Genomic DNA, 57,671 nt, shown 5'->3' on the forward strand with positions numbered 1-57,671 from the left:
ACTCTTCGCATTTAAAAACCCTTTAATATATGCCGTAGCAGGATAAGGTGTATTTAACTGTGTGAAAGGAGGCGTTATAAGAAGAATGTCTTTCAAAATATTTTCAAATTTTTACAAATATACTTTAATATTAGCAATCAAAAAATATGTATTTTTACAAAAAAAACAAGATGCAAAACGACTGTATTTCTTATCAAGAATCAGGCTATTTTTCAAAATTGATTACAGCTTATTTAGATCAACAATCTGATGTAAACTCACTGTATCATCGATTTCCAACACTTGAAAATTTTAAAGCGCAACTTGAAGAAAAAGCAGTTACATTTAATTCAAATATACGAAGTGTTTTAGTCAACGAATTAGAAAAGCAATATAAAGAAACGGTTACTTCTACAGCAACCGCCAACCATATTTCATTACTAAAAGAAACCCATACATTTACGATTACAACAGGACACCAACTGAACTTATTTACAGGGCCTGTTTATTTTATTTACAAAATTGTTTCTACACTAAATTTGTGCAAACAATTACAAGAAAAATATCCTGCTTATCATTTTGTTCCTGTGTATTGGATGGCAACTGAAGACCATGACTTTGAAGAAATAAATCATTTCAAAACTCAAGAAAATTCATTTACTTGGCAAAAACAAGTTGCAGGAGCTGTTGGCGAATTAAGCACCGAAGGATTAGACGAAGTGGCACAACAATTTTTTGCTTTATTAAACCAAAGTGAAGCCGCTGTTTATTTACAAAAACTTTTTTCGCAAAGTTACCTTTCTCATGACAATTTAGCCGATGCTACACGTTTTTTAGTAAACGAACTTTTTAAAGAACATGGATTAGTAATTATTGATGGTAATGCTACTGGTTTAAAAAAATTATTTACCCCTTACCTATTACAAGAACTAAACCATCAAACAACCTATAAAGAAGTTTCGCAAACCAACCTTCAACTAAGCAAGTATAACGTACAAGTTAATCCAAGGGAAATTAATCTGTTTTATTTGCAAAAAGAACTTCGCGAACGTATTATTTTTGAAGACAATTGTTATAAAGTGCATCAAACAACGATTCAATTTTCGCCGGAAGCACTTAAAAGAGAAGTAGAAAATTACCCCGAACGTTTTAGTCCAAATGTGCTTTTACGTCCTTTGTATCAGGAAGTTATCTTGCCAAATTTAGCCTATGTAGGAGGTGGCGGAGAATTAGCCTATTGGCTGCAATTAAAAACTAACTTCAATGCTTTTAAGGTTTGTTTTCCTATACTCGTCTTGCGTAATTCCGTATTACTTGTATCCGAAAAACAAGCCAAAAAAATAAAAAAATTAGAATTACAGACTGCTGATTTATTTTTGCCACAACAACAACTTTTAAATGATGTAACTAAGCGTATTTCTCAGCATAACATTGATTTTTCTTTACAAAAACAACATCTTGAAACGCAATTTAAACAATTATATGAAATTGCAAATCAAACAGATAAATCATTTATTGGCGCTGTAAAAGCACAAGAAATCAAACAAATTAAAGGTTTGGAAAATCTTGAAAAACGATTATTAAAAGCCGAAAAAAGAAAACATGAAGAGCTACTTCAACTAGTAAAACATTTACAAAACGAATTATTTCCCAACCACTCCTTACAAGAAAGACAACTTAATTTTAGTCAATTTTACATGGATTATGGTCCAGATTTTATTGACCAATTATTCCAAAAATTAAATCCGTTAGCGCAAAATTTTAATATCATTACATTACCTTAAGTATATCATTTTTCTTCTTTATACATTACTAATAGAAAAATTTTCAATTATGAGAAAAGTATATTTCACCCTATTTATTCTTTGTTTACAATTTAGTGTAGCTCAAAATACAAATTTTGCACACTATGTCAACCCATTTATTGGAACCGGCGGTCACGGACATACCTTTCCTGGTGCAACTGTGCCTTATGGAATGGTACAATTGTCCCCAGATACGCGTATTGATGGTAGTTGGGATGGCTGTTCTGGTTATCATTACTCTGATAATGTAATTTACGGATTTTCTCATACACACTTAAACGGAACCGGTGTTTCCGATTACGGAGATATTTTATTGATGCCAACGATGGGCGTACCTTCATTTGATACTAAAGTGTATGCGTCTACTTTTTCGCATGCCACTGAGAAAGCTTCCGCTGGATTTTACTCCGTGAAATTAGACAAACACAATATCGATGTGCGTTTGACAACCTCAACCCGCGTTGGTTTTCATGAATATACGTTTAATAAAGACGGTCAAGCTAATATTATCTTAGATTTGAATCATCGCGATAAGCTTTTGGAAGGAAGAATTCGAGTAATTGATGAAAAAACTATTGAAATTTTGAGAAGAAGCGAGGCTTGGGCAAGAGATCAATATGTGTATGCTCAAATTGAATTTAATGTACCTTTGAAAGTCAATCTGGTTAAAGAAGTAAACAAGGAAAACACTAAGTTAGAAGGAATATATAAAGGAACTGAATTGGCATTAAGTTTCTCAAAACAAGTCAAAAAAGGTGAAAAAATTCTAGTAAAAGTATCACTTTCGCCTACGAGTTATGAAGGAGCGAAATTAAACAGTTCCGAAATCAACCATTGGGATTTTGAAAAAGTTAAGAAAGAAGCAGAAACCCTTTGGAACAAGGAATTATCAAAAATTGAAGTAACTTCAAATGATAAAGACAAGTTAGCCATTTTCTATACGGCTTTATATCACACGATGATGCAACCGAATATTGCACAAGATTTGGACGGAAAATATCGTGGTAGAGACAACCAAATTCATACAGCTGAAGGATTTGATTATTACACGGTTTTTTCACTTTGGGATACCTTTAGAGGAGCACATCCGTTATATACATTGATTGATAAAAAAAGAACTGCCGATTACATCAATACGTTCATTAAACAATATGAACAAGGCGGCAGATTGCCTGTTTGGGAATTGGCTTCTAATGAAACCGATTGTATGATTGGCTATCATTCCGTTTCTGTAATTGCAGATGCGATGGTAAAAGGTATTACTGGTTTTGATTACGAAAAAGCCTTTGAAGCCAGTAAAGCCTCCGCGATGCGCGATGTTTTAGGACTTGACGCGTACAAAAAAAATGGCTTCATTTCAATGGACGACGAACACGAAAGCGTTTCTAAAACGTTGGAATATGCGTATGATGATTGGTGTATTGCCCAAATGGCAAAACTTTTAAACAAGAAAGAAGATTATCACTATTTCATGAAACGTTCACAAAACTGGAAGAATATTTTCGATTGGGAAACGGGTTTTATGCGTCCAAGGAAAAATGGCGGTTGGGACAAACCGTTTGACCCAAGAGAAGTCAACAATAATTTTACCGAAGGTAATTCGTGGCAATATTCGTTTTTCGTACCACAAGATATTTACGGCATGATTCAAGCCTATGGAGGAAAGGAAAAATTTGAAGCCAAATTAGACGAAATGTTCAACAGCGAAAGCAAAACAACAGGAAGAGAACAAGTTGATGTTACGGGTTTAATTGGGCAATACGCACACGGAAACGAACCAAGTCACCATATGGCGTATTTGTACAATTATGTAGGCAAACCAGAAAAAACGACCGCAAAAGTCAAGTATATTTTAAATAATTTTTACACCAATACACCCGATGGTTTAATTGGAAACGAAGATTGCGGGCAAATGAGTGCCTGGTATGTGTTGAGTTCGATGGGGATTTATCAAGTAACTCCGGGGCAAGAATTTTTTAATACTACTCAAGCTAGCTTTAAAAGCATCAAAATAAATTTAGGAAATAAAATAGTTTATTTACCTCAAATTCAAGAAAATGATGCCTATTTTATTAATTACGAATTAAATGATTGGGTAAAAGCACTTGCACACTCATCTTGGGGTAATGAAAATGGAATTGTACCAATAATAGACGCTGAGAATAAATCATTTATTTCTAATCATAAATTAATATTAAAATCATATAAATCAAGTGGAAAGATATTTTATTCTTTTGATAAAAAACAGAAATTTATTGAGTATAAATCACCTCTACTAATTACTCAATCTACAAAAATATATGCTTTTACAAAAACATATACTTATTCGGAATTTTTTACTGAAAGTACAGCTATATACAGCGACACCATTTCCGCAACCTTCTTCAAAAAGCCAAATAACTACACTATTGACATCAAATCGAAATACAATCCGCAATATCACGCTGGTGGTCCAGAAGGCTTGTTAGATGGCATTTTAGGTACTGAAAATTGGCGTAAAGGCGATTGGCAAGGCTACCAAAGTCAGGATTTTGAAGCGATTGTAGATTTACAAGAGATGAAAAACATTTCGGAGGTTTCGGCACGCTTTTTACAAGACCAACGTTCGTGGATTTTAATGCCAACAAAAGTGGAGTATTACACTTCGGAAGACAATGTACATTATACTTTATTTGGTTCGGTAGAGAATACACTCGATCCTAAAATTAGTACAAATATAATTTTAGATTTTATGAGCAAGCAAGCTTCAACAAAAACGCGATATGTGAAAGTAATCGCCAAAAATTTCGGAAAATTACCAGAATGGCATCAAGGTTTTGGCGGTGATGCGTTTATTTTTATAGATGAAATAACAATTAAGTAATAAAAAACCCTAACAAATGTTAGGGTTTTTTATTTTTATTTTAGGATTGCCGCTTTGTCTTTCATACCTAAAATTTCGTAACATGTTTTAAGTATGGCTTTACAATCTGCATTGGATGCATCGAGTTGATAGGACTTTTCAAAGTAAGGCATAGCATTTTTAAACATTTCCTTTCTTTTTGCCGTTAACTCATTATATTTTTTATCATTTTTTAAATTGGCATTAATTTCTTCCACCAACTTAGCATCATCAGAAAGCATTAAATAACCTACATTAAATTGCAATGTTGCATTGTTTGGATCTTTAGCAAGTACTGCGCTGATTTTAGCTTTATAGGTAGTTAAATCGTTTAAATAATAATAACAGTTTGCTTCATTAATCTGAGATTCAACATCGTCAGAATTTAATTGATTAACCAAAGCATAATCTTTTTTTGCTTGTTCATAATCCTTCTTTTGAAACGAGATATAAGCAATAATTTTAGCTACATCTAATTCAGTCGATTGGAATTTTTGCAATCCCGATCCTTTAAAACCAACTTTTTGGATTTCTTTGTAGTAGGTACTCCCTAATTCAAAATCATCTCCTTGAACTGCTAAAATTGCAGCGTTTTCTAAATTAGCAACATCATTGGTATCGAGTTGATATAAATTATAAAATAATACACTAGCTTCTTTAAATTTTTTAGCATCATTAAGCATTAAAGCAGATTGTTGCAACATAGGTTTAAACCAATTCAACGTTTCATGTATATCATCTGTATAAACTTTCTTCCCTGATTTAGTTTCAAAATCTAAAGTATTTTTTATGCCCTTAACAATTTGATTTAAAGAACTTGGATTCATAATTTTTGCAATTTGAGCAGGAGAGGGTTGTTCTCCTAGAGTTGATAATTGCAATAACGGAGACATTCCTTTATAAAATTCAACCGAAATTTTATCTTCTTCTAAAGAAGCTACACTTTCTAATTTTGTTAATGTTTCTTTAAACTGAGAATATTCTTCAACAGTTAATTTATCTTTAGCATATAACTTTTTTAATACTTTTAACTCATCTTTTTGAGCAAATGAAAAAACAGTAGTAAATAATGCTATTGAGAAAATCACTTTTTTCATATGTAGATAATTATTTTGTTTATTTATACCTATAAAATTGCTTAACTAAAATTTGTTTATAAATAAAAGCCCAATAAAAATTGGGCTTTATTATTGCTTACTCTTGTACTTCACTATCTGTATCGGGAGTAAAATTTACATCCGTAGCCTCTCCATCAATGTAGTCCGCATCAATATCTTCATCTGACTCTTCTTCGCGCATTACTTTCGTGACCGCTGCAATTGAATCTGCTCCTTTGATATTAATTAAACGAACTCCTTGAGTTGCTCTACCCATTACACGTAAGTCAGATACTTTCATTCTTATTGTTAATCCAGACTTATTTATAATCATTAAATCATCTTCATCTGTTACATCGTTAATAGAAATTAATTGACCTGTTTTTTCTGTGATGTTCAATGTTTTAACACCTTTACCTCCACGATTTGTTATTCTGTACACATCTTCTCCGTCTTCATCTACTACGCGGGTACGTTTTCCATATCCGTTTTCAGTAACAACCAAAATTTGAGATTCATTAACCTGATCTCTATCAACTGAAACCATTCCAATTACCTCATCTTTGGCATCAGCTAGAGTTATTCCTCTAACTCCAGAAGCAGTTCTACCCATTGGGCGTGTTTTCTCTTCTTCAAAACGAACTAATTTTCCTGATTTTACTGCAATTAACACTTGGCTGTTACCTGTGGTTAATTTTGCTCCAATTAATTCGTCGTCCTCTCTAATTGTAATAGCATTTATACCATTTTGACGTGGACGAGAATATTGTTCTAAAGGCGTTTTCTTCACTTGGCCTTGCTTAGTAGCCATAATCACAAAGTGATTGTTAATGTACTCTTCATCTTTAAGATCTTGTGTACAAATAAATGCTTTTACTTTGTCGTCTTGCTCTATATTTATCAAGTTTTGAATTGCTCTACCTTTACTTGCTTTGCTTCCTTCAGGAATTTCAAACACACGCATCCAGAAACATTTTCCTTTTTGTGTAAAGAACAATAGATATTGGTGGTTTGTAGCTACAAATAAATGTTCTAAGAAATCTTGATCTCTAGTAGCTGAACCTTTTTGTCCAACTCCACCTCTATTTTGTGTTTTGTATTCAGATAATGAGGTACGTTTAATATAACCTGCATGAGAAATAGTAATTACTACGTTTTCATCGGCAATTAAATCTTCAATGCTTACATCGCCACCTGCATATTCAATTTGAGAACGACGTGCATCACCATATTTATCTTTAATTTCGTTTAATTCATCTTTAATTAATTGCATTCTTAATTCTTTACTCGCTAGTAATTCTTTTAAATGTGCAATTAATTTCATTATTTCGTCATATTCAGCTCTTAACTTATCTTGTTCTAGACCTGTTAACTGACGTAGACGCATTTCAACGATGGCACGCGCTTGCAATTCAGAAAGTTTAAAACGCTCTATTAATTTTGTTCTAGCTTCGTCTCCATCTTTAGAACTTCTAATTAATGCAATTACTTCATCAATATTATCTGAAGCAATAATTAATCCTTCTAAGATATGCGCTCTTTCTTCAGCCTTACGTAAATCGTATTGTGCTCTTCTAACAACTACTTCATGACGGTGTTCAACAAAATAATGAATCAAATCTTTAAGATTCAACATTTGTGGTCTTCCATTAACTAAAGCAATATTATTTACACTGAATGATGATTGTAATTGTGTATACTTATAAAGTGTATTGAGCACCACATTAGGAACAGCATCGCGTTTTAGTTCATACACAATACGCATACCATTTCTATCCGATTCATCTCTAATGGTAGAGATTCCTTCAATTCTCTTATCATTTACTAAATCAGCCGTTTTCTTAATCATTTCAGCCTTATTCACTTGGTAAGGAATTTCAGTAACAATGATAGATTCTCTACCATTTACTTCTTCAAAACCAGCTTTGGCACGCATAACGATTCTTCCTCTACCCGTTTTAAAGGCTTCTTTAACACCTTCATACCCATAAATAACACCCCCTGTTGGAAAATCAGGAGCTTTAACATATTTAATTAGCTCATCGATTTCAATTTCATTGTCATCAATATAAGCTAATGTCCCATCAATAACTTCTGTTAAATTATGAGGAGGCATATTTGTCGCCATACCTACAGCAATACCAGAAGCACCATTGATTAATAAATTTGGAACACGTGTTGGTAATACTTTTGGTTCTTGTAAAGAATCATCAAAATTTAATTGAAAATCAACAGTTTCTTTTTCAATATCTGCCAACATGTCTTCTGATATTTTTTGCATTCTAGCCTCAGTATAACGCATTGCAGCGGGGCTATCTCCATCGACAGAACCAAAGTTTCCTTGTCCGTCAACCATTAAATATCTTAAACTCCATTCTTGAGCCATACGAACCATAGCATCATATACCGATGTATCGCCATGTGGGTGATATTTACCTAATACTTCCCCAACAATTCTAGCAGATTTCTTATAAGATCTATTTGAAAGCACTCCTAGTTCATACATTCCATATAAAACTCTTCTATGCACTGGTTTTAAACCATCTCTCACATCAGGAAGTGCTCTAGATACAATTACCGACATCGAATAATCGATGTAGGCTGACTTCATTTCGTCTTCAATGTTAATTGGTATTAACTTTTCTCCTTCAGACATACGTATTTATTTAATTTTTATTCGATTTTATAAAACGTGCCAATATACGATATTTTGCTTTTTTTTGACTACTAATTATCAATAAAATTCAAATACTTATCAACAATTATTAGTTGTTTTTTTAATAAAATAAAACAGCTAAGATTTTTATTTTTCATTTTTTTTTTGTCAATTAGCAAATGTAAGTAGCCCTATTGTATAGCCGCACTTATTTTAGTAATTTTACAAGAGATTTTTTAATGATTTTATGGAAGATAATTTTTCACCTAGAGTAAAAGACGTAATCTATTACAGTAAAGAAGAAGCTTTACGACTAGGTCATGATTTTATTGGGACTGAGCATCTTATACTAGGGTTACTTAGAGACGGAAATGGAAGCGCAATAGATATTCTTAATGCTCTTCAAATTAATTTTGAAGTATTACGAAAAAAAGTAGAGCTGTTAAGTCCAGCTAACCCTAGCGCCGACTTAAGTAATGATAAAAAGAATTTGCACTTGACGCGACAAGCAGAAAGAGCACTAAAATATACTTTTTTAGAAGCAAAACTTTTCAACACTACTTCTATAAGTACTGCATTATTATTGTTGTGTGTGTTAAAAAACGACAATGATCCCACAACAAAATTGCTCAATAAATTAAAAATAAATTACGAAAATGTAAAAGAAGTATACGTCAATATGAATGAAAGCGAAGATATATTAAAAAACACCCCTAGAGCAGAATCTTATGACGACTCTGGAGAAGAAAATTTTAAAGATAGCGGAATGGGTTCAGCTGCAAGTGGAAGCAACACTAAAACCAACAAAAAATCAAAAACACCGGTTTTAGATAATTTTGGGAGAGATCTTACAGAACTCGCTGAAGAAGGAAAATTAGATCCTGTAGTAGGAAGAGAGAAAGAAATTGAACGTGTATCTCAAATTTTAAGTCGAAGAAAAAAGAATAATCCACTATTAATAGGAGAACCTGGTGTGGGTAAATCTGCCATAGCTGAAGGCTTAGCATTAATGATTATTAAGAAAAAAGTTTCTCGTATTTTATTCAACAAAAGAGTTGTAACTTTAGATTTAGCTTCGTTAGTAGCAGGTACTAAATACAGAGGTCAATTTGAAGAACGCATGAAAGCGGTAATGAATGAACTTGAAAAAAATGATGACATCATTCTATTTATTGACGAAATTCACACCATTGTAGGCGCAGGCGGCGCTACCGGCTCTTTAGATGCTTCTAATATGTTTAAACCTGCTTTAGCTAGAGGTGAAATCCAATGTATTGGTGCAACTACACTTGATGAATACAGACAATACATAGAAAAAGATGGTGCACTTGAAAGAAGATTTCAAAAGGTAATTGTAGAACCTACCACCGTAGACGAAACAATTATCATTTTAAATAATATTAAAGGAAAATATGAAGATCATCATAACGTTATCTTTACACCTGAAGCTATTGAAGCCTGTGTAAAACTTACCAACCGTTACATGACTGATCGCTTTCTTCCAGACAAAGCTATTGACGCTTTAGACGAAGCGGGTTCTCGTGTGCACATTACTAATATTGAAGTGCCAAAACAAATTTTGGAATTAGAAAAACAATTGGAAGAAGTTAAAGAACTTAAAAACAACGTTGTTAAAAAACAAAAATTTGAAGAAGCTGCTAAACTTCGTGATGATGAGAAAAAAATTGAAAAAGATTTAGCTATTGCGCAAGAAAAATGGGAAGAAGATTCAAAAAATAATCGTGTCGTAGTAACCGAAGACAATGTAGCCGATGTTGTATCTATGATGACAGGCATTCCTGTTAACCGAATTGCTCAAACCGAAAGTAATAAACTGGCCAAATTACCCGAACTTATTAAAGGAAAAGTAATTGGTCAAGATGAAGCCGTTCAAAAAATAGCTAAATCTATACAGCGAAATAGAGCGGGATTGAAAGACCCGAACAAGCCAATTGGTTCCTTTATATTCTTAGGCTCTACTGGTGTGGGAAAAACACAGCTAGCCAAAGTATTAGCCAAAGAATTATTTGACTCGGAAGAAGCTCTAGTAAGAATAGACATGAGCGAATACATGGAAAAATTTGCTATTTCTAGATTAGTAGGTGCTCCTCCGGGCTATGTAGGCTATGAAGAAGGCGGGCAATTAACCGAAAAAATTCGCAGAAAACCCTATTGCGTAGTTTTACTTGATGAAATCGAAAAAGCACATCCTGATGTGTTTAATATGCTTCTGCAAGTATTAGATGATGGTCATTTAACAGATAGTCTTGGACGAAAAATTGATTTTAGAAATACAATTATAATTATGACATCAAATATTGGTGCGCGTCAATTGAAAGATTTCGGTCAAGGTGTAGGATTTGGAACTGCAGCTAAAGTTGCTCAAACAGAAGAGCACAATAAAAGTGTAATTGAAAATGCACTAAAAAAGGCATTTGCTCCAGAATTTTTAAATCGTATTGATGATGTTATTGTATTTAATGCGTTAGAAAAACACGATATTGATAAAATTATTGATATTGAAATGGCTAAACTAACCGCTCGTATTAAAGAGTTGGGCTATGTTTTAAAATTATCTGAAAAAGCAAAAGATTTTATTGCTGAAAAAGGCTTTGACAAACAATTTGGTGCCAGACCATTAAAACGTGCCATTCAAAAATATGTTGAAGATGCCTTAGCTGAAGAAATAATTACTTCTAAAATTCACGAAGGAGATATTATTTTTATGGATTTAGATGAAGTATCACAAGAATTGATTATAAAAATAGAAAAAACAGAAAAACCTGCCAATTAGCAGGTTTTTTTTTATTTTATGATTGATTAAGTTTGCTATTTTTATAACCATAGGAAAAGTAAACTACTAATCCTATTACTAACCATCCTGAAAACCAAAGCCAATTAGAAATAGTCATTCCTGTTAACAAATAACTACATGAAATCAACCCTAACAAAGGTATTAACGAGAAATTTTTAGTAAAGGCTAATACAGACATGATTACACATACTACGTAAAATATAAGCAAAGGTAAATTAGTAGCTATTTTATCTTTTGAAAAATCGAGTATATCTATAAAATAGGTAGGAAATAAATAATTAACTACAAGCACTGCACCTATAAAACCAACAGGAAATATAAACTTAGAATTAATATATGGTATTCTAAATTTACCTTTACTTTTAGCCATTTCTTCTTCACTTTGAGGTGACAACATTAATACACCTCCACAAACCAAAACAAATGCAAATAATGTACCTATACTTGTAAAATCTAATACAAGATTTTCATCAGTAAAGAATATAGGCAACCCTACCACAATACCTGTTACTATAGTTGCATAGCTAGGAGTTTTATGTTTTGGGTGAATTGTAGCAAATCTTTTAGGCATTAATCCATCTCTACTCATTGTCATCCAAATGCGTGGCTGTCCCATTTGAAAAACCAACAATACGCTTGTCATAGCTACTACAGCAGCTATTGATACAATGAACAACATCCATTTAATGCCTTTTATAGCAAATATTTCTGCTAAAGGATCTGATACTCCAAGTAGCTCATAAGAAACCATACCTGTTAATATAAGTGCCAAAATGATGTAAACAATTGTACAGGCAATTAAGGAATAAATCATTCCTTTAGGCAAATCTTGTTGCGGATTTTTGCATTCCTCCGCCAATGTTGATACCGCATCAAAACCTATATAGGCATAAAAAACAGCAGATACACCAGCCATAACACCCCCAAAACCTTTTGGCATAAAAGGAGACCAGTTATCTATATCTATATAAAAACAACCTACAATAATTACTAACACGATTACTGCCATTTTAATAATTACCATAGCATTACTAACATTGCGCGATTCTTTTGCACCTCTGTACACCAAATACGTGATTAACACATTAATTAAAACTGCAGGTAAATCAAAAATAATTTTCAAATTACCCAACATAGGCGCGCTATTCCAAGCAGCTAATCCTTCACCCGATTTATTATCAAGAAAGGCAGTATGTGCAGACTGGTAATTAATGGTTAACCAATCTGGTAAATGAATGCCAAACGTTTCTAATAAATTTGTAAAATAACCACTCCAAGAAAAAGCAATGTAAATATTCCCAATAGAATATTCCATAATTAAAGCCCAGCCGATTATCCAGGCAAACAATTCACCAAAAGAAACATACGCATACGTATACGCACTACCTGAAACGGGAACTCGAGACGCAAATTCGGCATAACACATCGCTGTAAAACCACAAGCTATTGCACAAATAATATACAACAACACCACACCTGGACCTCCTTCAAAACAAGCATTTCCAATGGCACTAAACGTACCTCCACCAATAATAGCAGCAATTCCAAATAAAGTTAAATCCCTAACATTCAACACTTTGTTTAACCCAGCATGATCACCATCTCCTCCTTGTTTAAGAATAGTAGCTATTGATTTTTTTCTAAAAATATTCATTGGCATGGCAGTTTATGTATTAGTTCGAAATGAAAAAATTATTTTATTTTGAGACAAGAGCAAATATATAATTTATATCAATATAGATTTAAGATATACTTATTATTTTATCATAATCAAAAACTATTGCAATATAAAAATATATAATAAAAATATATGGATATATGCCTTTTTTTAAGTAAATTTGCATTAGAAAAGTTCCAATATACAAGAGCTTTACACACGAATAGTTCTAACATTAAATAATTAAAAAAATGGCATTAGTAGGAAAAAAATTCCCAAACATTACCGTTGATGCAATCTCTCACATGGGAGATAATTTAAGAATCAACATTTTAGAAGAAGCAACAAAAAACAATAAGAAAGTAGTCTTATTTTGGTATCCAAAGGATTTTACATTTGTTTGTCCAACAGAATTACACGCTTTTCAAGCTGCATTAGGTGAATTTGAAAAAAGAAACACAATAGTTATTGGTGCTTCTTGCGATACTAACGAAGTACATTTTGCTTGGTTAAACACAGCAAAAGACAATGGTGGAATTGAAGGTGTTACTTATCCGTTAGTTGCAGATACAACTAGAAATTTATCTACTGCACTAGGTATTTTAGAAGCTGAAGATGTGTTTAACGAGGAAACAGGAGATTACCTAATTGAAGGTTCAAATGTAACTTACCGTGCAACGTATTTAGTTGATGAAACTGGAGTTATCTTCCACGAAAGTGTAAACCACATGCCTCTTGGAAGAAATGTAAATGAGTATTTAAGATTAATAGATGCTTATACACACGTTCAAACTAAAGGGGAAGTTTGTCCAGCAAACTGGGAAGAAGGAAAAGATGCGATGAAAGCAGACAGAAACAGTACAGCAGCTTATTTAGCTTCTCATTAATAATTTTGTTTCAAGTTTCAGGTTATTCAACTTGAAACTTGAAGCTTTAAACCTTAAATTAAAAAAATGTTCCAAGAAATAGCACAAGATAATTTAGCCGAAGTGGTAGCTTCTAATGAGGTGGTTGTTGTACAATATGCTGCGTCATGGTGTGGAAATTGCCGTATTATGAAACCAAAATTTAAATTATTGGCTTCACAAAATGAAAATATTCCTTTCCTTATAGTAGATGCTGAAAAATTTCCAGAATCTAGAAAACTAGCAAAAGTAGACAACTTACCCACATTTGCTACATTTAAAAATGGCGTATTAGTAAATCAAACACAAACTAACAAGGCTGAAGTATTAGCAGAATTAGTAAACGAAGTTGTATAACTACGGATTAATTTATTCATTTATCACACCTTATTTAAACAAACAAATAATAGCACATATGAAATTACCAGTAATCAAACATTTAACTCAATTCATTGAAGAAAACGATCAGGATTATTTAATAGAAACTATAGAAGTTTTAGAAGCGTTAACTGAAGTTCCATCTTTAAAAGATGAAGAATTAGATGTTATAGGTGAATTAATTTCAAATATGTATGGTGCATTAGAAGTCAACCAACTCATAAAAAATGGTACAGACAAGAAAACAGCGCTAAATGAGTTTATGAAACGCGTACTCGGTTCCATTGATAAAGAATAAAAAATCACGACAAATAGTTAAGGAGCTTTGCTCCTTTTTTTATTTACTTATTTTATTTAATTTTGCCAAAATAATACATACGAAATAGAAATGGGAAGAGCATTTGAATTTAGAAAAGCACGTAAAATGAAACGTTGGTCAGCTATGGCAAAAACGTTTACAAAAATTGGGAAAGACATTGTAATGGCAGTTAAAGAAGGGGGTCCTAGTCCTGAAACAAATGCCAGACTGAGAGCAGTTATTCAAAATGCAAAGGCTGCAAACATGCCTAAAGACAATGTTGAACGTGCTATTAAAAAAGCATCAGATAAAGATACAGCAAACTATAAAGAAGTACTTTTTGAAGGATATGCGCCTCATGGTATAGCTATTTTAATTGAAACAGCTACTGACAATAACAATAGAACAGTTGCAAATATTAGAAGTTATTTCAACAAATGCAATGGAACTTTAGGTACACAAGGTTCTGTAGAATTCATGTTTGATCATACTTGTAATTTTAGAATTCCCGCAGAAGGTCAAGATGTGGAAGAATTAGAATTAGAAATGATTGATTTTGGTGTTGAAGAAATATTTGCAGATGAAGATGGAATTGTAATGTATGCGCCTTTTGAAAGTTTTGGTGCCATTCAAAAAGAATTAGAAAATCGTGGATTAGAAATTTTATCTTCAGGCTTTGATAGAATTCCGCAGGTAACTAAAGAATTAACTGCTGAACAAATTGCAGACGTGGAAAAATTATTGGAAAAAATTGAGGAAGATGACGATGTAATGAATGTTTTTCACACAATGGCTGAATAACTAATTAGAAATTGAAAATACAAATTAAAAAATGCAGTATTAAACTAATTTAAGCTGCATTTTTATTTTATACTAATTCTACAATGAACATTAAAGTACTCGCAATAGGCAAAACAGATAACAAAAATCTTCAAGCATTGATTGAGGAATACTCCAAGCGTTTAGGGTTTTATATTAAATTTGATTTAGATATAATTCCAGATATCAAAAACGCTAAAAATCTTTCTGAAAGCGAACAAAAAATAAAAGAAGGGCAATTAATTCTAAACAAACTAAGTCCTACAGATTATTTAATCTTATTAGATGAGAACGGAAAAGAATTTAGCAGCATAGGGTTTTCTGAATTTTTACAAAAAAAAATGAACTCAGGGCTTAAAACAATCGTTTTTGTTATTGGTGGCCCATATGGTTTTTCAGAAGAAGTTTATAAAAAAGCTGAAGGAAAAGTGTCTTTGTCACAAATGACCTTTTCGCATCAAATGATTCGTTTATTTGTAATTGAACAAATTTATCGTGGGTTTACAATACTTAACAACGAACCCTATCATCATCAATAAGTCTTTAATATAAAAAATTTGAAAATGAATTAAGTATAAAAATTTCCATTAGACATTACCCATTACCCCTCCGTCACTTCGAGTAGCGAAGCGTATCGAGAAGCCATCACCCATTACCTTGCTTTAATTGATTCATTAACTTTACACATTCTACTGCTTCCGCTACATCATGAACACGTAAAATAGAAGCACCTTTTTGCAAACAAAATGCATGTAAAAATGTAGTTCCATTTAATGCTTTTTCGGGCGTAGTTTCCAGTGTTTTGTAAATCATAGATTTTCGTGAAATACCTGCTAAAATTGGCAATTCGTGAAACTGAAGCAATTCTAACTTTTGTAATAATTCATAATTATGTGCCATTGTTTTAGCAAATCCAAAACCTGGATCAATAATTACATCATTTATACCTAAACTTCGTGCTGCAGCAATTCGTTCAGAAAAATAGAAATTAACTTCTTTTATCAAATTATCATAATGGGCTAAAGTTTGCATTGTTTGTGGCGTCCCTTTCATATGCATCATGATATAAGGAACTTGTAATGAGGCTATAGTAGGCAACATTTGTTCGTCTAATAAACCTGCTGAAATATCATTTATAAGTGCAGCTCCATGAAGTATAGCATTTTTTGCCACTTCACTTCTAAAGGTATCTACAGAAATTAGAATTGTTGGAAAATTTTTTAACAATACATCCACTACAGGCACTACTCTATTCAATTCTTCTTCTTCAGAAACAAAATCAGCGCCAGGCCGACTAGAATAACCACCCACATCAATAAAAGTAGCACCTTCATCTAACATTTTGGCTACTTTAGTAATGATAGCATGCTCACTTTTCAATGTACCCCCGTCAAAAAAAGAATCGGGAGTAAGATTTAAAATACCCATTACCTTAGGTGTTGATAAATCAATGAGAGTTCCTTTGCAGTTTATTGTTGACATCTAATTTTTTACTTATATTTGAAGTTTAATTCAATTTACAATTTTTTAGTGAGTAAATTGGTGTTGGGTTAAACTATTTCAACCAAAATTTATACAAATATAATCTAAAATAATGTCAAATACATCTCAACAATATGATAAAGTAATTGCGGTTTGCCGTGATTTATTCACAAAAAAAACACACGATTATGGTACAGCATGGCGTGTATTACGATTACCATCACTTACTGATCAAATATTCATCAAAGCACAACGCATTAGAAGTTTACAAGAAAATGATGTTCGCAAAGTAGATGAAGATGAAGTGTCTGAATTTATTGGAATAATAAATTACTGCGCCATGGCATTAATACAAATGAAAAAAGGTATAGCTACACAACCTGACATGCCTGCTGAAGAGGCTATTCGCTTGTACAATGAAAAAATTGCAGAAACTAAAGCGTTAATGGAAAATAAAAATCACGATTACGGTGAAGCTTGGAGAGATATGCGCGTGAATTCATTAACCGATTTAATCATTCAAAAACTCTTACGTGTTAAACAAATTGAGGACAATAAAGGAAAAACATTAGTTTCTGAAGGTATTGATGCGAATTACCAAGACATGATTAATTATGCTGTTTTTGCATTGATTTTAATGGAAGAAAACAAAAACTAAATTATGAATAACCAATTATGAATACAAAAACTATTTCTTGGACACTACGAATTGTTGTTGCTGCTTTGTTTATTGTTTCAGCATTGGCAAAACTATACCCATCGCCTTATTTTGCCATTTCAACTTTTGAAGTGAAGCAATTGTACCCGCTTGGTTTTCCTGAAAATTTAGCTAGTTATTTTTCCAGAACATTAATAGGTGTTGAATTTGCACTTGGATTTCTACTCCTAATTCCACATTATTTAAAAAAAATCACCATTCCAGCAACCATAGTCTTACTTCTTGTTTTTATCATTCATTTAAGTTACGAAACCTTTGTAAGCGGAAATTCTGGAAATTGTGGTTGTTTTGGAGAATTATTACCCATGACGCCTGTAGAAGCCATTCTTAAGAACATCGTCGCAATTGGTTTATTAATTTGGTTACTTAAAATTCTTCCAAATGACACAAAATCAAACATTTGGATTCTTAGCACTATAAAATTAGCTTGTATACTTGTTATTTTTATGCTTGCGCCAATGAAAGCAAGTTCAAGCTCAAGCTCAAATAGCAATACTGAAATTGATAATTCTGCAATTAACTTTAATGAAGACGCTACTACTTTGACTAATAAAGCAGCTGAACAGTATGCAGATTCAATAGAAAAAAGTGCACAGAAAAAAAATAATTCAATTGAAGACGTTAAAAAAGAAATGGGTCCAAAACCAACCAAATCAGGTTATGCAGAATACTTCTCTGATATAGATAAAGGTAGAAAAATATTTTGCTTCTTTGTGCCCGGTTGCGAACATTGTCGTCATGCTGCAAAAGAATTATATGCCTTACAAAAAAAATATAAAGATTTTCCAGAAGTAAGAATTATTTTCATGGATGAAGAAGCTGAAAAAATTCCTGATTTCTTTGCTTTTGCAGGTACAAAATTTCCTTATAAAGTAATTGATGTAATTCCTTTTTGGACAAAACTTGGCACAGGTAAAGACACACCTGGTGTTGTGTATTTATGGAATGGAAATGTCATAAAATTTTATGATGGAATTGCAGAAAAAGCGTTTAATAAAAAAGAATTTGAAAAAATAACAACCAAAGCTTATAAAAAATAAATCCAACTTTAAAATCAATACAAATGAAAAAAATCATTGCACTATTTAGTTTAATCGTTTCAAGTATTTCTTGTCAAGCACAGACAGAATTTAAAGATGAATCACTAACTGCTACTTTTTTTACCAGTGAAAATACTAAAATTGATTTCAAATCGATTTTAGAAAAACACAAAGGAAAAGTCATTTTTATTGACATTTGGGCTTCTTGGTGTTCAGATTGTTTAAAAGCACAACCAGAAGTAGAAAATTTATACCAAGGCTATAATGAAAATGTTGATTTCATCACCCTTTCTTGCGACAAATCTTATGAATCGTGGAAAAAAGGCATTGAAAAATTTGATGTAAAAGGCGAACATTATTTAATACCTGATGGTATGAAAGGTATTTTTGGCAAATCAATCAAACTGGATTGGATTCCTAGATATATGATTATTGATAAAGAAGGAAAAATTGCTGTTTTTAAAGCGATTGAACCTACGGATGCACAAGTAAAAGAAACAATAAACAAATTAATAAATTAACATGAGAAAAAACATTGTTGCAGGGAACTGGAAAATGAACAAAGATTATGGTCAAGCCCTAACATTAATTAATGAAATAAAAGAAGGAAAACCTGCCTCTAATGCAGAAATAGTATTGGCTACTCCATTCCCTTTTTTAGCAAAAGCAGTTGAATTAGTAGAAGGAACCGATATACAAATTGCAGCACAAAACATGCATCAAGCAGAAGGTGGAGCATTTACAGGAGAGATTTCTGCAAGTATGCTAACAAGTATTGGTGTTCATACTGTAATTTTAGGCCATAGCGAAAGACGTGCTTACTTTCACGAAACAGATGCTTTATTAGCTAACAAAGTGGATACCGCATTGAAACACGATATGACTGTTATTTTTTGTTTTGGCGAGGAATTAAAAGACAGACAAAGCAACAACCATTTTAATGTAGTGGAGTATCAACTAAGAGACGGTTTATTTCATTTAAAAAACGAAGATTGGAAACATATTGTGTTAGCTTACGAACCAGTTTGGGCAATAGGAACAGACGAAACAGCTTCTCCAGAACAAGCACAAGAAATGCACGCTTTTATTAGAAATTTGATTCAAAAAGTGTATGGCACTGATGTAGCCGAAAACGTTTCTATTTTATATGGCGGAAGTGTAAAACCAGATAATGCCAAAGAAATTTTTTCTAAGCCCGATGTGGACGGCGGACTAATTGGAGGTGCAGCACTAAATGCAACTGATTTTTTCGGAATAATTAGCGGAATATAAATTAAAGCCCTAAGGAGATTACTTTACATGCTTATTTCTTTTCACATAACTATGTAAAAAATCTCCTTTAGGTTTTCCTAAATCAAAAGCACTCCACTTAACTAAAGTTCGTGTTGCTAATCGAGCTTTATCATTATCCCAATTTTCATATTCTATTCTATAAATTGCCGAATAAATTTCTGCACGGCCTACTCCATGATAGCAATGAATTAAAACAGGATAATTTGCTGGGTTATCCATAATTTTAAAAAAATAATCTAAGTTTTTTTGCGTTGGCACTTGATCTGAGCCATTATTGAAATAGCTTACTCCAGGAATTTTCGCAATTGCTTCTTTCTCTGCAGTCAATTCGGTAGGAATTTCCGGATTATTTACATCATCTCCAGTGCCTGGAAAACGTAAATCAATTATACTTTTAATCTTATATTTTTTCACATATTCAGGCAATTCAGCAGGAGGAATAACACCACTTTTATATACTTTATGTTCTGTAATAGTTTCAAAATTGTGATTAATATGCATGTCATACACATATTTTCCTGCAAAAATGAAAAGTGCTAAAACGACCACTAAAACTATTTTTTTTTTCATCTCTTGTTACTTTGTATTAGGCTTACCTAATTTTTTATCTATAATTTTCGAAAAATAATCTTGAATAAAAGCTTTACAACTTAACTCTAAATCATTCATTTCTTTGTTGCGTTTACCAATCAAATTAGTTCTAAATTTTTTATCATCTATATTGTAAAATCCAATTGCTTTTTTACCATCAAACACACAAATATAGTTACCTTTCATGAAATGATAATTATTAGTATTATAATTTATCAAATAAGGCTCAATATCTTTTTCTTTCGAAACCAAACTTCTACCCCAACTTCTAAAAGGCCTATTAAATCCAATTAAATCTAGAACAGTTGGAAAAATATCAATATGTTGTGCTATTTCTTTATTTTCGCCTATTAAATTGCTATCTGGTTTATAAATCAGTATAGGAACTGCAATTCTATTCACAATTTTATCTGAATATTCTTCTGTATAAGCTACTTGATTACAATGATCTGCAGTAATAATGAAAATAGTATTGTTAAACCAAGACTGTTTTTTCGCCGATTCAAAGAATTTTTTAAATGCATAATCTGTGTATCCTATACACTGATGCATAGGAATACTACCTTTTGGAAACTTTCCTTCATACTTTGTGGGAATAACAAACGGCTCGTGAGAAGAAACGGTAAATACCGTGCTAAAAAAAGGCTGTTTCTTTTCACTAATGGTTTGATTCATATATTGCAAAAAAGGCTCGTCCCAAATTCCCCAAGAACCATCAAAATCTTTGTCATTATCATATTCCGTCATGCCATAATACTGATCAAATCCTAAAATATTTGCAAATCCTAAAAATCCCATCGATCCGTTTGGCGCACCATGAAAAAAAGAAGTAGTATACCCTTTCTCTTTTAAACAAGAAACCAACGATTCTATATTTTGTTTAGTATAGGGCGAAGATGTAAAAGCATCTTGAAAAGACGGTATTCCCGAAAGAATAGAAGCCATACCATGAATAGACTTATAGCCATTTCCATAAGCATTGGTAAAAATCATACTTTTTGTCGCCAACGAATCTAAAAATGGGGTATAACTTCTATATCCTTTTATATGAGTATTTTTATTGAATGCTCCTAGATATTCCCTTCCCATACTTTCTGTTATGATTAATACAATGTTAGGCGTGGAAGGTTTATTATTCTTATAAAATTTTATGGGTTTAAAATTAGATTCAATAACTTGATTTGGAATAGAAAAAGCTGTTTTCTTAAAGGTTTGTACACCTAACGTTCTTATAAATGTAAAGGTAGAATTCAACACCACATCTGCATGTTGTGTCTTTTGGACATAGGTATTGGCATCAACTAAACTAATCGGACGCGTACTTTTCTTAAAATCCCCCCTAATACCACCAATCGATAAAAGTGCAACAAAAAGCACACCTAGAAGAGAAGTGATTATATACTTTGATTTTGGATGTGTATTTAATACATAAGTAACTTTTACTTTTCGATACAAATAAATCCAAAAAGCAACCATAAGAATATATAATAAAAACACATGCCAATAGGTATATAAAAATCTAAAAATCATGCCTCCTTTTGCTTCTTCATGTTTAAAAACTTCCCAAGCAGCAAGCGTAAATCGAGAAAAATTAAATCTATAGTAAATTAAGTCAATAAAATTAAGCGAATAAAACAACAAATTTGTACTGAAATAAACACCAAATAATAATTGTTGAAATTTAGGTTTTGTATTTATAAAGAGAGGAAATACAGAAAGTATAATAAATAAACTATTTACATATAAAATCGCTGTAGTGTCAAAAGCTAATCCATGATAAGCAAGAGAAATAAAATCGGAAAACGAAGTTATTTCAACTAAATCGGCATTATAAAAACAAAATAAAATTCTAGCTACAAAATAAAATATATAAACTAAAAATATTCTGAAAAACAGTGCTTTATATTCATCTATTCTTAAAAAATGCTTCATCCATTCATGCAATTAGATTACAAAATTAATAATATTAATAGCTTAAAATACTAATCCACTAAATTTAATTCGTTATTTTTTTATAAATTGCATTACGAAATAAACCATGACATATATGATTACTGTAACAAGACTTTTCGATTTCCCCTACTATCAAGCAGAAAAATTCAATCTTTCTGATGCATTAGTTACTAAATATGGTACAGATTGGGTTAAAACATCAACAAAAGACTATTTAGATAAAGCAAATGCCATTTCAAGAGCATTACTTAGATTAGATGTTGCAAAAAATGATAAAATAGCCATTATTTCTTCAACAAACAGAACCGAATGGCATATGTGCGACATAGGTATATTGCAAACAGGAGCACAAACTGTTCCTATATATCCAACTATAGCTTCAGAAGATTATGAATATATTTTAAATCATTCAGAATCTAAATTTTGCATCGTTTCAGACCAAGAAGTTTATGCTAAATTAATTGCTGTCCAAAAAAACATTCCCGCTTTGAGAGAAATTTATTCTTTTAATGAAATTGAGGGTTGTAAAAATTGGAAAGAATTACTTGAATTAGGCGCAGATAACTCAAACCAAAATGTAGTTGAAGACAGAAAAAACAATGTAAGTCCAACAGATTTAGCAACTATAATTTACACCTCAGGAACTACTGGAAAACCTAAAGGTGTGATGCTTTCTCATGAAAACATCGTTTCTGATGTATTGATGAGTGCACCTAGAGTTCCTCTAAGAGAAGGAGATACAAGGGCGCTAAGTTTCTTACCTATTTGTCATATTTTTGAACGTATGCTTACATACCTATATCAGTACTATGGTATTTCAATATACTTTGCAGAAAGTATCGAAAAAATTTCAGACAATTTAAAAGAAGTAAAACCTCACGTAATGTCTGTTGTGCCAAGATTACTAGAAAAAGTATACGATAAAATTTATGCTAAAGGAGCCGAATTAACCGGCATTAAGAAAAAATTATTCTTTTGGGCGACAGGCTTAGGTATTCAATATAAACCCTACGGTGAAAATGGTTGGTTCTATGAATTTCAATTAAAAATAGCGAAAAAATTAATTTTCTCAAAATGGCAAGAAGCATTAGGAGGAGAATTAGAATTATTAGTTTCTGGAAGTGCAGCTTTGCAACCTAGATTAACTAAAGTTTTTACCGCAGCAGGCATTCCTGTAATGGAAGGTTATGGACTAACAGAAACTTCTCCCGTAATTTCAGTTAACGACATGCGAAACAGAGGCTTTAAAGTAGCCACAGTGGGAAAAGTAATTGAGGGCGTAGAAGTAAAAATAGCCGAAGATGGCGAAATCTTATGTAAAGGACCAAATGTGATGATGGGTTATTACAAAGATGAATCACAAACTAATGAGGTATTAAAAAATGGTTATTTTCACACAGGTGATATCGGCGAAATTGACGCGGAAGGCTTTTTAAAAATCACTGATAGAAAAAAAGAAATGTTCAAAACCTCAGGTGGAAAATATGTAGCTCCTCAATTATTAGAAAATACCTTCAAACAATCCCGTTTTATTGAACAAATAATGGTCATAGGAGAAGGAGAAAAAATGCCAGGCGCATTTATACAACCCAATTTTGAATTTATTAAAGAATGGGCAAAAAAACATCCAAGTATCAAACTCGGCTCAAAAAATGAAGAAATTAGCACTAATGAAGCTGTAATAAAAAGAATTGAAGAAGAAGTCGAACATTATAATGAAAAATTTGGAAATTGGGAAAAAGTAAAACGATTTGAATTGACTCCAGATATTTGGTCAATAGACGGCGGACATCTTACCCCAACAATGAAATTAAAACGTAAAATAATTTTAGAAAAATATAAAAATTTATATGCTAAAATTTACAGTTAAAAAACCTAACTCCTTAATAATTAAGGAGTTTTTTATTTGTTTTAAAACTATTTTTACTAATTTTATAACATTAACCAATTAAACTAAAAAATTATGAACACAAAAAATTTTATTATTGGCGGTATCGCAGGCGGTATCATTAATTTCTTTTTAGGTTGGATTTTTTACGGCATGCTATTTAAAGATTTGTATCCGCAAACGGGTAACGAAAATTTACTTTTTGTATTTTTAGGTTGCTTAACTTTTGGATTTTTAGTATCACAAATTACCATTAATTGGGCACAAGCAATAGACTTTTCTTCAGGTCTTAAAGTCGGAATCATTGTAGGGCTTCTATATAGTTTATCCATGAATTTTTTCATGTATTCAAGTATGCAAGTAAACTATGAAAATATGGCAATAGATGTAATCATCAATATAATCTCTACTGGACTTATAGGAGCAACAATAGCCGCAATAAATGGAAAATTAAAATAAAATATTTGTTGATTTATTTTTTATAAAAACTCCTCAAAAGGAGTTTTTTTTTATATCTTTATAGTACTTCTTTTAAATATAAAAATCAAAAAAACTGTTAAATAATCAAAATTACTATGCGCGCATAGTAATTTTGATTATATTTGTAAAACGAAAGCATTAATTTAAATGAAAGATAAAACAATTGACTACGTTTTAAGAGCCACTTGGCAAGCCATTGCCAGAATGTATAACGAAGAGGCAACAAAATATGGTGCAACAATGGCAACTGGGTTTACGTTACTTAGCATTGATAAAGAAAACGGTACGCCTTCTACTTCGTTAGGACCCAAAATGGGAATGGAAGCAACTAGCCTAACACGCACATTAAAAATGATGGAAGAACGAGGATTAATCATGAAAAAGAAAAATCCATCTGACGGAAGAGGCGTATTAATTTATCTAACAGACGAAGGAAAAGAAAAAAGAGAGCTTTCAAAAGATACTGTTTTGCGTTTTAATGACACTGTAAAAAAATATATTTCTGATGAGCAACTCAAAAATTTTATGGAAGTTGCCCAAATTATAGATGATTTAATTGCCGAAAAAAAAATATTTTAATTTAACCTACTACTAAAAACTCACGTAATGAAACGTACTATAAAAAAAGTTGCAGTCATAGGATCTGGAATCATGGGTAGCGGTATTGCTTGCCACTTTGCTAATATTGGTGTAGAAGTGTTACTTTTAGACATTATTCCAAATTCTCTTTCAGAGGCGGAAGAAAAAAAAGGACTTACACTTGATCACAGAGAAGTAAGAAATCGCATTGTAAATGAGCATTTAACCAATGCCTTAAAATCAAAGCCAGCTCCTATTTACCACTCAAGTTTTGCATCAAGAATTACGACTGGTAATACAACAGATGATATGGCTAAAATTGCCAGTGTAGATTGGATAATTGAAGTTGTTGTGGAACGATTGGACATCAAAAAACTTGTCTTTGAACAAATTGATAAATTTAGAAAACCAGGAACTTTAGTTACTTCAAATACATCTGGTATTCCTATTCAATTTATGAGCGAAGGAAGAAGTGATGATTTTCAACAGCACTTCTGTGGAACACACTTTTTCAATCCAGCACGTTACTTAAAGTTATTCGAAATTATACCTAGTCCAAAAACTTCAAATGAAGTATTGGATTTCTTAACTAATTATGGTGAAAAATTCTTAGGAAAAACTTCAGTTGTAGCTAAAGACACTCCTGCTTTCATTGGTAACAGAATTGGTATCTTCGGAATTCAAAGCTTATTCCATCAAGTGGCAGCAATGGGATTAACCGTTGAAGAGGTTGATAAATTAACCGGACCCGTTATTGGTCGTCCAAAATCAGCTACTTTTAGAACGGTTGATGTGGTTGGTTTAGACACTTTAGTGCATGTAGCAAACGGAATTTATGAAAATTGTCCTACTGACGAAGCACATGAATTATTCAAGCTTCCTGAATTTGTCAATAAAATGATGGAAAACAAATGGTTAGGAAGCAAAACAGGACAAGGCTTCTACAAAAAAGAAGGAAAAGACATTCTCACTTTAGATTTAAATACATTAGAATACAGACCTAATAAAAAAGCATCTTTTGCTACTTTAGAATTAACCAAAACGATTGAAAAACCAATTGATCGATTCAAAGTTTTAATTACTGGAAAAGACAAAGCAGGTGAATTTTACAGAAAAAACTTCGCTTCTATGTTCCAATACTGTTCAAACAGAATTCCGGAAATTACAGATGCTTTCTATAAAATCGATGATGCTATGAAAGCAGGTTTTGGATGGGAAAATGGTCCATTCGAAATTTGGGATGCAATAGGTGTAGAAAAAGGAATCGAATTAATGCAAGCAGAAGGATTACAACCTGCTTCTTGGGTTACCGATATGTTAGCTACTGGAACCACTTCTTTCTATTCTATTAAAGATGGAGCAACACACTTCTACTCTATTACTACTAAAAAAGTTGAGAAAATTCGAGGTCAAGATGCCTTCATTATTCTAAATAATATTAGAGATACTAAAAAAATATGGAATAATAGCGAAAGTATCATTACTGATTTAGGTGACGGCATCATCAATTTAGAATTTACATCAAAAATGAATTCGATTGGTGCGGGTGTTTTACAAGGCATAAATAAAGCAATTGATATTGCGGAAAAAGAATACAGCGGCTTAGTTATTGGAAATCAAGGGGCTAATTTCTCTGTTGGGGCTAATTTAGCTATGATTTTCATGATGGCTGTAGAGCAAGAATATGACGAATTAAACATGGCTATCAAAATGTTCCAAGATACGATGATGCGTTGTCGTTATTCTTCAATACCAGTTATTGCTGTACCTCACGGAATGACATTAGGTGGTGGTTGTGAATTAACCATGCACGCAGACCGAGCAGTTGCTGCCGCAGAAACCTATATCGGATTAGTCGAATTTGGCGTTGGAGTTATTCCAGGTGGTGGTGGTTCTAAAGAAATGGCATTGAGAGCCTCTGATTTATTCCGTAAAAACGATGTGGAATTAAATGTCCTTCAAGAATATTTCTTAACTGTGGGAATGGCAAAAGTAGCCACTTCAGCTTATGAAGGATTTGATATTGGCGTTTTACAAAAAGGAAGAGATATTGTTGTCGTAAACAAAGATCGCCAAATTGCGACAGCGAAACAAGTAGCCTTACAAATGGCCGAACAAGGTTACACACAACCCGTTAGAAGAAAAGATATCAAAGTATTAGGAAAACAAGCTTTAGGTATGTTCTTAGTTGGAACAGATCAAATGGAAGCGGGTAACTACATTTCTGAACATGACAAAAAAATCGCCAACAAATTAGCTTATGTAATGGCGGGTGGCGATTTATCAGAAGCAACGTTAGTTTCTGAACAATACTTATTGGATTTAGAAAGAGAAGCATTTTTATCATTAACTGCAGAAAGAAAATCGTTAGAAAGAATTCAGTACATGTTAACAAAAGGGAAACCGTTAAGAAATTAGAAGCCCCCCAACCCCCGAAGGGGGAGTTGAAAAGCTTTGAAAAATATAATATTAATAAAAAACCTATTGACCCCTAATAGGAATTCCCCCTTCGGGGGCTAGGGGGCTAATATGAAAACAGCATATATAGTTTCGGGTTACCGAACCGCAGTAGGAAAAGCTCCAAAAGGCGTATTCCGATTCAAAAGACCAGACGAATTAGCAGCAGAAACCATCGAATACATGATGGCCCAAATGCCTAACTTTGATAAAACACGCATTGATGATGTCATGGTAGGAAATGCCATGCCTGAAGCTGAACAAGGTTTAAATGTAGCAAGGTTAATTTCATTAATGGGATTAAAAATCACCGATGTTCCTGGCGTTACAGTCAATAGATATTGTGCATCCGGATTAGAAACAATTGCGATGGCAAGCGCTAAAATTCAATCAGGAATGGCAGATTGTATCATTGCTGGAGGAGCAGAAAGCATGAGTTATATTCCAATGGGTGGCTACAAACCTACTCCCGATTATAAAATTACAGCTGCGGGTCACGAAGATTATTATTGGGGAATGGGTTTAACGGCTGAAGCTGTTGCCAAACAATTCAACGTTTCTCGTGCCGATCAAGATGAGTTTGCTTTTCAATCGCATATGAAAGCCTTAAAAGCACAAGCAGAAGGTAAATTTGACAACCAAATTGTGCCTATCACTGTCGAACAAACATTTGTAAATGAAAACGGTAAAAAAGAAACGAAATCGTATGTTATTACTAAAGATGAAGGTCCAAGAGCAGGAACATCTGTTGAAGCTTTAGCAGGATTAAAACCTGTTTTTGCAGCTGATGGATCGGTTACCGCAGGAAATTCTTCGCAAATGAGTGATGGAGCAGCATTCGTTTTAATAATGAGCGAAGAAATGGTAAAAGAATTAAACTTAGAACCCATTGCAAGAATGGTAAGCTATGCTGCATCAGGTGTAGAACCAAAAATTATGGGAATTGGTCCGGTTACTGCCATCCCAAAAGCATTAAAACAAGCAGGATTAAAGCAAGACCAAATCGATTTAATAGAATTAAATGAAGCGTTTGCCGCACAATCATTGGCCGTTGTTCGAGAATTAGGTTTAAATCAAGAAATCGTGAACGTTAATGGTGGTGCCATTGCTTTAGGTCACCCACTAGGTTGTACAGGGGCTAAACTTTCCGTTCAATTGTTTGACGAAATGCGCGTTAGAAACAGCAAGTACGGAATCGTTTCTATGTGTGTAGGAACAGGGCAAGGTGCTGCAGGAGTTTTTGAATTTTTAAAGTAAAGCCCCCTAACCCCCAAAGAGGGAATATGGATTGTGGTTATACTTTATACTTAAATACTATAAATAAAATATATTGTAAAATTTAAACCCTATTGACCCCTAATAGGTTCCCCCTTTGGGGGATAGGGGGCTAATTATGGAAGATATCATTAGAGGAGGGCAATTCCTTGTAAAAGAAACAAAATGCGAAGACATCTTCACGCCCGAAGATTTCAATGAAGAGCAAATCATGATGCGTGATTCAGTAAAAGAATTCGTTGACAAAGAATTATGGGCTCATAAAGATAAATTTGAAAAAAAAGATTATGCCTATACCGAAGAGTGTATGCGCAAAGCAGGAGAGCTTGGATTTTTAGGAGTAGCTGTTCCAGAAGCTTACGGAGGTTTAGGAATGGGGTTCATTAATACCATGCTAGTTTGTGATTATATTTCGGGTGCAACAGGGTCTTTCTCCACTGCATTTGGAGCCCATACAGGTATTGGAACAATGCCTATTACATTATATGGTACAGAAGAACAAAAACAAAAATATGTTCCAAAACTAGCTTTAGGAGAATGGTTTGGTTCTTACTGTTTAACAGAACCGGGAGCTGGATCAGATGCTAATTCAGGTAAAACAAAAGCGGTACTTTCTGCTGATGGAACACATTATTTAATTTCAGGTCAAAAAATGTGGATATCCAATGCTGGTTTTTGCAATTTGATGATTGTTTTTGCACGAATTGAAGACGACAAAAATATTACGGGATTTATCGTTGAATATGATAAAAATAATCCAAATGGAATTACGCTTGGAGAAGAAGAACATAAATTAGGTATTCGCGCAAGTTCAACTAGACAAGTATTTTTTAATGAAACTAAAGTTCCTATTGAAAATATGCTTGCAGGACGAGGTGAAGGGTTCAAAATTGCGATGAACGCTTTAAATGTAGGACGAATTAAATTAGCAGCTGCCTGTTTAGAAGCACAAAGAAGAACGATTAGTGGAGCTGTAAAATATGCTAATGAGCGTATCCAATTCAATACACCTATTTCTAGTTTTGGTGCTATACAAGCTAAATTAGCAGAAATGGCAACGAATTGTTTTATTGATGAAAGTGCGTCATATAGAGCTGGGGGTGATATTGAAAACAGAATTAAAATCCGAGTAAATGAAGGTAATACTCATCAAGAAGCAGAGTTAAAAGGCGTAGAAGAATTTGCTATTGAATGTTCTATCTTAAAAGTTGCTGTTTCGGAAGATGTACAAAATTGTACTGATGAAGGAATTCAAATTTTTGGTGGAATGGGATTCTCAGAAGACACGCCAATGGAATCTGCTTGGAGAGATGCAAGAATAGCTCGTATTTATGAAGGAACTAATGAAATAAATAGAATGCTTTCTGTTGGAATGTTAATTAAAAAAGCCATGAAGGGACATGTTGATTTATTAGGTCCAGCTATGGCTGTTGCTGAAGAATTAATGGGTATCCCTTCTTTTGAAACACCAGACTATTCTGAACTTTTCGCTGAAGAAAAAGAGATGATTGCTAAATTGAAAAAAGCTTTTTTAATGGTAGCTGGGAGTGCAGTTCAAAAATTTGGCACCGAATTAGAAAACCACCAACAATTACTTATGGCCGCTGCAGATATGCTTATAGAAATTTATATGGCAGAAAGTGGTATATTAAGAGCTGAAAAAATAGCCAAAAAATCAGGTAAAGAAGCCGCTGAAATTCAAATTGCAATGGCACAACTTTATCTATATCACGCAACAGATATTATTACTCTAAAAGGAAAAGAAGGTATTGCTTCCTTTACTGAAGGTGATGAACAACGTATGATGTTAATGGGGTTAAAACGCTTTACAAAATATGTGAACATGCCAAATATAGTAGCTCTACGTAATAAAATAGCATCTAAATTGATTTTGGATAATCAATATAGTCTGTAATTTAGTGTAATTTAGTTTGTTAAAAAAAGGGAACCTATGGTTCCCTTTTTTATTTATTCTGCTTTATCTTTTTAATGAAAAATGCGCTCTAAATTGTTTTTGCTGTTGGTTTTCAGTGTAATCAACCGTGAACCAATAGTCCGTAGATGGTAAGGTTTGACCATTATACGTTCCATCCCATCCTTGACCTAATGGGTCCAACTGCTTGATTAATTTTCCATAGCGGTCAAATATATAAATTTTTGCGTTATGTTGTGCATTTAATCCAATAATATTCCACGTATCATTATACCCATCTCCATTTGGTGTAAAGTATTTCATGTAATCAATAACCAAAACATTCGTCTCTAAATACGTACAACCCTCTTCATCGCCCACGGCAACCGTATGCATTCCTGCTTCAACACCTTCAAATATATTTGAAGTCTGCCATGCTCCTCCATCTAATGCATACACTAAGGTACCTGTTCCTGGTTGAGTAACGGTTACAGTTATCGTAGCATTATTTGTAAAGGCTTCTGTTACCGTAGTGGTAAAAGCAGTAGCAGGATAAACCGGAATTACCGTAGCCGTAGCAATCGCCTGACAATTGGTAACGGTATTACGAACACGAACCTCATACACACCTGGTGCAGTAGCTACATGATTCGGACCCGAACTTGCTAATTGAACACCATCTAAATACCAATCAAACGTATACCCTGTTGGAGGAACACCTGATTCCAATAAATACGTTTGATAAACCACTCCCGTAGCTTGAATTACGCAAACATGACCATCCTCTAATGAAACTATTGGTAACGGATTAACCAACACTGTATATTCAACCATCGTCCCTTCACAACCATTTAACATCGGAGTAACAGCATACGTAACAGAACCTTGTGTTGAACCCGTAGTAGTTAATACTTGAGTAATACTTGTTCCTGTACCTGCACTCATTCCTGAAACACCTTGAGAATTAGACACAACCCAATTAAAAGTAGTGCCTGGTAAAGAAGCGGCTAAAACAATATTGGTCGATTCTCCACTACAAATTGGCAATTGGGGTAAAACTCCAAAAATCTCAGGTCTTGGATGAACCGTAACCGTAACTGTAGATGAACTTCCCACACATCCATTCTTAATCGGTGTAACTTGATAGGTTACCGTACCCGAAGCCACTGGACTTGTAGTAGTAATCACTTGATCAATACTAGCTCCTGTACCTGTAGTAGGGCCCGTAACAACAGCGCCTGTTTGATTTAAAATCATCCAGTTAAATGTTGCTCCTGCAATACTACTACTCGCATCTATATGAACCATCTCACCACTACAAATATCAGTATCCTCAATAGCTAAACTTACATTTGGAATCGGATTTACTTCTATAGCAATAGAGACAGGATCTCCATAACAATTATTTGCAAATGGCAATACAGTATACGTAACCGAACCAACATTACTATTATTAATTAAATTTAATGCCTGTGAAATACTATTTCCAGAACCCGGTAATACCGTAGTGGTATTTACATTAGATGAAGCCACATTCCAAGTAAACGTAGTACCCGGTATAGTACTGCTTAATGTAATACTTGTTGTTTCTCCATTACAATAAGTCGTATCAGCTACAAAACTAGTCACTGGTTTTGGCGCAACATTTATTTGAACTGTTATAGCTGAACCTATACAACTATTAGCAGTTGGGGTAATACTATAAATAACAAAACCATTAGTAATACCAGTAGCCGTTAATACTTGAACAATCGCATTGCCTGAACCATTCGTGGCGCCACTTACTCCTACTTGACTCGTGACTACCCAATCAAATTGTGTAGAAGCTACACTGCTGGTTAAACTTATATTTGTACTTGTTCCCGAACATATTGTTTCTCCTACCAGAGTAGCTGTAACAATAGGAATTGGATTTACTATAACGGTAGCTGAGGCACTTAATGTCTTAACACATGCCGGTGTAGTAGCACTTGTAACACTAACCAACTGATAAACAGAATTAGCAGTTAGCAATGGTGTAGTAAGAGTAACAGTACCTGTAGTAGAGGATAAAATTGCCGTTTGATTTGCTCCACCATCTATAGTATATTCTACTATAGCGCCAGGTGTTCCTGAAATAGTAACTGTACCTGTTGTATTTGCACAAATTGTACTTCCTACAATACTAGCAGTTGGCAAAGGCAATACATTTATAGTAACAGAGTTAGTTAAAGAAACCGTACATCCATTCCCTACACTTACTAATGTATAAACTGATGCATTAACAAGTGGTGGTGTAGTAACTGTAGCAGAACCTGAAGTGTTTAATGTAATGGTTTGGTTTGCTCCTGCATCAACCGTATAAGTTACTGTTGCTCCCGGGGTACCTGTAAAGGTAACCACAGAAGTAGAACCCGAACAAATGGTTGTAGGGGTTACCGAAATACTTGCCGTAGGTAATGACGTTATAGTTACTGTAGTGGTTACAGGAACGGCAGCGCAACCTGCACTCGCTGGAATCGTATAGGTAACCGTATACGTGTTGGGTGTACTTGTACTTGGTACAATAGCACCTGTTGAAGCATCTAGGGTTAAGCCTGATGGTGTAGCGCTATACGTACCACCTGTAAAGGCGTTTGTACCTGTGATAGTAACAGCTTGTGAAGCTGTTAGATTGTTACAATACGGCGTGCCTGCATAACTAATACTTGCCGTAGGTAATCCTGTGATGGTTACCGTAGTGGTTACTGGAACAGCAGCACAGCCTGCACTCGCTGGAATCGTATAGGTAACCGTATACGTGTTAGGTGTACTTGTACTTGGTACAATAGCACCTGTTGTTGGATCTAATGTTAAGCCTGATGGACTAGCGCTATACGCACCACCTGTAAAGGCGTTTGTACCTGTGATAGTAACCGCCTGTGAAGCTGTTAGGTTGTTACAATACGGCGTACCCACATAACTAATACTCGCCGTAGGGGCTGCAGTGATGGTTACTGTAGTAGTTACAGGAACGGCAGCGCAACCTGCACTGGCTGGAATCGTATAGGTAACCGTATACGTGTTAGGTGTACTTGTACTTGGTACAATCGCACCGGTTGAAGCATCTAAGGTTAAACCTGATGGACTAGCACTATAGGTACCACCTGTAAAGGCGTTTGTACCTGTGATAGTAACAGCTTGTGAAGCTGTTAGATTGTTACAATACGGTGTGCCTGCATAACTAATACTTGCCGTAGGTAATCCTGTGATGGTTACCGTAGTGGTTACTGGAACAGCAGCACAGCCTGCACTCGCTGGAATCGTATAAGTAACTGTATACGTGTTAGGTGTACTTGTACTCGGTACAATAGCACCTGTTGTTGGGTCTAAGGTTAAGCCTGCTGGGCTAGCACTATACGCACCACCTGTGAAAGCATTTGTGCCTGTGATAGTAACAGCCTGTGAAGCTGTTATGTTGTTACAATATGGCGTACCTGCATAACTAATACTTGCCGTAGGGGCTGCAGTGATCGTTACTGTAGTGGTTACAGGAACGGCAGCGCAACCTGCACTGGCTGGAATCGTATAGGTAACCGTATACGTGTTAGGTGTACTTGTACTCGGTACAATAGCACCTGTTGTTGGGTCTAGTGTTAAGCCTGCTGGTGTAGCGCTATACGTACCACCTGTAAAGGCGTTTGTGCCTGTGATAGTAATAGCTTGTGAAGCTGTTAGGTTATTACAATACGGCGTGCCTGCATAACTAATACTTGCCGTAGGTAATCCTGTGATGGTTACCGTAGTGGTTACTGGAACAGCAGCACAGCCTGCACTCGCTGGTATCGTATAGGTAACCGTATAGGTGTTGGGTGTACTTGTACTCGGTACAATAGCACCTGTTGTTGGGTCTAAGGTTAAGCCTGCTGGGCTAGCACTATACGCACCACCTGTGAAAGCATTTGTGCCTGTGATAGTAACAGCCTGTGAAGCTGTTATGTTGTTACAATACGGTGTGCCCGCATAACTAATACTTGCCGTAGGGGCGGCAGTGATCGTTACTGTAGTGGTTACAGGAACGGCAGCGCAACCTGCACTGGCTGGAATCGTATAGGTAACCGTATACGTGTTAGGTGTACTTGTACTCGGTACAATAGCACCTGTTGTTGGGTCTAGTGTTAAGCCTGATGGTGTAGCGCTATACGTACCACCTGTGAAGGCATTTGTACCTGTGATAGTAATAGCTTGTGAAGCCGTTAGGTTATTACAATACGGCGTGCCTGCATAACTAATACTTGCCGTTGGAACTCCTGTGATGGTTACCGTAGTGGTTACCGGAACAGCAGCACAGCCTGCACTCGCTGGAATCGTATAGGTAACTGTATACGTGTTAGGTGTACTTGTACTCGGTACAATAGCACCTGTTGTTGGGTCTAAGGTTAAGCCTGCTGGGCTAGCACTATACGCACCACCTGTGAAAGCATTTGTGCCTGTGATAGTAACAGCCTGTGAAGCTGTTATGTTGTTACAATATGGCGTACCTGCATAACTAATACTTGCCGTAGGGGCTGCAGTGATCGTTACTGTAGTGGTTACAGGAACGGCAGCGCAACCTGCACTGGCTGGAATCGTATAGGTAACCGTATACGTGTTAGGTGTACTTGTACTCGGTACAATAGCACCTGTTGTTGGGTCTAGTGTTAAGCCTGCTGGTGTAGCGCTATACGTACCACCTGTAAAGGCGTTTGTGCCTGTGATAGTAATAGCTTGTGAAGCTGTTAGGTTATTACAATACGGCGTGCCTGCATAACTAATACTTGCCGTAGGTAATCCTGTGATGGTTACCGTAGTGGTTACTGGAACAGCAGCACAGCCTGCACTCGCTGGAATCGTATAGGTAACCGTATAGGTGTTGGGTGTACTTGTACTCGGTACAATAGCACCTGTTGTTGGGTCTAAGGTTAAGCCTGCTGGGCTAGCACTATACGCACCACCTGTGAAAGCATTTGTGCCTGTGATAGTAACAGCCTGTGAAGCTGTTATGTTGTTACAATACGGTGTGCCCGCATAACTAATACTTGCCGTAGGGGCGGCAGTGATCGTTACTGTAGTGGGTGTTGGTATAATAGCACATACACCTGTAGATGTAGGAACATATGTGATTGTATAGGTTCCGGCAGCACTCGTGCTTGGATTAATTGCTCCTGTTGTTGCATTAATTGACAATCCTACAGGGGTAGATGTAAATGTTGTAGCTCCAGTAGCCCCTGTTAATGTTGGCATTACAGAAGTAGTAGCACTTGTACATAATGGAGTCGTATAACTTATAGTAGAAGTCGTGGGTGAAGCAATAGTTACGGTAGTAGTAAAACTAACTGCGGCACAACTTCCACATGCTGGATAGGTTATTGTAACAGTATAGGTATTTGGTGTACTTGTACTTGGAGTGATAACTCCCGTAGTAGTATTTAGGGTTAATCCTGCTGGTGTAGATGAATATACTGGAACAGTAGACGCACATGTGCCTGTACCTGCTGTACTAATTACAAAAGTAGGTGAATAAGTAGCTACATCTGTAGTACAAAATGATGAAGGCGAATAAGACAATGTACCTGCAATTTGTGTAGAAACGGTAACTACAATATTACCCGTTAATGGTTTACTACACGAAGGGGTACCTGTAGTAGCTACACTAACCAAGGAATACGTAGTTGTACTAGCAGGAGAAACACTTACTGTGCCATTACCAGTAGTAGCATCTAACGTAACTGTCTGATTTGCTGTTCCATTATTATACGTAACTACAGCACCCGGAGTACCTGAAAAAGTTAAATTCGTAGACGAACCACTACAAATACTAGCCGTACCTGACATAGTAGCCGTAGGCAAAGGCTTAACCTGTAATTCAAAAGTAGTTGTAGAATAATTCGTTGGGTTCGAATTAGATTCCGAACGAACGTAAATAGTCTGTGGATTTACAGTATTAGTAAAAGCTGTAGCAGGAGAAATAGCTCCCGTATCGCCATTCGCAGCAGCTTGAGTTAAATGATAAGTAATAGTAAAATTAGCCGGATTATTAGAACCCAAAACCGTAGCCGTTTGGGTAGTTAAATTAAAAACAGCAAATCCATCATTACTAACGTCATCACAAACAACCATATTAGATGGCTGAACTATCGTACATGGACTCTGTTGTAATAAAAAATGAACCTCGCCTCTACAACCCGTACCATCCGTGAAATTCTCAGCACCAAAATAAATCGTTTGACCAACTGTACCAGGATAAGCAGACCATTGTGAAGAAGGAATAGGATTTGTACCAGCTAAAGCATCTGCAGCCGTTAAATAAAAACCATAATCATAATCCCCAATAGACTGAGTTCCCATGATAGAAGGAATGTTACTGTTCAAATTATAAAGCGCAGGTGAAGCACCTGTACAAATCGTTATCGGAGGAGGGGTATTATTAATTGGTAAACCTGCAAAATTGGTTATGACTACTTCATCAGACACAGGAGCGGTACAACCAGGGCGAGTCGTAATAACTTTCCAAGTACCTGGCTGGTTAACTGTAACTGTTTGTGTGGTCAGAGCAGGTTGTAATACTCCGTTCAAAAACCACTGAAATGTAGGTGTACCACCCGTTGTAGGAGCGGTTACAAATGTAGCCGTTAAATTTTTTGTTGAAGTGGAATTACAAAGCATTAAATCAACACCTAATGTAACACCACATACTATATTACAGTTTGTAGTAGCAGTTGAAGATGACAACAAATCCATTTGTATAAACCCTGGATTATTTGAAAAATTAGTCACCAAAAGCATATAATATTGTCCCGTTTGTGCATTCGTTACATTAATTGTTTCAGTAGCATTCCCACTATAACTACAATCGACAATGTTATTAGCAATTGTAGTACTTGGAAAATCATATAAACCAGTACATTGAGGTGAACTAAAAGGACCCCAACAAATAAAATCGACATCTTGATTATTATAATTAGGTGCATTACTTCCTTGATGCAGTAAAATATCAAGATTTCCAGGTGTTCCTATCTGAAAATAAAACCAAGCTGGATTTGGAGCAGACCCCAAACAACCAGGAGAACCTAATGATGCCGCACCTGTAGTATTTGGAAAAGGAGCAACACCTCCTGAACATATAGGATTTGCACCTGCACATGTAGGACTTGACTGAGAAAAGGATAGGTTTATTACAAAAAGAACAAAAATTATTTGTGAAATCTTTTTCATTATAAAAAGGATTAAATTTAAAATATATAAAAAGCAAATTTAATAAAATATATCACTTTTCAAATATTTTGAGCATAAATAATAAACATATATGATTTTGAAAGCAAATCAATTATCTTTGCGAAAAAATTGGAATAAAAAATAGTACAATGGATCTACATGATGAATTTTTAAACGACCTAGGCGACAATCATATTGCTACAAATGCCGAAACACCTCTTAGAGATGATGCATTTGCTATTTCTGATGAAGAAAAAATAGAATCTATTAAGAAAGATGTGGAAAACATCCTTACAACATTAGGTTTAGATTTAACAGATGACAGCTTAAAAGGCACACCAAATCGTGTTGCAAAAATGTTTGTAAAAGATATTTTTGGCGGATTAAATCCTACTAAAAAACCTAGTTCTTCAACCTTTGAAAACAAATACAAATACAGCGAAATGCTGGTTGAAAAAAACATCGTAGTTTACTCTACTTGTGAACATCATTTATTACCTATTATAGGAAGAGCACATATTGCCTATATTTCTAATGGAACCGTAGTAGGACTCTCAAAAATGAATAGAATTGTAGACTATTTTGCAAAAAGACCACAAGTACAAGAGCGATTAACCATTCAAATTGTAAATGAACTGCAAAAAGTATTAAACACAAACGACGTCGCTTGTATTATCGATGCCAAACATTTGTGTGTCAATTCAAGAGGTATTAAAGACATTGAAAGTAGTACAGTTACTGCAGAATTTGGTGGTAAATTCAAAGAAGATAAAGTTAGACAAGAGTTTTTAGAGTATATAAAACTTGATACACGTTTTTAAAAAATCTAACCAGAAAATATGCAATTATACAAAACAAATCAACTACATATCTACAACACATTAAGTGGCAAAAAAGAGCTATTCAAACCCATCCATGAAGATCATATTGGGATGTATGTGTGTGGACCAACTGTATATAGCAATGTACATTTAGGCAACATCCGAACTTTTATGAGTTTTGATGTTATTTACAGATATTTAAAACATGTAAATTATAAAGTCCGCTATGTTAGAAACATTACAGATGCAGGACATTTAACCGACGATGGTGATGTAGCCAATGATCGTTTTGTAAAACAGTCAAGGTTAGAAAAATTGGAACCTATGGAAGTGGTTCAAAAATATACTGTTGATTTTCACAGGGTTTTAGATACATTTAATTTTCTTCCACCAGATATTGAACCAACGGCTACAGGCCATATTTTAGAGCAAATAGAATTAATTGAAAAACTAATTAAAGATGGTTTTGCTTACGAAAGTAATGGCTCTGTATATTTTGATGTACTTGCTTATAATGCCAAAGGATTAAATTATGGCGAATTAAGCAACAGAAATATTGACGAATTATTTGCAAATACTAGAGATTTAGACGGGCAAAACGAGAAAAAAAATCCACAAGATTTTGCACTATGGAAAAATGCCTCTCCCGCTCATATTATGAGATGGAATTCTCCTTGGGGTGAAGGTTTTCCGGGTTGGCATTTGGAATGTACAGCTATGAGTACAAAATATTTAGGAGAAACTTTTGACATACATGGTGGTGGAATGGACTTAAAATTCCCACATCACGAATGTGAAATAGCACAAGGAAAAGCGTGTAACCATAAATCTCCCGTTAATTTTTGGATGCATACGAATATGTTAACGATGAATGGATTAAGAATGAGTAAATCAACCGGAAATTATATATTACCAATGGAACTTGTTTCTGGCGCTAATGATTTCTTTGAGAAAGCTTTTCATCCCAATATTGTTCGCTTTTGCTTCATGCAAGCACATTACAGAAGTGTATTAGACATCTCAAATGATGCAATGTTGGCTAGCGAAAAAGGATTTACACGAATTGTTGAAGGACTAAAATTAGCAGCAAATCTTACACCAAGAGACAAATCATCTATTCAAATTGAAGATTGGAAAAAGAGTTGTTATGATGCCATGAATGATGACTTCAACACGCCTATATTGATTGCACAACTTTTTGAAGGCATTAAATATGTAAACCTCGTTAACGATGGTAAAGAACAATTAACAAGCGATGATATTGAATTATTACATACGACATTGCACACATTTTTTAGTGATATATTAGGCTTAACTTTTGGCGAAACACAGCATGCTTCTGAAAATCATTCAAAGAAATTAGACGGTACTATAGAATTACTAATTGAAATGAGAAATAATGCTCGAGCAAATAAAAATTGGGCATTATCAGATGAAATTAGAGATAAATTAGCCGCTGTAGGCATTATCCTAAAAGATGGAAAAGAAGGTACTACATATACCTATTAAACAAACATAAAAGCTACCTTATTAGGTAGCTTTTTTTCTAACCAAAAATTAAACTCAAACGCAAAAAATTTGACCTCTAATAAAGCTTTGACTTATTTATAGCGAAAAATCACAAGACAAATGTACTCCTCAAATAATTCAAAAAAACTAACCTAAGTCATAGTTTAAAAAATAGTATATCCATAAAATTTGACTTCTAGTTAATCTATTTATACTTATATTTGTCGAAAATGTAAATCGTACAAATGAAAATTCAAAAATGGCTCATTTTTCCGTTTAAAAAAGTAATACGTTTGTATCAAGTTCTAATTTCTCCGCTTACATCTGCTACTTGTAGATTTCAACCTACTTGTTCAAGTTATGCGCTGGAAGCTTTAGAAAAACATGGTTTACTAAAAGGAAGTTGGCTGGCCATGAAAAGAATATTAAGTTGCCATCCTTGGGGAAAGAGTGGTTATGATCCTGTTCCTTAAATACGAATACTAATTTATAGATACAACTAAAAAATTAACAATATGATTTGGAATCCAACAGAAGGAATTGACTTAGGCTTTTTTATGATTCGTTTTTACAGTCTCACTTGGGTAGCTGCATTTGCCTTTGGCTGGTACATCATGAAATATATTTTTGTACGAGAAAATGAATCTATTGAAAAATTAGACAAGCTGTTTGTATATACCATTGTTGCAACAATGCTTGGAGCAAGATTAGGACATGTTATTTTTTACCAATCAGAGCTATTTACAGAAGACCCACTAAGCATACTTTTGCCTATAAGTACCATTCCCGAAATACACTTTACTGGCTTTAGTGGATTAGCAAGTCATGGTGCCGCAATAGCTATAATTGTAACCATGTACTATATACAATCTCGAGTACTACAAAGACCCTTATTATGGATTTTAGACAGAATCGTAGTTCCGGTTTCATTTGGGGCTATTTTTATTAGATTAGGAAACTTTATGAATTCCGAGATTTTTGGAAAAACCACTACAAAAGACAGTTTTTTAGCCATGAAATTCATCAAAGGAGAAGACAGTTTAAGTCCTAAAATAGTTACCAAAATCACCAATATACCTGATGCATCGCAAGCCTACAATGCTATTGAAAAAGACAGCCAATTTAAATTTATTTTAGATCAAGTACCTTACAGATATCCCGCGCAATTATATGAGGCATTATTGTACATTCCTGTCTTTTTACTTTTATTTTTCCTTTACTGGAAAACAGATGCTAGAAACAAATCAGGATTCTTATTTGGTCTATTTTTAGTATTACTGTGGAGTATTCGATTTGGTGTAGAATTTGTAAAAGACAGTCAAGGCGGTTTTGAAAAATACCCCATTTTTAATGCGCTTTCAACCGGACAATGGTTAAGTATTCCGTTTATTATTTTAGGCTTTTATTTTATATATCAATCTACTCAAAACAGTTCAAAATAAATGGCTAGAATTCTTGCAATTGATTACGGCATCAAAAGAACAGGGATTGCTGTTACTGATGAAATGCAGCTCATTGCAAGCGGTTTAACAACCGTTGAAACGTCAATACTTTTTTCTTTTTTAACTACTTATTTTACAACAGAAAAAGTAGAAAAGGTCATCATTGGGGAACCAAAACAGATGAATGGACTTCCGTCTGAAAGTGCCGTTTATATTGAACAATTTTGTGCTGAATTCAAAAAAACATACCCAACTATGCCATTGGTAAAAGTTGATGAAAGATTTACTTCTAAATTAGCTTTTAAAACAATGATTGACAGCGGTTTAAACAAAAAAAAGCGCCAAAACAAAGCACTAATTGATGAAATTGCCGCTACTATCCTACTCCAAGATTATATAAAATAAGCAAATACTACATATAATTTTGGCAAAATTCATACTTTTGTACTTTAAATAAACACATCATGATACTTCCAATATATGGCTACGGTGAAACCGTTTTAAGAAAAGTAGGCGAAGAAATTCAAAAAGATTATCCTCATTTACAAGAAACAATAGCAAACATGTATGAAACCATGTATCACGCTTGTGGCGTAGGTTTAGCCGCCCCTCAAGTAGGGCTTGCTATTCGTCTGTTTATTGTAGACACCACTCCTTTTGCAGATAGCGATGAAGTATCAAAAGAAGAAGCCATTGCATTGGATGGGTTTAAAAAAACATTTATAAATGCAAAAATAATTAAAGAAGAAGGAGATATTTGGGGCTTCAATGAAGGGTGTTTAAGTATTCCCGATGTTAGAGAAGATGTATTTCGCCATGAAAAGATTACGATTGAATATGTTGACGAAAATTTCACTAAAAAAACAGAAGTTTATGAAGGACTAATCGCAAGAGTAATTCAACATGAATATGATCATATTGAAGGTGTATTATTTACAGACCATCTTTCCATCTTAAAAAAGAAACTTATTGGGAAAAAACTCCAAAACATCATGGAAGGTAAAGCAAGACCTGATTATAAAATGAAATTTGCTAATTTGAAAATAAAATAATTTAAGACAATTTTAAGTATTTAGTTTTGGGTTATTAAACTTAAAAAAATATATTTGCCAACTTTAAAATAGAAAAAAGAATTCATATGAGTATTCAAAAAATATTAGCTATTTCTGGAAAACCAGGTTTATTTGAATTAAAAGTTCAAACACGTTCAGGATTCGTTGCAGAATCTTTATTAGACGGAAAGAAAATCACCGTAGGCTTACGAAGTAACGTAAGTTTATTATCAGAAATAGCAGTATACACCTATACTGAAGAAGTTAAATTAGTAGAGGTTTTTAAAGCTATCGCTACAAAAGAAAGTGACGGACCAGCTATTTCACATAAAGAAACCGAAAACAATTTAAAAAGCTATTTCAGAGAAATATTACCTGAATTTGACGAAGATCGTGTGTATGCTTCTGACATCAAAAAAATAATTAACTGGTACAATATTCTTCAACCAAAAGGATTCGTAACACTGGAAGCCTTAAATACCGACATAAAAGAAGCTACAGCTTCAGAATAATACTTAATCCCGATTTATTTCGGGATTTTTTTTGAAGCAAAAGAATAGTTTTTCATTACACTATACCTCAGGCTATCCGCAGTACAAGGTACTTAGCTTCTATCCTGGCTATATGTTAAGCTTTATTCTTCAAAAAAACAAAAAATTACGGTCTAATTTTTGATACTATTTTTTTTATAAAACAATTTTTAATACTTTTATTCGTTGAAACTAAACAAATGGAAAACAAAAATGTAAATACAACTACCCAAAACGATAATCAAAAATCGATTATCATTACTATAGTAATCTATAGTGGCATTGTATTACTATTATTTTTCATTCGTTTTTGGCCTCCTTACAACAAAACAGAAGCTTTAATTGCTGAAGGCGGTGGCGGTGGCGGAGTAACCGTTAATTTTGGCGATAGTGAGATGGGCAAAGGAGACGATTATCTTAGTGAAACATTAGAAGTAAACATGCAACAAACTTCTAATGCTGCATCTGAAACCGCTCCAGAAGAAATTTTAACGCAAGACAATACAGGAGAAGCCATAAAAACACCTCCTAAAACAACCAAACCAAAAGAAAAAACACCTAAAGATACTAAACCTGCTACAGTTGCAGAACCTGTAAAAAAACCAAATAGTGCATTATCTAACATGCTAAAAGGAAAAAATAAAGGCGGAGATGGTGATGACAATACCAGCGGTAACAAAGGAAAAAATAATGGCAAGCTCAATAGTGATGGATATTATGGAAATGGTGGATCCGGTGGTGGAGCTGGTGGCGGAAACGGAAAAGGCAATGGAGACGGCGATGGTGATGGAAACGGAAAAGGAAGTGGCAACGGTTCTGGTGGGGGCGCAAGTTATAATTTAGCAGGAAGAAGAGTAGCTAAAGTTCCTGAAGTAGGAAATGATTGCAATTCTTTTGGAAAAGTTGTCATTGAAGTTATTGTAGATCAAGCTGGAAAAACAATTAGCGCATCAAACGGAAAAGGAACTAAAGCTGATGCTTGTCTTATAGCATTAGCAAAACAATATGCCTTAAAAACGAAGTGGCAACCAAGTCCGAATGCGGCAGAAAAACAGACAGGAACGATTACCTACAACTTCAAAAATCAGTAAACTAATCACGGCACAAACAACTTCTAAACCAAATGGAAAATATTCCTAATGGTTTACTTATATTTGCCTATAAAATTTTAAGTATGCAACACATTATTGATCGTTTTATCAGTTATGTAACGATAGACACCGAATCTGATCCTAATTCAACTACAACACCTAGTACGGCTAAACAATGGAATTTAGCAAATAAATTAGCCCAAGAACTTAAAGAAATTGGACTAACAGATGTAACTATTGATGAAAAATCGTACGTAATGGGAACATTGCCTAGCAATGTAAAACATAAAGTACCTACCATTGGTTTTGTTGCACATTTTGACACCACACCAGACTTTACCGGAGCTAATGTAAAACCACAAATCGTTAAAAATTATGATGGTGGAGATATAGTGCTAAACAAAAAACAAAATATTATATTATCGCCTAGTTATTTCAAAGACTTAGTACAGTATAAAGGTCAAACTTTAATTACAACAGATGGCACTACCTTATTAGGAGCCGATGATAAAGCAGGAATTACCGAAATCATGACTGCTATGGAATTTTTAGTTAAAAATCCTAAAATTAAACACGGAACTATTAAAGTTTGTTTCACACCAGATGAAGAAATTGGTCGTGGTGCAGATCATTTTGATGTGAAAAAATTTGGCGCAGAGTGGGCCTATACCATGGATGGAAGCCAAATTGGAGAATTAGAATATGAAAATTTTAATGCTGCAGGCGTTAAAATTACATTTAAAGGAAAAAGTGTACACCCGGGTTATGCTAAAGGTAAAATGATGAATGCCATGCTTTTAGCTTCTAAATTCATTTCTAAATTACCTAAAGACGAAACTCCTGAAACCACAAGAGGCTATCAAGGGTTTTATCATGTGACTGGAATTACGGGTAGTATTGAAGACACTAAATTAGAACTCATCATAAGAGACCATAACCGAAAAAAATTCAATGCTAGAAAGAAATTTGTAGAAGAATTGGTCGCTAAAATGAATAAAAAACATAAAAAACAATTTGGTGAAGACATTGCAGTTTTAGAAATTCGTGATCAATATTACAACATGCGTGAAAAAATTGAGCCCGTTATGCATATAGTAAAAATTGCTGAAGAGGCTATGTTAGACGTAGGCATTAAACCAATAATAAAACCTATTCGTGGAGGCACAGACGGTTCTAGACTTTCTTTTATGGGACTTCCTTGTCCTAATATTTTTGCAGGCGGTCATAATTTTCATGGAAAATATGAATATGTACCTGTTGAAAGCATGCAAAAAGCAATTGAAGTGATTATTCGAATAGCAGAATTAGTTGCCACACCTAAAAAATAAACGTTTGTTTATATGGACAAAACAAATCAATGGCAAAAAGAAATTGATTATTTAGAGGCAATTATTAGTAAAATGCCCTTGCTAAAAACCATCAAATGGGGCACATCGGTTTACACATTAAACAATCAAAATGTAATTGGTGTAAGTGGTTTCAAATCGTATGTTGGGTTATGGTTTTATAAAGGTGTATTTCTTTCTGATAAAAAGAAACTACTTATTAATGCACAAGAAGGGGTAACTAAAAGTTTAAGACAAATGCGTTTCAAGTCAATTAATGAGATTGATGAAGCAGTTTTAATAGACTATATCACTGAAGCCATTGAAATTGAAAAAGCAGGATTAACAATTCCAAAAACAAAAAAAGAATATAAAATTCCAACACTTTTACTTCAAGCTTTTGAAGAAAACAAGGATTTAGAACTTGCTTTTCTTCAATTTGCGAAATATAAACAAAATGACTTTATTGAATACATTGATAGTGCTAAACAAGAAAAAACAAAAATTGATCGTTTAGAAAAAATAAAACCGATGATTCTTTCGAATATCGGTTTAAATGATAAGTTTAAAAAGTAATTATTTGGCTTCTTTCAATTTTGAACTTAACTCAACAGAAATAGCACTTTTTTCCATTTTTAATTTTCCAGACATCGTTTCTACAACAATAGTTGTTTCTCCTAGTTCTGCAATTTTTCCATGAATACCAGATTTAGTAATGATTTTATCACCTACTTTTAATCCGCTTTCAAAATTCTTCTCTTGTTTAATTTTTTTTCTTTGTGGCATAATGATTAAGAAATAAAATACTCCTACCATTAAGGCCAATTGAATTAAGATGGTATTATTCATATTATATAAAATTTATGTGTTATCGGTATATATATTATCGCCTATTAAGTTATGCTTATGCGTAAACTATTTATGAATGGCGAGTTTATTATTATTTTGTTTTAATAGTTGCTTTAATTTTTACTTGTTCTACTAAATTTTCCGAATTACAGGTTATTGTAATCGTTTTTTCTACATTACCTTGCTTTCCGTTAGAATCAAATTTCACCTTAATAGGTGTCGATTTTCCTGGTTTAATAGCTTCTTTTGTAACTTCAGGAATCGTACAACCACAACTTGCTCTCGCTTGTGCTACATACAAATCATTTGTTCCTATATTTTTTAACATGAATTGGGTTTCAACAACTTCGCCCTGCTGAATTGTTCCAAAATCATGTTCTGTTTTATCAAATTCAATTTCTGTTTTTGGATATTTTGCTAATTGCTCTTCTATATATTTCCCTTCTAAATCTTCTAATGAATTTGATTTTTTACAAGCGAAAACAAGTGTAAGCAAAGCAAAAACAAATACAAATTTTCTCATAATCAAAATATTATAATAAACCTCTCCCCGACTTTTTAATTTTATTTGCGGCTTGATATTCTTTAACTAAATTATCTAAAATTCCATTGATAAAGATACTACTTTTTGGTGTAGAATATTCTTTTGCAATTTCTAAATATTCATTTAAAGTTACTTTTACAGGAATTGACGGGAATTTTAATAGCTCACAAATAGCCATTTTTAATAAAATAGTGTCTAGTTCAGCAATACGTTCCGTATCCCAGTTTGGTGTTTTATTTTCATATTCTTTAGCAAATTCTAACTCATTTAAAACAGTCTTGCGGAATAAATTTCTAACAAACTCTTTATCGTCTTCATCTTTAAAAACATCTGGTAATTCGATTGTATCTATTTCAGATCGAATTGCTTTTATTTGTTTACTTATCAATGTATTAATTACAGGAATATCATCAACCCAAGTAATCTTGTAATCTTCTAAATAATCATATAATTTCTCATTTGGAGCAATATGATTTGTAAAAACTTCAGAGATAAAATCAATATCTTGTTTAAAACTAGAAGTAGTAGACCCCATATAAGCAGCATATGCTTTACCAGACTTAATTTCGTCTAATATAAAAAGTATACAATCATCATTCAATTTCCAATTCGTGATTTTGCGTTTCTCTAACCGCTCTTGAAAAGCTATATGATTGTCTAAAATAGAAAAAAAGGCATTATTGACAAACTTTAAACTAGGGTTTCGTTCTTGTGGAGTAGCCAAATGTTTTTTAGAAGCAAGCGCTAAATAATTTTTTTCTTTAGTTCTTAATTCTGTAAAAATAGCAAGAATTAACAAATATAAATCTTGAGCTTGATCAATACTTTGCAATAAAAATTTTTCTTCTTTATCTAAAGCGTCCGATTGATGTTGATGCATTGCATAGATGGTTTGCATCACTTTTACTCTAAAATGTCTTCTATTAAGCATGGCTAAGAACTTGTTTTTTAAAATGAATCCCGATGGCAAAACCACCGGGACAAAATTACAATTTTATATTGAAATGAATTACCCGTTTTGTAATTCTTTTTTTCTATCATCAATTCTTTTTTGTGCAATTGAAAAAGCAGCTTGATGCGTAGTACTATTATTTTTAGCAGCAAAATCAAAGATTTCTAAAGCCGTATTGTATATATTTTCTGTTTTCTCAATAACTTGTTCTTTAGTCAAATGTGCAATTTCTGAATATACATTAATAACACCACCTGCGTTAATTAAGAAATCTGGCGCATATAGAATCCCCCTGTCTTTTAATATTTGACCATGAATCAGTTCATTAGACAACTGATTATTTGCCGCACCAGCAATCACTTTAGCTTGAATTTTATGAACGGTATCATCATTAATTGTAGCACCTAACGCACATGGCGCATAAATATCTACGTCTAAACTATACAAATCATTACCTGTATAAATTTTAGCCCCATATTTTGAACCTACTTCATGAAGTCTTCCTTCATTAATATCAGAAATAGTAACTAAAGCCCCATTCTCTGATAAATGTTTAACCAAAGATTCTCCAACATGCCCAATACCTTGAACTAAAACTTTTTTACCTTCTAAGTTATCACTTCCAAATTTATAGTTAGCTGCAGCTTTCATTCCCATAAAAACCCCGTAAGCAGTAACAGGAGAAGGGTTTCCAGAACCACCTCTTTCTACTGATATACCCGCAACATGTTTAGTAACATTATTAACGATATCCATATCTCTTGTTTCCATACCCACGTCTTCAGCAGTAATGTACTTACCAGATAATGAATCCACAAATTGACCAAATCTTGTCATCAATTCGTCCGTTTTTTGGGTTTTAGCATCACCAATAATAACAGCTTTACCACCTCCTAAATTCAACCCAGAGATAGAGTTTTTATAGGTCATTCCTCTAGACAAACGCAATACGTCATTTAGTGCTTCCCATTCATTAGAATAATTCCACATTCTTGTTCCTCCTAATGCTGGTCCAAGAACTGTATTATGAATACCAATAATTGCTTTTAAACCTGTATCTTTGTCGTGACAAAAAACAACTTGCTCGTGTCCGTCAAAAGAAATCTGACCAAATACTGGATCTACTTTTTGTAATTCAATTGGTTTTAATACATCTACTGTCATGGGTAATGTTGAGTTTTTTTCAATAATTAGACACAAAAATAGATATAATTTTTAATTATTCTCTAAATTTTATATTATTTTTATCAATCTTCTAATTAGTATAAAAAACAACTTATTTAGTATTTTACACTATTTTAATAGAAAAACGCAACATTTAAATTAATTTTTAAAAATAAATGAAAGAATTACAGTATTTAAATAAATATTTTTTAAAATATAAATACCGATTTTTATTAGGAATTGTTATCACTATAGTGGCTCAAATATTTTCACTTTTTACACCCGAATTAGTTGGTGATTCAATTAAAACCATTGAATTTTTCATCAAAAACAAATCAAGTGACACCTCGCTATTAAAAAGTGAATTATTAAAAAACATTGGACTCATCATTTTATGCACGTTAATTGCAGGTTTTTTTACTTTTTTAATGCGTCAAACTTTAATTGTTATGTCACGATTTGTAGAATTTGATTTAAAAAATGAAATCTTCATGCATTATGAAAATTTATCTCAAAATTTCTACAAAAAAAACAGAACGGGAGATTTAATGAATCGCATTAGTGAAGATGTGGGTAAAGTGCGCATGTATGTAGGACCAGCCGTTATGTATACCATCAATACCATTATTCGTTTTGTAGCCATAATCATTAGTATGTCAAACATCAACATGAAACTGACCGTTTATTCGCTACTTCCCTTGCCTGTATTGTCTTATAGTATTTTTATTTTAAGCAAAGAAATCAATAAAAAGAGTACAAAATACCAGCAAAACTTATCTAAATTATCATCATTTACACAAGAATATTTTTCAGGGATACGTGTCATAAAAGCCTATGCATTAGAAGAAGACAGAAATAAAGCTTTTACAGAACTATCGCGCGACAGTAAAACCAAAAATTTAGCCTTGGCAAAAACAAATGCGCTATTTGGTCCATTAATGGTATTTTTAATTGGACTTAGTTATTTGATTATTATATTAGTTGGGGGAAATATGTATCAAAATGGTGAAATAAAAGATTTAGGTGTAATAGCACAATTTTTACTTTATATTGGCATGCTTGTTTGGCCAGTAGCCTCATTTGGCTGGGTTTCTTCTTTAGTCCAAGAAGCTGAAGCGTCACAAAAAAGAATCAACGAATTCTTAAAAGAAATTCCCGAAATTCAAGACACGGGAACCATTACTGCACCTATACAAGGCGCCATCGAATTTAAAAATGTGAGTTACACGTATGAAGATACAGGCATAAAAGCACTCTCTGATGTTAGCTTTAGTATTCCTGAAGGAAAAACATTAGCTATTCTTGGCCATACAGGCTCTGGAAAATCAACAGTTTTAGCACTACTTACAAGAATTCACGATATACATACAGGACAAATTCTTATAGATAACCACCATTTAAAAGACTATAAACTCGAACATCTACGAAAAAACATAAGTAGTGTTCCTCAAGACCCTTTCTTGTTTTCAGATACCTTAAAAAGCAACATTAGTTTTGGTAAAAATCAAGCCACTGAAGAAGAAATAATAGCTGCGGCAAAACAAGCTGCCGTACATGAAAACATAGAAGGCTTTGCTAATAAATATGATACTATTTTAGGCGAACGGGGAATTACACTTTCCGGTGGTCAAAAACAAAGAGTATCTATAGCCCGTGCTTTACTAAAAGAAGCCCCAATTTTACTATTAGACGATTGTTTAAGTGCTGTGGACACAGAAACAGAAGAAAAAATATTAAACAATTTTAAAAGCGTTTTTAAAAACAAAACCACTATAATCGTAACCCATAGAGCATCATCTGCAAAAAATGCAGACCAAATTATTGTCCTAGAAGCAGGAAAAATTATAGAACAAGGTTCACCTACCGAACTCATAAAACACGACGGTTATTATGCCGATTTATACACAAAACAACTTTCTGAAAAAGAAAATGACTAAAAATATTGTTTAATAATTTTTTTTTTTAGATTTTTGGAGTGATTAAACCAAACATTAATTGTAAGCAGGATTATGAATGACAAAGAAATGTTAGAAAAAGATATTTTTTCTAAAGTACTAAGAGCAGGAAGAAGAACCTATTTCTTCGATGTAAGAGCTACAAAAGCTGATGATTACTACATCACCATTACCGAAAGTAAAAAATTTACAGAAGAAGATGGTTCTTACCATTTCAAGAAACACAAAATCTATTTGTACAAAGAAGATTTTGCCGCTTTCAAAGAAATTTTAGACGAAATGACGGATTTTGTAATTAACCAAAAAGGCGAAGAAGTCATTTCAGAAAGACATCAAAAAGATTTCAAAAAAGAAACATACACAGAAAAAGAGGAAGAAGAAAGCAAATCTTCAACTAGCTTTACCGATGTAGATTTTGACGATATTTAATACCTTAAATTAAGATACCACTACAGGCCTGTTTCATTTATTTGGAGCAGGCATTTGTATTTTTATACAAATACTCTCCCGCTGTGCGCACTACACGGTAGTTAGCTTCCATCGGGGGCTATGATAGAAATTTTGCAATTCAATTCATATTTTTTATATATTTACAAATAGTTATAATCGTTTATAAATGTTTGTACATGAAACATGCGTATATTTATTAGTTAGCGGTAATTTTACAAAGGCATACACAAACAGACAATTATATCAAATAAGAACAGACAGACCTGATAATAGAATTAATGAAAAGAAATTTACCACATATTATACTAATATTCTTCTTTTGTTGTCTTTTCATATTGACTCAAAAGTTAGAAACTAAGACTCTTCTTTTAGGGCTTGCAGACCCCGAATCAGGCGATATTTATTATAACCATAAAACTTTAATTCAGATAAACATCTTTGTTTATGCCCTATCTATAAGTTTAACTATCGTAAGTTTTTTAAAAGTCGTTAAAATGGGTTATCCAAAATTGGTAGTTAGAATATTATTAAATATTATTTCAATTACTATAATATACTTTATAAATTATTTTTTGTCAAAATCTTTTGACTCCGAAGGATTCAATATCTATTATGATTGGAGGCATAATAGAGGTCTTAATTTAGCAACTTTTACAATTATTATAAATTTAGTTATGGTTTTAATAGTTAATTTTTTTAACAAACCTGAAAAATTAAAAAGGTGAAGAGAATAGTTTTATCGAAACTTTATCTTACAAAAACTACCGCTAACAAGGGCTTGCCAAAAGCGGGGGTGACGAGCTTCTATGACAGTTTTGTGCTTAACCAAACTTTAGTTTTTCTAATGAACGGCAGTGCTGAAACACCTCGCCTTCGACAAGCCTCAAAACGTTGTTGGTCAGTCTATTACGACACAACATACAACAAATGAATAGAAAAAACGAGACATAATTTTGGCTAAAAGGAAATACGATTGGTGGACAAGAAATTATCAAAATAGACTTTTGATATTTGGTATTATGCTGACAGGTTTTGGCATTTATCAGCTTCCGACAATTTGGACTTTTAAATCAAACTTGACCCAAATAAAAGGAACGCTTCGTTCGGCAGACACTTATGTAACTAATGTGACGGACAGACGAGGACGCGAAAGCAGAAAATCTGAACTCATTTTTTACATAAACGGACGACAACAGAAATTCTATTTCGCAGAAAACATTGGTGACGAATGGAGTAACGAAAAATATGAGAAAATTTTACAAGGACTAAAAAGAGCAGACACAGTTACAGTTTGGGTTAGAAAAAGTGAAGTTGACGAATATGAACCAGAGGTTTTTCAAATCGACAACGACAAAACCATATTACTTGACTTTGAAACGGTGCGCACAGAGAAAAGTCCTATGACAGCATTTATGCTTTTACTTGGACTTGGTTCTATAATAGCTTTTTTATGTTTTCGCTTTCCTGACAAGTTCAACAAAACACTTGGGAAAAATGAACAGACAACATAAAATTGACCGACATTTCAACGGACGAGAAGAAGCCCGAACCGCTAACAGCGGATATGACTAGCGTCTAATGTCTACCGTAGCTTATAGGACATAAAGTCCAAACGCTACTCGACATATCCGCATGACCGTTAGTAACAATTACAAATCACATTTTGAAAAAGAAAATTTTACTTATATTTTTAATTTTAGGATTGAATGGTTTTTCGCAAGAAAACGCTCAATTGATAAAACTATTATCAGAAAAATTTCCCGTAAGAGAATCTTTCGTTGCGGATGGTGTTTGGATTTACTACCCTGAGCATAATATACCAAAAAAACTTGAAACATCTTTTATTCAAAGTAATCTAACCAATTATGAGCTTTACTCTGTAAATATTACAAATTATTTGGACTATCATGTAAATGATTGTGAATGTTTAATATGGTATGATAAATCAAAAAATGAAATAATTTTTGCACCACCAATTTGGTATAGCAGTTTAGAAAAAGATTTCTATAAAAACTTTGTTGGCTTAAAATTCAAAGACATATCAGAAATAGAAAAATTTGTGAAAGAATTTCAAACCATTATACTAACAGATACGAATGAAACAATTGATAATATATTAATAAATACTGATAGCGTGACATTTGATATGTTTAGAGTTGTTAAAAATGGAGCATATCGAAAAATAAAAATTGTGTTTGATAAAATGGTTTTAATGGAAATACAAGACTTAAATTCAAAAACTTTAGAAATTCGTGATGTAATAAAATAAATACTGCTCATAACAGCTGTTTGGCTCAATAGCTATTAATCAATAAATAACAACGTTCGATTTTCCCCTGGAAAATCTATATTAACAAGAAAATAAACATTCACGCAGCCGCTAATGCGTCAAGCGCCAAAATGTTAAATAGACAATTACCCAATTTATTTCTGTTTTTTTTATTGTACTGGTATAAACTTTTTTGTTACTTCTACAAAACAAAAAAGCCTGTCTAATTATAGACAGGCTTTCTAAAAAAAGGCGGCGACCTACTCTCCCACAGTGATGCAGTACCATTGGCGCAATCGGGCTTAACTTCTCTGTTCGGAATGGGAAGAGGTGAGCCCCGACGCAATAACCACCTTAAATTTTAAGTGATAAGCACTTAGTGATTCGTAATTAGCTTTTGGCTAATCACTACTTGTTACTAGTTACTTTTCACTGTCTCGTTTGTAACGAGACTAATATCGTAACATACTGAGATAAAAACATTTAAAAAAAGAATTCGCTCCCGATATTGCTATCGGGAGACTTGTACAATAAGCTAACGGGTTATTAGTACTACTCGACTATGACATTACTGCCTTTACATCTATAGCCTATCAACGTGGTCATCTTCCACGACCCTTAAAAGAAATCTCATCTTGTGGTGGGTTTCGCGCTTATATGCTTTCAGCGCTTATCCCTTCCGAACGTAGCTACTCAGCGGTGCCCCTGGCGGGACAACTGATACACTAGAGGTTCGTCCAACTCGGTCCTCTCGTACTAGAGTCAGATCCACTCAAATTTCTAACGCCCACAGTAGATAGAGACCGAACTGTCTCACGACGTTCTGAACCCAGCTCGCGTGCCACTTTAATGGGCGAACAGCCCAACCCTTGGGACCTTCTCCAGCCCCAGGATGTGACGAGCCGACATCGAGGTGCCAAACCCCCCCGTCGATATGAGCTCTTGGGGGAGATCAGCCTGTTATCCCCGGCGTACCTTTTATCCTTTGAGCGATGGCCCTTCCATGCGGAACCACCGGATCACTATGCTCTACTTTCGTACCTGATCGACCTGTATGTCTCTCAGTCAAGCTCCCTTATGCCATTGCACTCTACGCACGGTTACCAAGCGTGCTGAGGGAACCTTTAGAAGCCTCCGTTACTCTTTTGGAGGCGACCACCCCAGTCAAACTACCCACCAAGCAATGTCCCCCACAACGCGGGGTTAGGCCTCAGACAAGCAAAGGGTGGTATTTCAACAATGACTCCACAACTCCTAGCGAAGCCGCTTCATAGTCTCCCACCTATCCTACACATCACGTGTCCAAGGTCAATACTAAGCTATAGTAAAGGTGCACAGGGTCTTTTCGTCCCACTGCGGGTAATCGGCATCTTCACCGATACTACAATTTCACCGAGCTCATGGCTGAGACAGTGTCCAGATCGTTACACCATTCGTGCAGGTCGGAACTTACCCGACAAGGAATTTCGCTACCTTAGGACCGTTATAGTTACGGCCGCCGTTTACTGGGGCTTCAATTCAATGCTTCTCCGAAGATAACATCTCCTCTTAACCTTCCAGCACCGGGCAGGTGTCAGGCCCTATACTTCATCTTACGATTTTGCAGAGCCCTGTGTTTTTGATAAACAGTCGCCTGGACCTCTTCACTGCGGCCCCGATTGCTCGGGGCGACCCTTCTCCCGAAGTTACGGGTCTATTTTGCCTAATTCCTTAGCCATGAATCTCTCGAGCACCTTAGGATTCTCTCCTCAACTACCTGTGTCGGTTTACGGTACGGGTACTGTTAATCTAAGTTTAGAGGTTTTTCTTGGAAGCCCTTAGGTACACTATCACTTTGGCCGAAGCCTCCGTGTACTATCGCATTTCACCAAACTCTACGGATTTGCCTATAGAGCCTATAGCTAGGTGCTTCAACGAACTATTCCGTCAGTTCGCGGTACTTTCATCACTCCGTCACCCCATCACAATTAACAGTAGTACGGGAATATTAACCCGTTGGCCATCGACTGTCCCTTTCGGGTTCGCCTTAGGACCCGACTAACCCGCAGCTGATTAGCATAGCTGCGGAAACCTTAGTTTTTCGGTGTGCGGGTTTCTCGCCCGCATTATCGTTACTTATGCCTACATTTGCTTTTCTAAACAGTCCAGCAACCCTCACAGATCACCTTCAACCCAGTTTAGAATGCTCCCCTACCACTTTGTATTGCTACAAAATCCATAGCTTCGGTAGTATGCTTATGCCCGATTATTATCCATGCTCGTCCGCTCGACTAGTGAGCTGTTACGCACTCTTTAAATGAATGGCTGCTTCCAAGCCAACATCCTAGCTGTCTGGGCAGACAAACCTCGTTTTTTCAACTTAGCATACATTTGGGGACCTTAGCTGATGGTCTGGGTTCTTTCCCTCTCGGACATGGACCTTAGCACCCATGCCCTCACTGCTGGTAAACATTATATAGCATTCGGAGTTTGTCAGGAATTGGTAGGCGGTGAAGCCCCCGCATCCAATCAGTAGCTCTACCTCTATATAACTTAAGCCAGCGCTGCACCTAAATGCATTTCGGGGAGTACGAGCTATTTCCGAGTTTGATTGGCCTTTCACCCCTACCCACAGGTCATCCGAAGACTTTTCAACGTCAACCGGTTCGGACCTCCACTATGTGTTACCACAGCTTCATCCTGCCCATGGGTAGATCACACGGTTTCGCGTCTACCATTACTGACTATAGCGCCCTATTCAGACTCGCTTTCGCTACGGATCCATGACTTAACCACTTATCCTTGCCAGCAACGGTAACTCGTAGGCTCATTATGCAAAAGGCACGCCGTCACCCCACAAAAGGGCTCCGACCGCTTGTAGGCGTATGGTTTCAGGATCTATTTCACTCCGTTATTCACGGTTCTTTTCACCTTTCCCTCACGGTACTGGTTCACTATCGGTCTCTCAGGAGTATTTAGCCTTAGCGGATGGTCCCGCCAGATTCAGACAGGGTTTCACGTGCCCCGCCCTACTCAGGATACCACTATTTATTACATCGATTACTTATACAGGACTATCACCCTCTATGGTTAACCTTTCCAGGTTATTCTAATTCTCTTTGCATAAAATGACGTGGTCCTACAACCCCAGAATTGCCGTAACAACTCTGGTTTGGGCTATTCCGCGTTCGCTCGCCACTACTTACGGAATCACTTTTGTTTTCTTCTCCTCCGCCTACTTAGATGTTTCAGTTCAGCGGGTTTACCCTCCTATCGGAGTACCATGTCTTCAACATGGTGGGTTGCCCCATTCGGAAATTTACGGATCAATTCGTGTGTGCCAATCCCCGTAACTTATCGCAGCTTATCACGTCCTTCTTCGCCTCTGAGAGCCTAGGCATCCCCCATACGCCCTTATTTTGCTTATTGCTTTCTTTTTATTTTGTATATACTGTCCTAAAAACAATATACTGTGTCTTTCTACTTTTTAAATGTATTGTATCTCAATATGTCAATGAACTTTTTTCTTAGTAATTAGTTACTAGTAATTAGTGATTAGCACAAGGCTA

The 57,671-nt window shown here is 34.3% G+C and carries 44 protein-coding genes and 2 rRNA genes (1 of these 46 cut by a window edge); 32 read left to right on the forward strand and 14 right to left on the reverse strand.

Annotated features, from left to right (window positions below; genetic code table 11):
* Positions 1 to 96: the 5' end (the start) of a B12-binding domain-containing radical SAM protein gene (locus RF683_RS06950; protein ID WP_309531612.1), read on the reverse strand. The gene continues 2,097 nt to the left of window position 1, outside the view; the window shows 96 of its 2,193 coding nt (coding positions 1-96); it begins with the start codon at positions 94 to 96; its stop codon lies off the left edge, out of view.
* A 74-nt stretch (positions 97 to 170) separates the two neighbouring features.
* Here RF683_RS06950 and bshC point away from each other — a divergent pair, with 74 nt between their 5' ends.
* Both bshC and RF683_RS06960 read left to right on the forward strand, forming a co-directional pair.
* The gene (gene bshC / locus RF683_RS06955) at positions 171 to 1,763 is read left to right on the forward strand and encodes a bacillithiol biosynthesis cysteine-adding enzyme BshC (protein ID WP_309531613.1); all 1,593 of its coding nucleotides are present in this window, start codon (positions 171 to 173) and stop codon (positions 1,761 to 1,763) included.
* Between the two features lie 49 nt (positions 1,764 to 1,812).
* A complete protein-coding gene (locus RF683_RS06960; RefSeq protein WP_309531614.1) occupies positions 1,813 to 4,647 on the forward strand; it encodes a GH92 family glycosyl hydrolase in 2,835 nt (944 codons plus the stop codon).
* 35 nt (positions 4,648 to 4,682) lie between these two features.
* Here RF683_RS06960 and RF683_RS06965 read toward each other — a convergent pair whose 3' ends face one another.
* Together RF683_RS06965 and gyrA are read right to left on the reverse strand one after the other, a co-directional pair.
* Positions 4,683 to 5,762 carry a tetratricopeptide repeat protein gene (locus RF683_RS06965; protein ID WP_309531615.1) on the reverse strand — a complete coding sequence of 360 codons (1,080 nt, stop codon included), beginning with the start codon at positions 5,760 to 5,762 and terminating at the stop codon, positions 4,683 to 4,685.
* Positions 5,763 to 5,859: 97 nt separating this feature from the next.
* Positions 5,860 to 8,418, reverse strand: coding sequence for a DNA gyrase subunit A (gene gyrA / locus RF683_RS06970; protein WP_309531616.1), 2,559 nt, complete (start codon positions 8,416 to 8,418; stop codon positions 5,860 to 5,862).
* A 247-nt stretch (positions 8,419 to 8,665) separates the two neighbouring features.
* On the opposite strand from gyrA, the gene RF683_RS06975 reads away from it, so the two are divergent.
* Positions 8,666 to 11,212, forward strand: a complete 2,547-nt coding sequence (locus tag RF683_RS06975; RefSeq protein WP_309531617.1) for an ATP-dependent Clp protease ATP-binding subunit — start codon at positions 8,666 to 8,668, stop codon at positions 11,210 to 11,212.
* 16 nt (positions 11,213 to 11,228) lie between these two features.
* Here RF683_RS06975 and RF683_RS06980 read toward each other — a convergent pair whose 3' ends face one another.
* Positions 11,229 to 12,893, reverse strand: coding sequence for an amino acid permease (locus tag RF683_RS06980; RefSeq protein WP_309531618.1), 1,665 nt, complete (start codon positions 12,891 to 12,893; stop codon positions 11,229 to 11,231).
* A 248-nt stretch (positions 12,894 to 13,141) separates the two neighbouring features.
* Between RF683_RS06980 and RF683_RS06985 the strand changes: the two genes are divergently transcribed.
* From RF683_RS06985 to rlmH, 5 genes are all read left to right on the forward strand, one after another.
* Positions 13,142 to 13,777 (forward strand): peroxiredoxin, encoded by a 636-nt coding sequence (locus RF683_RS06985; RefSeq protein ID WP_309531619.1) that lies wholly within the window; start codon positions 13,142 to 13,144, stop codon positions 13,775 to 13,777.
* Between the two features lie 66 nt (positions 13,778 to 13,843).
* Positions 13,844 to 14,152 (forward strand): thioredoxin family protein, encoded by a 309-nt coding sequence (locus RF683_RS06990; protein WP_298654835.1) that lies wholly within the window; start codon positions 13,844 to 13,846, stop codon positions 14,150 to 14,152.
* A gap of 58 nt (positions 14,153 to 14,210) precedes the next feature.
* Positions 14,211 to 14,471 carry a DUF6952 family protein gene (locus tag RF683_RS06995; protein WP_298654838.1) on the forward strand — a complete coding sequence of 87 codons (261 nt, stop codon included), beginning with the start codon at positions 14,211 to 14,213 and terminating at the stop codon, positions 14,469 to 14,471.
* 90 nt (positions 14,472 to 14,561) lie between these two features.
* A complete protein-coding gene (locus tag RF683_RS07000; RefSeq protein ID WP_298654841.1) occupies positions 14,562 to 15,272 on the forward strand; it encodes a YebC/PmpR family DNA-binding transcriptional regulator in 711 nt (236 codons plus the stop codon).
* An 83-nt stretch (positions 15,273 to 15,355) separates the two neighbouring features.
* Positions 15,356 to 15,829 (forward strand): 23S rRNA (pseudouridine(1915)-N(3))-methyltransferase RlmH, encoded by a 474-nt coding sequence (rlmH, locus tag RF683_RS07005; protein ID WP_309531620.1) that lies wholly within the window; start codon positions 15,356 to 15,358, stop codon positions 15,827 to 15,829.
* A gap of 106 nt (positions 15,830 to 15,935) precedes the next feature.
* On the opposite strand, the gene folP is transcribed toward rlmH, so the two are convergent.
* Positions 15,936 to 16,772, reverse strand: coding sequence for a dihydropteroate synthase (gene folP / locus RF683_RS07010; RefSeq protein WP_309531621.1), 837 nt, complete (start codon positions 16,770 to 16,772; stop codon positions 15,936 to 15,938).
* 112 nt (positions 16,773 to 16,884) lie between these two features.
* On the opposite strand from folP, the gene RF683_RS07015 reads away from it, so the two are divergent.
* From RF683_RS07015 to tpiA, 4 genes are read left to right on the forward strand one after another with little or no spacing between them, the layout of a single operon-like run.
* Positions 16,885 to 17,430: a DUF1599 domain-containing protein gene (locus RF683_RS07015; RefSeq protein ID WP_309531622.1), complete on the forward strand. Its 546-nt coding sequence runs from the start codon at positions 16,885 to 16,887 to the stop codon at positions 17,428 to 17,430.
* Positions 17,431 to 17,447: 17 nt separating this feature from the next.
* Entirely contained in the window at positions 17,448 to 18,530 is a 1,083-nt protein-coding gene (locus RF683_RS07020) for a MauE/DoxX family redox-associated membrane protein (RefSeq protein ID WP_309531623.1), read from the forward strand.
* A 23-nt stretch (positions 18,531 to 18,553) separates the two neighbouring features.
* Complete coding sequence (locus RF683_RS07025) at positions 18,554 to 19,051, forward strand: TlpA disulfide reductase family protein (protein ID WP_309531624.1); 498 nt, start codon at positions 18,554 to 18,556, stop codon at positions 19,049 to 19,051.
* A gap of 1 nt (position 19,052) precedes the next feature.
* A complete protein-coding gene (tpiA, locus tag RF683_RS07030; protein ID WP_309531625.1) occupies positions 19,053 to 19,802 on the forward strand; it encodes a triose-phosphate isomerase in 750 nt (249 codons plus the stop codon).
* Between the two features lie 18 nt (positions 19,803 to 19,820).
* On the opposite strand, the gene RF683_RS07035 is transcribed toward tpiA, so the two are convergent.
* Positions 19,821 to 20,393 carry a dual specificity protein phosphatase family protein gene (locus tag RF683_RS07035; protein ID WP_309531626.1) on the reverse strand — a complete coding sequence of 191 codons (573 nt, stop codon included), beginning with the start codon at positions 20,391 to 20,393 and terminating at the stop codon, positions 19,821 to 19,823.
* A gap of 6 nt (positions 20,394 to 20,399) precedes the next feature.
* Positions 20,400 to 22,346, reverse strand: a complete 1,947-nt coding sequence (locus RF683_RS07040; RefSeq protein ID WP_309531627.1) for an LTA synthase family protein — start codon at positions 22,344 to 22,346, stop codon at positions 20,400 to 20,402.
* A 115-nt stretch (positions 22,347 to 22,461) separates the two neighbouring features.
* Here RF683_RS07040 and RF683_RS07045 point away from each other — a divergent pair, with 115 nt between their 5' ends.
* From RF683_RS07045 to RF683_RS07070, 6 genes are all read left to right on the forward strand, one after another.
* The gene (locus RF683_RS07045) at positions 22,462 to 24,237 is read left to right on the forward strand and encodes an AMP-dependent synthetase/ligase (RefSeq protein WP_309531628.1); all 1,776 of its coding nucleotides are present in this window, start codon (positions 22,462 to 22,464) and stop codon (positions 24,235 to 24,237) included.
* 93 nt (positions 24,238 to 24,330) lie between these two features.
* A complete protein-coding gene (locus tag RF683_RS07050; protein ID WP_309531629.1) occupies positions 24,331 to 24,714 on the forward strand; it encodes a hypothetical protein in 384 nt (127 codons plus the stop codon).
* A 168-nt stretch (positions 24,715 to 24,882) separates the two neighbouring features.
* The gene (locus RF683_RS07055) at positions 24,883 to 25,314 is read left to right on the forward strand and encodes a MarR family winged helix-turn-helix transcriptional regulator (RefSeq protein ID WP_298656937.1); all 432 of its coding nucleotides are present in this window, start codon (positions 24,883 to 24,885) and stop codon (positions 25,312 to 25,314) included.
* Positions 25,315 to 25,341: 27 nt separating this feature from the next.
* The gene (locus tag RF683_RS07060) at positions 25,342 to 27,732 is read left to right on the forward strand and encodes a 3-hydroxyacyl-CoA dehydrogenase/enoyl-CoA hydratase family protein (protein WP_309531630.1); all 2,391 of its coding nucleotides are present in this window, start codon (positions 25,342 to 25,344) and stop codon (positions 27,730 to 27,732) included.
* Positions 27,733 to 27,843: 111 nt separating this feature from the next.
* Positions 27,844 to 29,028 (forward strand): acetyl-CoA C-acyltransferase, encoded by a 1,185-nt coding sequence (locus RF683_RS07065; RefSeq protein ID WP_309531631.1) that lies wholly within the window; start codon positions 27,844 to 27,846, stop codon positions 29,026 to 29,028.
* Positions 29,029 to 29,164: 136 nt separating this feature from the next.
* Positions 29,165 to 30,961, forward strand: coding sequence for an acyl-CoA dehydrogenase family protein (locus tag RF683_RS07070; RefSeq protein WP_309531632.1), 1,797 nt, complete (start codon positions 29,165 to 29,167; stop codon positions 30,959 to 30,961).
* A gap of 63 nt (positions 30,962 to 31,024) precedes the next feature.
* Here the strand turns inward: RF683_RS07070 and RF683_RS07075 are convergent, their stop codons facing one another.
* A complete protein-coding gene (locus tag RF683_RS07075) occupies positions 31,025 to 38,170 on the reverse strand; it encodes a PKD-like domain-containing protein (RefSeq protein WP_309531633.1) in 7,146 nt (2,381 codons plus the stop codon).
* A gap of 149 nt (positions 38,171 to 38,319) precedes the next feature.
* Here RF683_RS07075 and folE point away from each other — a divergent pair, with 149 nt between their 5' ends.
* The 10 genes from folE (at position 38,320) to RF683_RS07125 (ending at position 46,516) form a co-directional block, all read left to right on the forward strand.
* Positions 38,320 to 38,991, forward strand: coding sequence for a GTP cyclohydrolase I FolE (folE, locus tag RF683_RS07080; protein WP_309531634.1), 672 nt, complete (start codon positions 38,320 to 38,322; stop codon positions 38,989 to 38,991).
* 18 nt (positions 38,992 to 39,009) lie between these two features.
* Complete coding sequence (gene cysS / locus RF683_RS07085) at positions 39,010 to 40,500, forward strand: cysteine--tRNA ligase (RefSeq protein ID WP_309531635.1); 1,491 nt, start codon at positions 39,010 to 39,012, stop codon at positions 40,498 to 40,500.
* Positions 40,501 to 40,745: 245 nt separating this feature from the next.
* Positions 40,746 to 40,973: a membrane protein insertion efficiency factor YidD gene (gene yidD, locus RF683_RS07090; protein WP_309531636.1), complete on the forward strand. Its 228-nt coding sequence runs from the start codon at positions 40,746 to 40,748 to the stop codon at positions 40,971 to 40,973.
* A gap of 42 nt (positions 40,974 to 41,015) precedes the next feature.
* Positions 41,016 to 41,942 (forward strand): prolipoprotein diacylglyceryl transferase, encoded by a 927-nt coding sequence (gene lgt, locus RF683_RS07095; RefSeq protein WP_309531637.1) that lies wholly within the window; start codon positions 41,016 to 41,018, stop codon positions 41,940 to 41,942.
* On the forward strand, positions 41,943 to 42,347 hold the full coding sequence (gene ruvX / locus RF683_RS07100) for a Holliday junction resolvase RuvX (protein WP_309531638.1): 405 nt from the start codon (positions 41,943 to 41,945) through the stop codon (positions 42,345 to 42,347).
* Positions 42,348 to 42,406: 59 nt separating this feature from the next.
* Positions 42,407 to 42,994: a peptide deformylase gene (def, locus tag RF683_RS07105; protein ID WP_309531639.1), complete on the forward strand. Its 588-nt coding sequence runs from the start codon at positions 42,407 to 42,409 to the stop codon at positions 42,992 to 42,994.
* 86 nt (positions 42,995 to 43,080) lie between these two features.
* On the forward strand, positions 43,081 to 43,506 hold the full coding sequence (locus RF683_RS07110; protein WP_309531640.1) for a DUF5606 family protein: 426 nt from the start codon (positions 43,081 to 43,083) through the stop codon (positions 43,504 to 43,506).
* Positions 43,507 to 43,724: 218 nt separating this feature from the next.
* A complete protein-coding gene (locus RF683_RS07115; protein ID WP_309531641.1) occupies positions 43,725 to 44,615 on the forward strand; it encodes an energy transducer TonB in 891 nt (296 codons plus the stop codon).
* Between the two features lie 83 nt (positions 44,616 to 44,698).
* The gene (pepT, locus tag RF683_RS07120; protein WP_309531642.1) at positions 44,699 to 45,943 is read left to right on the forward strand and encodes a peptidase T; all 1,245 of its coding nucleotides are present in this window, start codon (positions 44,699 to 44,701) and stop codon (positions 45,941 to 45,943) included.
* 12 nt (positions 45,944 to 45,955) lie between these two features.
* The gene (locus tag RF683_RS07125; protein ID WP_309531643.1) at positions 45,956 to 46,516 is read left to right on the forward strand and encodes a YdeI/OmpD-associated family protein; all 561 of its coding nucleotides are present in this window, start codon (positions 45,956 to 45,958) and stop codon (positions 46,514 to 46,516) included.
* On the opposite strand, the gene yajC is transcribed toward RF683_RS07125, so the two are convergent.
* From yajC to RF683_RS07145, 4 genes are all read right to left on the reverse strand, one after another.
* Positions 46,517 to 46,789, reverse strand: coding sequence for a preprotein translocase subunit YajC (gene yajC / locus RF683_RS07130; protein ID WP_309531644.1), 273 nt, complete (start codon positions 46,787 to 46,789; stop codon positions 46,517 to 46,519).
* Between the two features lie 91 nt (positions 46,790 to 46,880).
* Entirely contained in the window at positions 46,881 to 47,312 is a 432-nt protein-coding gene (locus RF683_RS07135) for a DUF1573 domain-containing protein (protein ID WP_309531645.1), read from the reverse strand.
* A 10-nt stretch (positions 47,313 to 47,322) separates the two neighbouring features.
* Positions 47,323 to 48,264 carry a transcription antitermination factor NusB gene (gene nusB, locus RF683_RS07140; RefSeq protein ID WP_309531646.1) on the reverse strand — a complete coding sequence of 314 codons (942 nt, stop codon included), beginning with the start codon at positions 48,262 to 48,264 and terminating at the stop codon, positions 47,323 to 47,325.
* A gap of 78 nt (positions 48,265 to 48,342) precedes the next feature.
* A complete protein-coding gene (locus RF683_RS07145; protein ID WP_309531647.1) occupies positions 48,343 to 49,449 on the reverse strand; it encodes a Glu/Leu/Phe/Val dehydrogenase dimerization domain-containing protein in 1,107 nt (368 codons plus the stop codon).
* Positions 49,450 to 49,625: 176 nt separating this feature from the next.
* Here RF683_RS07145 and RF683_RS07150 point away from each other — a divergent pair, with 176 nt between their 5' ends.
* The 4 genes from RF683_RS07150 (at position 49,626) to RF683_RS07165 (ending at position 54,123) form a co-directional block, all read left to right on the forward strand.
* Positions 49,626 to 51,386 carry an ABC transporter ATP-binding protein gene (locus RF683_RS07150; RefSeq protein ID WP_309531648.1) on the forward strand — a complete coding sequence of 587 codons (1,761 nt, stop codon included), beginning with the start codon at positions 49,626 to 49,628 and terminating at the stop codon, positions 51,384 to 51,386.
* Positions 51,387 to 51,458: 72 nt separating this feature from the next.
* Entirely contained in the window at positions 51,459 to 51,833 is a 375-nt protein-coding gene (locus tag RF683_RS07155; RefSeq protein WP_309531649.1) for a PUR family DNA/RNA-binding protein, read from the forward strand.
* A 974-nt stretch (positions 51,834 to 52,807) separates the two neighbouring features.
* Entirely contained in the window at positions 52,808 to 53,365 is a 558-nt protein-coding gene (locus RF683_RS07160; protein WP_309531650.1) for a hypothetical protein, read from the forward strand.
* 152 nt (positions 53,366 to 53,517) lie between these two features.
* Complete coding sequence (locus tag RF683_RS07165) at positions 53,518 to 54,123, forward strand: hypothetical protein (protein WP_309531651.1); 606 nt, start codon at positions 53,518 to 53,520, stop codon at positions 54,121 to 54,123.
* Between the two features lie 247 nt (positions 54,124 to 54,370).
* On the opposite strand, the gene rrf is transcribed toward RF683_RS07165, so the two are convergent.
* Together rrf and RF683_RS07175 are read right to left on the reverse strand one after the other, a co-directional pair.
* Positions 54,371 to 54,480, reverse strand: a 5S ribosomal RNA gene (gene rrf, locus RF683_RS07170).
* A 169-nt stretch (positions 54,481 to 54,649) separates the two neighbouring features.
* Positions 54,650 to 57,531, reverse strand: a 23S ribosomal RNA gene (locus tag RF683_RS07175).
* Positions 57,532 to 57,671: the final 140 nt, after the last annotated feature.

Source organism: Flavobacterium sp. 20NA77.7 (assembly GCF_031326205.1).
Classification (GTDB): domain Bacteria; phylum Bacteroidota; class Bacteroidia; order Flavobacteriales; family Flavobacteriaceae; genus Flavobacterium; species Flavobacterium nakdongensis.

Coding starts and splice junctions, on each gene's coding strand:
- bshC (WP_309531613.1), top strand. CDS start 171: ATGCAAAACGACTGTATTTCTTATCAAGAATCAGGCTATTTTTCAAAA.
- RF683_RS06960 (WP_309531614.1), top strand. CDS start 1,813: ATGAGAAAAGTATATTTCACCCTATTTATTCTTTGTTTACAATTTAGT.
- RF683_RS06965 (WP_309531615.1), bottom strand. CDS start 5,762: ATGAAAAAAGTGATTTTCTCAATAGCATTATTTACTACTGTTTTTTCA.
- gyrA (WP_309531616.1), bottom strand. CDS start 8,418: ATGTCTGAAGGAGAAAAGTTAATACCAATTAACATTGAAGACGAAATG.
- RF683_RS06975 (WP_309531617.1), top strand. CDS start 8,666: ATGGAAGATAATTTTTCACCTAGAGTAAAAGACGTAATCTATTACAGT.
- RF683_RS06980 (WP_309531618.1), bottom strand. CDS start 12,893: ATGCCAATGAATATTTTTAGAAAAAAATCAATAGCTACTATTCTTAAA.
- RF683_RS06985 (WP_309531619.1), top strand. CDS start 13,142: ATGGCATTAGTAGGAAAAAAATTCCCAAACATTACCGTTGATGCAATC.
- RF683_RS06990 (WP_298654835.1), top strand. CDS start 13,844: ATGTTCCAAGAAATAGCACAAGATAATTTAGCCGAAGTGGTAGCTTCT.
- RF683_RS06995 (WP_298654838.1), top strand. CDS start 14,211: ATGAAATTACCAGTAATCAAACATTTAACTCAATTCATTGAAGAAAAC.
- RF683_RS07000 (WP_298654841.1), top strand. CDS start 14,562: ATGGGAAGAGCATTTGAATTTAGAAAAGCACGTAAAATGAAACGTTGG.
- rlmH (WP_309531620.1), top strand. CDS start 15,356: ATGAACATTAAAGTACTCGCAATAGGCAAAACAGATAACAAAAATCTT.
- folP (WP_309531621.1), bottom strand. CDS start 16,772: ATGTCAACAATAAACTGCAAAGGAACTCTCATTGATTTATCAACACCT.
- RF683_RS07015 (WP_309531622.1), top strand. CDS start 16,885: ATGTCAAATACATCTCAACAATATGATAAAGTAATTGCGGTTTGCCGT.
- RF683_RS07020 (WP_309531623.1), top strand. CDS start 17,448: ATGAATACAAAAACTATTTCTTGGACACTACGAATTGTTGTTGCTGCT.
- RF683_RS07025 (WP_309531624.1), top strand. CDS start 18,554: ATGAAAAAAATCATTGCACTATTTAGTTTAATCGTTTCAAGTATTTCT.
- tpiA (WP_309531625.1), top strand. CDS start 19,053: ATGAGAAAAAACATTGTTGCAGGGAACTGGAAAATGAACAAAGATTAT.
- RF683_RS07035 (WP_309531626.1), bottom strand. CDS start 20,393: ATGAAAAAAAAAATAGTTTTAGTGGTCGTTTTAGCACTTTTCATTTTT.
- RF683_RS07040 (WP_309531627.1), bottom strand. CDS start 22,346: ATGAAGCATTTTTTAAGAATAGATGAATATAAAGCACTGTTTTTCAGA.
- RF683_RS07045 (WP_309531628.1), top strand. CDS start 22,462: ATGATTACTGTAACAAGACTTTTCGATTTCCCCTACTATCAAGCAGAA.
- RF683_RS07050 (WP_309531629.1), top strand. CDS start 24,331: ATGAACACAAAAAATTTTATTATTGGCGGTATCGCAGGCGGTATCATT.
- RF683_RS07055 (WP_298656937.1), top strand. CDS start 24,883: ATGAAAGATAAAACAATTGACTACGTTTTAAGAGCCACTTGGCAAGCC.
- RF683_RS07060 (WP_309531630.1), top strand. CDS start 25,342: ATGAAACGTACTATAAAAAAAGTTGCAGTCATAGGATCTGGAATCATG.
- RF683_RS07065 (WP_309531631.1), top strand. CDS start 27,844: ATGAAAACAGCATATATAGTTTCGGGTTACCGAACCGCAGTAGGAAAA.
- RF683_RS07070 (WP_309531632.1), top strand. CDS start 29,165: ATGGAAGATATCATTAGAGGAGGGCAATTCCTTGTAAAAGAAACAAAA.
- RF683_RS07075 (WP_309531633.1), bottom strand. CDS start 38,170: ATGAAAAAGATTTCACAAATAATTTTTGTTCTTTTTGTAATAAACCTA.
- folE (WP_309531634.1), top strand. CDS start 38,320: ATGGATCTACATGATGAATTTTTAAACGACCTAGGCGACAATCATATT.
- cysS (WP_309531635.1), top strand. CDS start 39,010: ATGCAATTATACAAAACAAATCAACTACATATCTACAACACATTAAGT.
- yidD (WP_309531636.1), top strand. CDS start 40,746: ATGAAAATTCAAAAATGGCTCATTTTTCCGTTTAAAAAAGTAATACGT.
- lgt (WP_309531637.1), top strand. CDS start 41,016: ATGATTTGGAATCCAACAGAAGGAATTGACTTAGGCTTTTTTATGATT.
- ruvX (WP_309531638.1), top strand. CDS start 41,943: ATGGCTAGAATTCTTGCAATTGATTACGGCATCAAAAGAACAGGGATT.
- def (WP_309531639.1), top strand. CDS start 42,407: ATGATACTTCCAATATATGGCTACGGTGAAACCGTTTTAAGAAAAGTA.
- RF683_RS07110 (WP_309531640.1), top strand. CDS start 43,081: ATGAGTATTCAAAAAATATTAGCTATTTCTGGAAAACCAGGTTTATTT.
- RF683_RS07115 (WP_309531641.1), top strand. CDS start 43,725: ATGGAAAACAAAAATGTAAATACAACTACCCAAAACGATAATCAAAAA.
- pepT (WP_309531642.1), top strand. CDS start 44,699: ATGCAACACATTATTGATCGTTTTATCAGTTATGTAACGATAGACACC.
- RF683_RS07125 (WP_309531643.1), top strand. CDS start 45,956: ATGGACAAAACAAATCAATGGCAAAAAGAAATTGATTATTTAGAGGCA.
- yajC (WP_309531644.1), bottom strand. CDS start 46,789: ATGAATAATACCATCTTAATTCAATTGGCCTTAATGGTAGGAGTATTT.
- RF683_RS07135 (WP_309531645.1), bottom strand. CDS start 47,312: ATGAGAAAATTTGTATTTGTTTTTGCTTTGCTTACACTTGTTTTCGCT.
- nusB (WP_309531646.1), bottom strand. CDS start 48,264: ATGCTTAATAGAAGACATTTTAGAGTAAAAGTGATGCAAACCATCTAT.
- RF683_RS07145 (WP_309531647.1), bottom strand. CDS start 49,449: ATGACAGTAGATGTATTAAAACCAATTGAATTACAAAAAGTAGATCCA.
- RF683_RS07150 (WP_309531648.1), top strand. CDS start 49,626: ATGAAAGAATTACAGTATTTAAATAAATATTTTTTAAAATATAAATAC.
- RF683_RS07155 (WP_309531649.1), top strand. CDS start 51,459: ATGAATGACAAAGAAATGTTAGAAAAAGATATTTTTTCTAAAGTACTA.